Annotated in this window: 43 protein-coding genes and 1 pseudogene (1 of these 44 running past the window's edge); 28 read left to right on the top strand and 16 right to left on the bottom strand. The window is 61.5% G+C overall.

From position 1 onward, the window contains the following. From J2J98_RS24155 to J2J98_RS24145, 3 genes are all read left to right on the top strand, one after another. Positions 1–1,058: the 3' portion of a glycosyltransferase family protein gene (locus tag J2J98_RS24155; RefSeq protein ID WP_207603675.1), read on the top strand. It extends 109 nt beyond the left edge of the window; the window shows 1,058 of its 1,167 coding nt (coding positions 110–1,167); the start codon falls outside the window, past its left edge; the stop codon is at positions 1,056–1,058. A gap of 161 nt (positions 1,059–1,219) precedes the next feature. Beyond that, positions 1,220–3,934 carry an ABC transporter ATP-binding protein gene (locus J2J98_RS24150; protein WP_064707340.1) on the top strand — a complete coding sequence of 905 codons (2,715 nt, stop codon included), beginning with the start codon at positions 1,220–1,222 and terminating at the stop codon, positions 3,932–3,934. Between the two features lie 98 nt (positions 3,935–4,032). Then, positions 4,033–4,500 (top strand): cyclic nucleotide-binding domain-containing protein, encoded by a 468-nt coding sequence (locus J2J98_RS24145; protein WP_004679746.1) that lies wholly within the window; start codon positions 4,033–4,035, stop codon positions 4,498–4,500. Positions 4,501–4,607: 107 nt separating this feature from the next. Here the strand turns inward: J2J98_RS24145 and J2J98_RS24140 are convergent. From J2J98_RS24140 to J2J98_RS24130, 3 genes and pseudogenes are all read right to left on the bottom strand, one after another. Next, positions 4,608–4,862: pseudogene (locus J2J98_RS24140) on the bottom strand (hypothetical protein); the annotation flags it as partial. A gap of 117 nt (positions 4,863–4,979) precedes the next feature. Further along, positions 4,980–6,311 (bottom strand): MFS transporter, encoded by a 1,332-nt coding sequence (locus tag J2J98_RS24135; protein WP_064707341.1) that lies wholly within the window; start codon positions 6,309–6,311, stop codon positions 4,980–4,982. Positions 6,312–6,365: 54 nt separating this feature from the next. Next, entirely contained in the window at positions 6,366–6,626 is a 261-nt protein-coding gene (locus J2J98_RS24130) for a hypothetical protein (RefSeq protein WP_156665827.1), read from the bottom strand. Positions 6,627–6,686: 60 nt separating this feature from the next. Between J2J98_RS24130 and cyoA the strand changes: the two genes are divergently transcribed. The 6 genes from cyoA (at position 6,687) to J2J98_RS24100 (ending at position 13,006) form a co-directional block, all read left to right on the top strand. Next, positions 6,687–7,838 (top strand): ubiquinol oxidase subunit II, encoded by a 1,152-nt coding sequence (cyoA, locus tag J2J98_RS24125; RefSeq protein ID WP_064713267.1) that lies wholly within the window; start codon positions 6,687–6,689, stop codon positions 7,836–7,838. A gap of 42 nt (positions 7,839–7,880) precedes the next feature. Further along, complete coding sequence (gene cyoB, locus J2J98_RS24120; protein ID WP_064713268.1) at positions 7,881–9,884, top strand: cytochrome o ubiquinol oxidase subunit I; 2,004 nt, start codon at positions 7,881–7,883, stop codon at positions 9,882–9,884. A gap of 5 nt (positions 9,885–9,889) precedes the next feature. Continuing rightward, entirely contained in the window at positions 9,890–10,510 is a 621-nt protein-coding gene (cyoC, locus tag J2J98_RS24115) for a cytochrome o ubiquinol oxidase subunit III (protein WP_207603674.1), read from the top strand. Continuing rightward, on the top strand, positions 10,507–10,908 hold the full coding sequence (gene cyoD / locus J2J98_RS24110; protein WP_064713269.1) for a cytochrome o ubiquinol oxidase subunit IV: 402 nt from the start codon (positions 10,507–10,509) through the stop codon (positions 10,906–10,908). The genes cyoC and cyoD overlap by 4 nt, the downstream gene beginning before the upstream one ends. A gap of 30 nt (positions 10,909–10,938) precedes the next feature. Continuing rightward, entirely contained in the window at positions 10,939–11,697 is a 759-nt protein-coding gene (locus J2J98_RS24105; RefSeq protein WP_138396167.1) for an SURF1 family protein, read from the top strand. 127 nt (positions 11,698–11,824) lie between these two features. Next, on the top strand, positions 11,825–13,006 hold the full coding sequence (locus J2J98_RS24100) for an acyltransferase family protein (RefSeq protein WP_207603673.1): 1,182 nt from the start codon (positions 11,825–11,827) through the stop codon (positions 13,004–13,006). A gap of 18 nt (positions 13,007–13,024) precedes the next feature. Here the strand turns inward: J2J98_RS24100 and J2J98_RS24095 are convergent, their stop codons facing one another. The 3 genes from J2J98_RS24095 to J2J98_RS24085 form a co-directional block, all read right to left on the bottom strand. Then, positions 13,025–14,953 carry a hybrid sensor histidine kinase/response regulator gene (locus J2J98_RS24095; RefSeq protein WP_207603672.1) on the bottom strand — a complete coding sequence of 643 codons (1,929 nt, stop codon included), beginning with the start codon at positions 14,951–14,953 and terminating at the stop codon, positions 13,025–13,027. 69 nt (positions 14,954–15,022) lie between these two features. Further along, entirely contained in the window at positions 15,023–16,429 is a 1,407-nt protein-coding gene (locus J2J98_RS24090; protein WP_207603671.1) for an FAD/NAD(P)-binding protein, read from the bottom strand. A 404-nt stretch (positions 16,430–16,833) separates the two neighbouring features. Beyond that, a complete protein-coding gene (locus J2J98_RS24085) occupies positions 16,834–17,730 on the bottom strand; it encodes a LysR family transcriptional regulator (RefSeq protein WP_064707350.1) in 897 nt (298 codons plus the stop codon). 113 nt (positions 17,731–17,843) lie between these two features. Here J2J98_RS24085 and J2J98_RS24080 point away from each other — a divergent pair, with 113 nt between their 5' ends. The 7 genes from J2J98_RS24080 (at position 17,844) to J2J98_RS24050 (ending at position 26,193) form a co-directional block, all read left to right on the top strand. Further along, entirely contained in the window at positions 17,844–18,926 is a 1,083-nt protein-coding gene (locus J2J98_RS24080; RefSeq protein WP_207603670.1) for a 4-oxalomesaconate tautomerase, read from the top strand. A 48-nt stretch (positions 18,927–18,974) separates the two neighbouring features. After that, complete coding sequence (locus J2J98_RS24075) at positions 18,975–19,976, top strand: ABC transporter substrate-binding protein (protein WP_138396174.1); 1,002 nt, start codon at positions 18,975–18,977, stop codon at positions 19,974–19,976. A gap of 12 nt (positions 19,977–19,988) precedes the next feature. Beyond that, positions 19,989–20,819: an ABC transporter ATP-binding protein gene (locus J2J98_RS24070; RefSeq protein ID WP_138396175.1), complete on the top strand. Its 831-nt coding sequence runs from the start codon at positions 19,989–19,991 to the stop codon at positions 20,817–20,819. Beyond that, on the top strand, positions 20,803–21,576 hold the full coding sequence (locus J2J98_RS24065; protein WP_064707354.1) for an ABC transporter permease: 774 nt from the start codon (positions 20,803–20,805) through the stop codon (positions 21,574–21,576). Before J2J98_RS24070 ends, J2J98_RS24065 begins: the two co-directional genes overlap by 17 nt. 429 nt (positions 21,577–22,005) lie before the next feature. Continuing rightward, positions 22,006–23,814, top strand: coding sequence for an ABC transporter ATP-binding protein (locus tag J2J98_RS24060; RefSeq protein WP_207603773.1), 1,809 nt, complete (start codon positions 22,006–22,008; stop codon positions 23,812–23,814). 82 nt (positions 23,815–23,896) lie between these two features. Then, positions 23,897–25,795, top strand: coding sequence for an ABC transporter ATP-binding protein (locus J2J98_RS24055; RefSeq protein WP_207603669.1), 1,899 nt, complete (start codon positions 23,897–23,899; stop codon positions 25,793–25,795). A 104-nt stretch (positions 25,796–25,899) separates the two neighbouring features. Beyond that, the gene (locus J2J98_RS24050) at positions 25,900–26,193 is read left to right on the top strand and encodes a hypothetical protein (protein ID WP_207603668.1); all 294 of its coding nucleotides are present in this window, start codon (positions 25,900–25,902) and stop codon (positions 26,191–26,193) included. A 221-nt stretch (positions 26,194–26,414) separates the two neighbouring features. Here the strand turns inward: J2J98_RS24050 and J2J98_RS24045 are convergent, their stop codons facing one another. Further along, the gene (locus tag J2J98_RS24045) at positions 26,415–26,777 is read right to left on the bottom strand and encodes a response regulator (protein WP_064707357.1); all 363 of its coding nucleotides are present in this window, start codon (positions 26,775–26,777) and stop codon (positions 26,415–26,417) included. Beyond that, a complete protein-coding gene (locus J2J98_RS24040) occupies positions 26,774–28,960 on the bottom strand; it encodes a PAS domain-containing sensor histidine kinase (RefSeq protein WP_207603667.1) in 2,187 nt (728 codons plus the stop codon). Before J2J98_RS24040 ends, J2J98_RS24045 begins: the two co-directional genes overlap by 4 nt. 475 nt (positions 28,961–29,435) lie before the next feature. Between J2J98_RS24040 and J2J98_RS24035 the strand changes: the two genes are divergently transcribed. Beyond that, a complete protein-coding gene (locus tag J2J98_RS24035) occupies positions 29,436–30,476 on the top strand; it encodes a LacI family DNA-binding transcriptional regulator (RefSeq protein ID WP_138396178.1) in 1,041 nt (346 codons plus the stop codon). A gap of 81 nt (positions 30,477–30,557) precedes the next feature. Further along, the gene (locus J2J98_RS24030) at positions 30,558–31,595 is read left to right on the top strand and encodes a LacI family DNA-binding transcriptional regulator (RefSeq protein ID WP_138396179.1); all 1,038 of its coding nucleotides are present in this window, start codon (positions 30,558–30,560) and stop codon (positions 31,593–31,595) included. A 36-nt stretch (positions 31,596–31,631) separates the two neighbouring features. Here J2J98_RS24030 and J2J98_RS24025 read toward each other — a convergent pair whose 3' ends face one another. Together J2J98_RS24025 and J2J98_RS24020 are read right to left on the bottom strand one after the other, a co-directional pair. Continuing rightward, complete coding sequence (locus tag J2J98_RS24025) at positions 31,632–32,924, bottom strand: MFS transporter (protein ID WP_207603666.1); 1,293 nt, start codon at positions 32,922–32,924, stop codon at positions 31,632–31,634. A 137-nt stretch (positions 32,925–33,061) separates the two neighbouring features. Continuing rightward, positions 33,062–34,261 (bottom strand): multidrug effflux MFS transporter, encoded by a 1,200-nt coding sequence (locus J2J98_RS24020; protein ID WP_207603665.1) that lies wholly within the window; start codon positions 34,259–34,261, stop codon positions 33,062–33,064. Positions 34,262–34,514: 253 nt separating this feature from the next. Between J2J98_RS24020 and J2J98_RS24015 the strand changes: the two genes are divergently transcribed. Then, positions 34,515–35,219: a TetR/AcrR family transcriptional regulator gene (locus tag J2J98_RS24015; RefSeq protein ID WP_138396182.1), complete on the top strand. Its 705-nt coding sequence runs from the start codon at positions 34,515–34,517 to the stop codon at positions 35,217–35,219. A 12-nt stretch (positions 35,220–35,231) separates the two neighbouring features. Here J2J98_RS24015 and J2J98_RS24010 read toward each other — a convergent pair whose 3' ends face one another. Further along, positions 35,232–35,672: a response regulator gene (locus tag J2J98_RS24010; protein WP_064707364.1), complete on the bottom strand. Its 441-nt coding sequence runs from the start codon at positions 35,670–35,672 to the stop codon at positions 35,232–35,234. Between the two features lie 283 nt (positions 35,673–35,955). Here J2J98_RS24010 and J2J98_RS24005 point away from each other — a divergent pair, with 283 nt between their 5' ends. From J2J98_RS24005 to cueR, 6 genes are all read left to right on the top strand, one after another. Continuing rightward, the gene (locus J2J98_RS24005) at positions 35,956–36,495 is read left to right on the top strand and encodes a L,D-transpeptidase family protein (RefSeq protein WP_207603664.1); all 540 of its coding nucleotides are present in this window, start codon (positions 35,956–35,958) and stop codon (positions 36,493–36,495) included. 378 nt (positions 36,496–36,873) lie between these two features. After that, positions 36,874–42,342 (top strand): alpha-2-macroglobulin family protein, encoded by a 5,469-nt coding sequence (locus J2J98_RS24000; RefSeq protein WP_207603663.1) that lies wholly within the window; start codon positions 36,874–36,876, stop codon positions 42,340–42,342. Then, entirely contained in the window at positions 42,342–44,423 is a 2,082-nt protein-coding gene (gene pbpC / locus J2J98_RS23995; RefSeq protein WP_207603662.1) for a penicillin-binding protein 1C, read from the top strand. Before J2J98_RS24000 ends, pbpC begins: the two co-directional genes overlap by 1 nt. A gap of 60 nt (positions 44,424–44,483) precedes the next feature. Further along, positions 44,484–47,093, top strand: a complete 2,610-nt coding sequence (treY, locus tag J2J98_RS23990) for a malto-oligosyltrehalose synthase (protein ID WP_207603661.1) — start codon at positions 44,484–44,486, stop codon at positions 47,091–47,093. Positions 47,094–47,218: 125 nt separating this feature from the next. Beyond that, entirely contained in the window at positions 47,219–49,750 is a 2,532-nt protein-coding gene (locus J2J98_RS23985; protein WP_207603660.1) for a heavy metal translocating P-type ATPase, read from the top strand. A 9-nt stretch (positions 49,751–49,759) separates the two neighbouring features. Continuing rightward, a complete protein-coding gene (gene cueR / locus J2J98_RS23980) occupies positions 49,760–50,149 on the top strand; it encodes a Cu(I)-responsive transcriptional regulator (protein ID WP_064707370.1) in 390 nt (129 codons plus the stop codon). Between the two features lie 23 nt (positions 50,150–50,172). On the opposite strand, the gene J2J98_RS23975 is transcribed toward cueR, so the two are convergent. After that, positions 50,173–50,457 carry a hypothetical protein gene (locus tag J2J98_RS23975; RefSeq protein WP_207603659.1) on the bottom strand — a complete coding sequence of 95 codons (285 nt, stop codon included), beginning with the start codon at positions 50,455–50,457 and terminating at the stop codon, positions 50,173–50,175. Positions 50,458–50,644: 187 nt separating this feature from the next. Here J2J98_RS23975 and J2J98_RS23970 point away from each other — a divergent pair, with 187 nt between their 5' ends. The 3 genes from J2J98_RS23970 to J2J98_RS23960 are packed head-to-tail and all read left to right on the top strand — an operon-like array spanning position 50,645 to position 52,669. Further along, complete coding sequence (locus J2J98_RS23970; protein WP_064707372.1) at positions 50,645–51,184, top strand: sigma-70 family RNA polymerase sigma factor; 540 nt, start codon at positions 50,645–50,647, stop codon at positions 51,182–51,184. After that, entirely contained in the window at positions 51,171–51,938 is a 768-nt protein-coding gene (locus tag J2J98_RS23965) for an anti-sigma factor family protein (RefSeq protein WP_207603658.1), read from the top strand. Before J2J98_RS23970 ends, J2J98_RS23965 begins: the two co-directional genes overlap by 14 nt. Positions 51,939–51,958: 20 nt before the next feature. Continuing rightward, positions 51,959–52,669: a Bax inhibitor-1/YccA family protein gene (locus J2J98_RS23960; RefSeq protein WP_207603657.1), complete on the top strand. Its 711-nt coding sequence runs from the start codon at positions 51,959–51,961 to the stop codon at positions 52,667–52,669. A gap of 127 nt (positions 52,670–52,796) precedes the next feature. Here the strand turns inward: J2J98_RS23960 and J2J98_RS23955 are convergent, their stop codons facing one another. The 4 genes from J2J98_RS23955 to repA all read right to left on the bottom strand — a co-directional run bounded on the left by J2J98_RS23955 (position 52,797) and on the right by repA (position 57,663). Continuing rightward, entirely contained in the window at positions 52,797–53,930 is a 1,134-nt protein-coding gene (locus J2J98_RS23955) for an RHE_PE00001 family protein (RefSeq protein ID WP_207603656.1), read from the bottom strand. Positions 53,931–54,105: 175 nt separating this feature from the next. After that, a complete protein-coding gene (gene repC / locus J2J98_RS23950) occupies positions 54,106–55,320 on the bottom strand; it encodes a plasmid replication protein RepC (RefSeq protein ID WP_207603655.1) in 1,215 nt (404 codons plus the stop codon). 154 nt (positions 55,321–55,474) lie between these two features. Continuing rightward, positions 55,475–56,470, bottom strand: coding sequence for a plasmid partitioning protein RepB (gene repB / locus J2J98_RS23945; RefSeq protein WP_064713283.1), 996 nt, complete (start codon positions 56,468–56,470; stop codon positions 55,475–55,477). Further along, positions 56,467–57,663 carry a plasmid partitioning protein RepA gene (repA, locus tag J2J98_RS23940; RefSeq protein WP_207603654.1) on the bottom strand — a complete coding sequence of 399 codons (1,197 nt, stop codon included), beginning with the start codon at positions 57,661–57,663 and terminating at the stop codon, positions 56,467–56,469. Before repA ends, repB begins: the two co-directional genes overlap by 4 nt. Between the last annotated feature and the right edge of the window lie 8 nt (positions 57,664–57,671).

Genomic DNA, 57,671 nt, shown 5'->3' with positions numbered 1-57,671 from the left:
CCGTCGTGACCGGCGGCCTGCCCGTGCCGGGCTTTCCCGGCGAGGGTGTCAAAACAGTGGCCTTGCCGGCGGTCGTCGCCAGCAATGCAGGTTTCTCCGGCCTCGCCGATGCCGATGGCCGGCCGGCCGGCGAGGAATTTCTCGCTGCCCGCCGGCAATTGCTGCTCGACGCCTTCCGTGCCGCAAGACCCGATATCGTCATCATCGAGGCCTTCCCCTTTGGCCGACGGCAGATGCGCTTCGAACTCCTGCCCTTGCTTGAAGCAATCGAGAAGGCCGAACCACGGCCGAAGCTCGCAAGTTCGGTGCGCGACATCCTGCAGGAAAACCGCAAGGCCGGCCGCGACGCCGAAACAGTCGCCCTGGTCAAGGATCATTTCGACGTCGTTCTCGTCCACGGCGACCCCGCCTTCGTCAGACTCGAGGATACCTTTCCGCTGACGGCTGAGATTGCCGACAGGCTACGCTATACCGGCCTCGTCGCTCCGCCGCCGGCGCCAGACCCGGCGGAGACCTTCGACATCATCGCTTCGGCCGGCGGCGGCGCGGTCGGCGCCGAGCTGATCGGCGCGGCGAAAGAGGCGGCAGCTCTCCTGCCGGGCGATCTTCGCTGGCTGCTGATCTCTGGCCCCAATCTGCCGGAAGACGATTTCGCCGCACTATCGCGAAACATGCCTCCAAACGTGACGCTTGCGCGCTTCCGCAAGGACTTTCCTTCGCTCTTGCGGGGAGCCAGGGTGTCGATCTCGCAGGCCGGCTACAACACCGTCGGCGACCTTCTGCGCACCAAGTGCCGGGCGATCCTCATCCCCTTCGTCGCCGGCGGCGAGACCGAACAGACGGTGCGCGCCGAACGGCTGCAGGCCCTTGGTCTTGCCGATATCCTGCCGGAAGAAGGGCTGACCTCCGTCCATGTGAAAGAGGCGGTTGAACGGGCGCTCGCGGCCCCTCGACAAGGGCCGGTCCCGCTCGATCTCGACGGGGCGGAGAAAACGGCCGCCATCATTCGCTCCATGATTGCCGAATCGCTCGCCCAATTCAAAAATCCTGTGATATAAGCAGAGTTCCGGCGAGAATCGGCCTTTCTGCAGCCGGTCCCTTCGCCTTGTTTTCATTGCGATAACGGCGGTCCGGCTGCATGGTCCTGTTCTCAACAATTCCTCCCGTCCCCGCGTCCGGATCGCGCCTTCGGAATTTCCCAGCAAGCTGACGGTTAGCCATGGAAAAGAGCCTCGCCCGCTACATCTGGAAGAACACGCGGCTGCAGCAGCTGTGGATCCTGGCCGTCGTCGCGGCCTCGATGATCCCCTATTTCCTGTCCTTCGACCTGCCGAAGCAGATCGTCAACGGACCGATCCAGGGTGATGGTTTCGAGGGACCGGGCGCAACCCAGAAATTCATGCACATCGCCTATGACATTCCGCTGATCGGCCATGTCGAATTTTTTCAAGGGGTGGAGCTCAACCGTTTCCAGATGCTGATGGCCCTCAGCCTGGTGTTCCTGGCACTGGTGGTGCTGAACGGTCTCTTCAAATTCTACATCAACACCTATAAGGGGCGGCTCGGCGAACGCATGCTGCGCCGCATCCGCTTCGAGCTGATCGACCGGGTGCTGCGCTTCCCGCCTGCCCATTTCAAGCGGGTGAAATCGGCCGAGATCGCCACGATGATCAAGGACGAGGTGGAGCCGATGGGCGGCTTCACCGGCGACGCCTTCGTCTCGCCCGCCCTGCTCGGCGGCCAGGCGATCACCGCGCTCGCCTTCATCATCGTGCAGAATTTCTGGCTCGGCATGATCGCCGCCGGCATCGTCGGCGTCCAGGCGGTCGTTATTCCCCGCATGCGCAAGCGCCTGCTGGAGCTCGGCCGCCAGCGGCAGCTGACGGCGCGTGAGCTTTCCGGCCGCGTCGGCGAAATCGTCGAGGGCATAGGCACGATCCACGGCAACGACACATCGAACCTCGAACGCGCCGATATCGCCTGGCGGCTCGGCCGCATCTTCTCAATCCGTTATGACCTTTATCAATGGAAGTTCCTGGTGAAGTTCATCAACAACTTCCTTGCCCAGGTCACACCCTTCCTGTTCTACGCGATCGGCGGTTATCTCGCGCTGCAGGGCCGGCTCGACATCGGCCAGCTCGTCGCCGTCATATCGGCCTACAAGGACCTGCCCGGGCCGCTCAAGGAACTGATCGACTGGGACCAGATGCGCCAGGACGTGCAGGTGAAATACCAGCAGGTCTACGAGCAGTTCAATGTGGAGCCCTTGATCGACAGCCGCATCCAGGAATTGGCGACCGCACCCGTAGGCACACTGACCAGCGCGCTCGTCGTCACCAACCTGACACTCTCCGACGACAGCGGCGCTCGTCTCGTCGACCACGTCTCCGTCGAAATCAAGCCAAACGAAACGGTTGCGATCGTCGGTCCCAACGGCAGCGGCGCCGAAGCCTTCGCCGAGGCGCTCGGCCGGATGATCTGGCCTGACTCCGGCCGCATCACCATCGACGGACGCGACCTGCTCGAGCTGCCGGAATCGATTACCGGCCGCCGCATCTCTTACGCCTCGGCCGACACCTTCTTCTTCCATGGCACGCTTGCCAGCAATCTGCTCTACGGCCTCAAGCACGCGCCGATGATCGACGCCGTCTACGACGAGAAGGAAGCGCAGGAATACAAATGGCACTCCGCCGAGGCGGTGAAGGCCGGCAACCCGACGCTCGACCTCAACAGCGATTGGGTGGATTATAAGGCGGCCGGCGCCAACGGGCCGGATGATCTCCTGAAAGCGATCCGGCCGGTGCTCGACGCCGTCCAGATTTCACAGGATATCCTCGACCTGGCGCTGCGCTCGAACGTCAATACCGACGTGCACGTAGCGGTCAGCGACCACGTCGTGGCGCTGCGCGCCTCGCTGCGCGACCGGCTGCGCGACGAGGGTCTCGACGGCATCGTCGTGCCTTTCGACTTCGACGCCTACAACGCCCAGGCGACGGTCGGTGAGAACCTGCTCTTCGGAACGATGAAGCGGCCGCTGATGACCAACCGCCGGCTTGCCGCCCATCCCTATTTCCAGCAGCTCTTCCGCGAGACGGGCCTCAGCACCGATCTCTACGCCATGGGCCTTGAGATCGCCGAGAACGCCGTCGAACTCTTCCACGACCTGCCACCGGACCACCCTTTCTTCCAGCAGCTGACCTTCATGACGGCGGACGACATTCCGACCTATCAGGCTCTCTTGCAGAAGCTCCAGAGCCGCCGCTTCGAGGACGCCACACCGGAGGAGCGCTCCGCCATCATCCGGCTGAGCTTCGCCTATATCGAGCCGCGCCACCGCTTCGGCCTGCTGACCAATGAGCTGATGGACAAGATCGTTAGCGCGCGCAAGCAGTTCCACGCGCATATCCCTGCCGATCTCGCCGAGCTGATCGAGCGCTACGACGCCGAGCGCTTCACGCCGTCGGCCAGCCTGATGGACAATGTGCTCTTCGGCCGCATAGCCTATCAGCAGGCCGATGCCTCCGACCGCATCCGCGCCATCATGGGCGAGCTCTTCGACGCGCTCGACCTATATGACGATGTCCTGTCCATCGGTCTCGAATTCGACGTCGGCTCCGGCGGCAAGCGGCTGACCATGGTGCAGCGACAGAAGCTGAACCTTGCCCGCGCGCTTCTGAAGCGCTCGGATTATTTCGTCTTCAACCGGCCGCTGTCGGCACTCGATCAGCGCGTTCAGGATCAAATCACCCGCAACATCATCGAAGACCTGCACAAGGAAGGCCAGCGCCCGGCGATCATCTGGGTGCTTTCGAATGCGCGGCTCGCCGAGATGTTCGACCGAATCCTGCTCTTCGACCGCGGTGGGCTGGCGGAAGCCGGAAACTATCCGGAACTTTCCGAGAAAAACGGTATGTTCAAGGAACTGTTATCGTAATATTCTATGGGGGCGGCGATGGTAGGCGTTCCCGGGGGAACGCCCGGAATTGAAGGCGCCTGGTTCCAAGAACCCTGCGTCAGGGGATTGAAACGCTCATGCTGTTGAGAGACGAAGTCGAAATGCTGCGCCGGGTGCCGATCTTTTCGAGGATTGCGCCAGCGAAACTCAAGCTTTTGGCCTTCACCTCCGACCGCATGACCTACAAGGCGGGTCAGGATCTCTTCCACCAGGGCGATGTCGGCGACGCCGCCTATGTCATTCTTTCCGGCAGCGCCGATATCATCGTCTCCTCGCCGGCAGGCGAGATCAAGGTCGCCGACGTCGAGCTGAATTCCATTGTCGGCGAAATCGCCATTCTCTGCGATGTCTCGCGCACGGCAACGGTGCGCGCCACCTCGCCGCTCGAGGTGCTGCGCATCAGCAAGGAGCACTTCCTGAAGCTGCTCAGCGACTTCCCGGAAATGGCCGTGGAAATCATGCGCGTGCTCGCCGACCGCCTGAACCACACGACGGCGGAGCTGACCGCGGCGCGGGCGGCCAAGCAGCCGCAGATGGCGCAGTAAGATTTCGGCGGCCATTGCTGGGCGACGTGCAGGAGACGGAGTATCTCCACTCATCTTTTCTTTTACGCAAGATGAGCCTCGGTTACCTTCAGCCTTAAGCCGCTGCGTCATCTCTCCTCGACGAGTTCATGCGGAATCCAGACGGCGTCGGGATCGTCGGCTTCCCGAGTCGCTTCCCTGACCTATTCGCGGAACTACTTGTCATATTCCGCCGCCCCGTGGATGCGGCGCAGAGCTGCGGCCCGATCCGGACGCGATGCCCTCTCAGGAACGTTCAGCCGCATCGACATCGAGCTGTGAGATGCCGACATCCTGAGGTTAGAAACCAGGGTATCCATGCGCTTGGACACCCGTGCCTGCCGGCCCTCGCGAAAGATTGAGGGACGGAGACGGTGCGGCATGTCCCTTCTCCCCGCGCGCGGGGAGAAGGTGGCGGCAGCCAAAGGGGCTGCGTCCTTGGCGCAGGCCCGAGTGTTCAACTATTCCCGCTGTTCCAGTGCCTTGCTGAAGGCGAGCGCTGCCAGGGTGCAGACGGCGCCGGACAGCAGGTAGTAGCCGACGAAGGTCAGGCCGAAGCGGCTGGAGAGGCTGAGCGCCACCAGCGGCGCGAAGCCGGCGCCGACCAGCCAGGCAAGGTCTGAGGTGAAGGCGGCACCGGTATAGCGGTAGCCGCGGCCGAAGCGCGACGAGATCGAGCCTGTCGCCTGGCCGAAAGACAGGCCGAGCACGCCGAAGCCGATGATGACGAATGCATCGTGGCCGTTATTGCCCGATGCGATCAGGATCGGCCCGATGAAGCTGAAGACGGCGATGATGACGGCGCAGATGGCAAGCTGGGCACGGCGCCCAATGCGGTCGGCGATCAGGCCGGAGGCGATGATGGCGAGGACGCCGACCATGGCGCCGATCACCTGCACCACCATGAAGGTGCCGATCGGCTGGTTGCCGTAAAGGCTCATCCAGCCGAGCGGGAAGATCGTGACCAGGTGGAACATGGCGAAACTGGCGAGCGGCACGAAGGCGCCGATCAGGATGTCGCGGCCGTGAACGCGCAGCACCTCGAGGATCGGTGCTGCCTCGAGCTCATGCTGCTCCAGGAGTGTGCCGAACTCCTTGGTCATGACCAGGCGCAGACGCGCAAACAGCGCCACGACGTTGATCGCGAAGGCGACGAAGAAGGGGTAGCGCCAGCCCCAGGAGAGGAAATCCTCGCTGGAAAGATTGGCGACGAAATAACCGAAGAGCGTGCTTGCCAGCGCAAAGCCGATCGGCGCGCCGAGCTGCGGGATCATCGCATACCAGCCGCGGTGATTGGGCGGCGCGTTGAGCGCCAGCAGCGATGCCAGGCCGTCCCAGGCGCCGCCGAGCGCGAAACCCTGGCCGAGACGGAAGAGCGCCAGCAGGGCGATCGACCAGGCGCCGATCTCCGCGTAACCCGGCAGGAAAGCAATCGAAGCCGTGGAGCCGCCGAGCAGGAAGAGCGCGATCGTCAGCTTCGTGCCGCGCCCGTACATCCGGTCGATCGTCATGAAGACGACGGAACCGACGGGGCGGGCGAGAAAGGCGAGCGAGAAGATGGCGAAGGAATAGAGGGTCGCCGTCAGCCTGTCCGGCGCAAAGGGAAAGACGAGCTGCGGAAAGACCAGCACCGAGGCGAGGCCATAGACGAAGAAATCGAAGAATTCCGACATGCGACCGATCACCACGCCGATGGCGATGCTGCCCGGGGAAACCGGCTTGTCGTCGTGAATGCGCCGCGCGTCGCGTTCCAGCGACGATGACGACGGTCCGTAATGCGATGCTGTGGCCATGAAACGCCTCCCTCGTTAAGGCGCTTCCGGCACGGCGCCTCAACCTGATCTTGATCAAACCTGCAAGCTTATCAAGTCTATAAGATGCAAATAGTTCATCATCGCGGCGTAAATAGAGCCCGAATGGGCAAATTGCGTGATCCCTGCCGTGATTTTCCCGTGCAAAAGCTGGCCGGGACGGCTCTCGCGGATATATTGAGGGGACAGGCGCGTGCAAAAAATCCTTCTTGATTTCATCCGGATTTCAAAGCGGTAGCGCAACATGATTTCTGCCGCACTGCGGCATCTTTGCTGCACTGCGACTTTCCGCCTCATGTCGCTATCGGGTTCAGTGCTTTAGTCGCGGATAAAACGAAACAACAAGAGCTTAGAGACGTGCAAAAACTCGTGAAGTTTTCCCGCCTTCTATCCGTCTTGCCGCTGCTTTTCCTGGCAGGATGCAACATGGTGGTCATGGCGCCATCCGGCGACATCGCCGTGCAACAGCGCGATCTCATCGTCATCTCGACGGTGCTGATGCTTTTGATCATCGTACCGGTGATCTTCCTGACGCTGCTCTTCGCCTGGCGCTACCGCCGCTCCAACACGGCCGCCACCTACGCGCCGGAATGGCATCATTCGACCCGCCTCGAAATCGTCATCTGGGCGGCGCCGCTGGCGATCATCATTGCGCTCGGCGCCGTCACCTGGATTTCCACGCATAAGCTCGATCCCTACCGCCCGCTCGACCGGCTCGATGCGGAGCGCGCCATCCCGGCCGATGCCAAGCCGCTGACCGTCGAAGTTGTAGCGCTCGACTGGAAATGGCTGTTCTTCTATCCCGAGCTCGGCATTGCCACGGTCAATGAGATGGCAGCCCCCGTCGACACGCCGATCAATTTCAAGATCACCGCATCCTCGGTGATGAACTCCTTCTACATCCCCGCCCTTGCCGGCCAGATCTACGCCATGCCCGGCATGGAGACGAAGCTGCACGCCGTCATCAACCGGGAAGGCGAATATGAGGGCTTCTCCGCCAATTACAGCGGCGCCGGCTTCTCGCATATGCGCTTCAAGTTCCATGGCCTTACCAAAGAGGGCTTCGACGGCTGGGTGGGACAGGTGAAGCAGCAGGGCACGATGCTCAACCGCGACGCCTATCTGAAGCTCGAAAAGCCGAGCGAGAAGGAGCCGGTGCGCTACTATGCCAGCGCCGACGCCGACCTCTACAAGGCCATCCTCAATTTGTGCGCCACGCCGGGCAAAATGTGCATGAACGAGATGATGCACATCGACATGATGGGCGGCGCCGGCAAGGAAAGCGCGGAGAATCGCGAGAAGCTGCAATATGACAACCGCCACGCCGGCGAAGGCGTCGTCCAGCCGGGCGCAACCGTGCCGGCAACGGGCGTTCCGGCAAAGGCCGAGCCGCCGCGTAACTCAGGTGACGGCAGCATGCAGCACGACATGCAGCATGAGGGCCATTCCATGCCCGGCTCGGCCAACGGCACCGATCCGGCGCCGGCGCAGCTCAACAACAACAATTAACCTGGCGCTTTGCGTCGCAAGACATAATGAACGGGTTGTTCCATGTTTTCCAATCCTGACCTCCTGAAGTTCATCTTCGGCCGGTTGACACTCGATGCCATTCCCTATCACGATCCGATCCTGGTCGTGACCTTCATAGGCGTCGTCATTGGCGGTCTCGCCGTTCTCGGCGCCATCACCTATTTCAAGTTCTGGGGTCCGCTCTGGCGCGACTGGATCTGCAGTGTCGATCACAAGAAGATCGGCATCATGTATGTGATTCTGGCCGTCATCATGCTGTTGCGCGGCTTTTCCGACGCGATCCTGATGCGCGTCCAGCAGGCAATCGCCTTCAACGGTTCGGAGGGCTACCTGCCGCCGCACCATTACGACCAGATCTTCACCGCCCACGGCGTGATCATGATCTTCTTCGTGGCGATGCCCTTCGTCACCGGTCTGATGAACTTCGTGGTGCCGCTGCAGATCGGGGCGCGCGACGTCTCCTTCCCCTTCCTCAACAACTTTTCCTTCTGGATGACGACCGCCGGCGCGGTCATCATCATGCTGTCGCTGTTCATCGGCGAATTCGCCCAGACCGGCTGGCTCGCCTATCCGCCGCTATCGGGCGCCGCCTACAGTCCGGGCGTGGGCGTCGACTATTATATCTGGGGCCTGCAGGTGGCAGGTGTGGGAACGACGCTATCCGGCATCAACCTGATCGCCACCATCGTCAAGATGCGCGCCCCCGGCATGACCTTCATGAAGATGCCGGTCTTCACCTGGACGGCGCTCTGCACCAACGTGCTGATCGTCGCCTCCTTCCCGATCCTGACGGCAACGCTCGCCCTTCTGTCGCTCGACCGCTATGCCGGGACGAATTTCTTTACCAACGACCTCGGCGGCAATCCGATGATGTACATCAACCTCATCTGGATCTGGGGCCATCCGGAGGTCTATATCCTTGTGCTGCCGGCCTTCGGCATCTTCTCGGAAGTCGTCGCCACCTTCTCGGGAAAACGCCTTTTCGGCTACGCCTCGATGGTCTATGCGACCTGCGTCATCATGATCCTGTCCTACATTGTCTGGTTGCACCACTTCTTCACGATGGGATCGGGCGCCAGCGTAAACTCCTTCTTCGGCATCACCACGATGATCATCTCCATCCCCACGGGAGCGAAGATCTTCAACTGGCTCTTCACCATGTATCGCGGCCGTATCCGTTACGAGGTGCCGATGCTGTGGACGGTCGGCTTCATGGTGACATTCGTCATCGGCGGCATGACCGGCGTCATGCTCGCAGTGCCGCCGGCCGACTTTGTGCTGCACAATTCGCTGTTCCTCATCGCCCATTTCCACAATGTCATCATCGGCGGCGTTCTCTTCGGCATGTTCGCTGGCGTGAACTACTGGTTCCCGAAGGCCTTCGGCTTCAAGCTCGATCCCTTCTGGGGCAAGACCAGCTTCTGGTTTTGGCAGATCGGCTTCTGGTTCGCCTTCATGCCGCTCTACGTGCTCGGCCTGATGGGCGTCACCCGCCGCATGAGCCAGTTCGAGGACCCGTCGCTGCAGATCTGGTTCGTCATCGCCGCCTTCGGCGTCGGCCTCATCGCGCTCGGCATCGCCACCTTCCTGATCCAGATCGTCGTCAGCTTCATGAAGCGCGAGGAATTGCGCGATGACAGTGGCGATCCCTGGGACGGGCGGACGCTGGAATGGTCGACCTCCTCGCCGCCGCCGGACTACAACTTCGCCTTCACACCCGTCGTCCACGATCATGACAGCTGGTACGACATGAAAAGGCGCGGCTACGAACGCCCGCTCGGCGGCTTCAAGCCGATCCACATGCCGAAAAATACCGGCACCGGCGCCATTCTGTCGGCGATCAGCGTCGCCCTCGCCTTCGGTCTGATCTGGTACATGTGGTGGCTGGTCGTCGTCTCCGCCGTCGCGCTGCTCGTGGTGGCGATCGGCCATACGTTCAACTACAAGCGGGACTTCTACATTCCCGCCGATAAGGTGACCGAAACGGAAGGCAAGCGCACGGTGCTGCTTGCCGAGCAGGTGTAATGACCATGAGCGATAAAACCATCGACACGGCCGAAAAGCCTGAATTCTATCTGACGGAAGACCATCATCCGGAGAACAGCACCAATCTCGGCTTCTGGCTCTACCTGATGAGCGACTGCCTGATCTTCGCCGTGCTGTTTGCCACGCACGGCGTCGTCGGCCGCAACTATGCCGCCGGCCCGTCGCCGGCCGATCTCTTCGATCTGCCGATCGTCGCCCTCAACACTTCGATGCTGCTCTTCTCGTCGATCACCTATGGCTTCGCCATGCTGCAGATGGAGCGGAACGCCAAGGCGGAAACGCTGTTCTGGCTCGCCGTCACCGGCGTTTTCGGCGCGGCCTTCATCGGGTTGGAACTTTACGAGTTCATCCACCTGATCCACGACGGTGCCGGGCCGACGCGCAGCGCCTTCCTCTCCTCCTTCTTCACGCTCGTTGGCACCCACGGCCTGCACGTCACCTTCGGCATCATCTGGCTGATTACGCTGATGGTGCAGGTGTCGATGCACGGGCTGATCGAGGCCAACCGCCGCCGCCTGATGTGCCTTTCGATGTTCTGGCACTTCCTCGACGTCGTCTGGATCGGCGTCTTTTCCTTCGTCTATCTGCTCGGAGTTCTCGGATGAGTTCGCAAGCACCCGCCCATGAAGATGCCCACGAGGCCCATCACGGTCACAGCCACGGCCACCAGGCCGGCCACGGCACGTTCCGCAGCTATATGGCGGGCTTCGTGCTCTCCGTCATCCTGACCGCCATTCCTTTCTGGCTCGTTATGGCAGGCGTGTTCGAAAGCCCGACGCTGACAGCGGTGCTGGTGATGGGCCTCGGCGCGATCCAGATCGTCGTCCATATGGTCTTCTTCCTGCACATGAATCCCCGAAGCGAAGGCGGCTGGACGATGATGGCGCTGATCTTCACCATCGTCATCGTCGCCATCGCACTCTCCGGCTCCCTCTGGGTCATGCATCATCTCAACACCAACATGATGCCGATGAGCCCAGAGATGATGAAGAACATGCCGTAACGAAGGGGCGGCCGAGCGCGCCCTAAGCCCATGAGCGAAGCCTCGACGGAAAAATCGGAAAGACGGCATTTTCGGGCAAAACGCGCCCTCTTCGCCATCTGCCTGACGCTGCTTGCCGCCATCCTCTTTGGTCTCGGCACCTGGCAGGTTCAGCGGCTGGGCTGGAAGCGCGATCTCATCGCCCGCGTCGACCAGCGAGTGCACGCAGCCGCCGTGCCGGCCCCGGCGCGCGCCGACTGGGACAAGGTCAACACCCGCGACGACGAATATCGCCGGGTGACCGTCGAGGGAATGCTGGCAAACGACAAGGAAACGCTGGTCTATGCCTCGACCGTGCTCGGTCCGGGTTATTGGGTGATGACGCCGCTGACGCTCGCCGACGGCACTGATATCCTCGTCAATCGTGGCTTCGTGCCGACGGACAGGCGCGATCCCGCTTCCCGCCGTGATGGTCAGGTGTCAGGCCCGATCGAGATCACCGGGCTGCTGCGGATGACGGAACCGAAGGGATCGCTGCTCCAATCAAACGACCTAGCCTCGGACCGCTGGTATTCGCGCGATGTCGCAGCGATCGCGCAAAAGCGCGGCCTCGGCGCGGTCGCGCCCTATTTCATCGATGCCGACGCCGCTGCCAATCCCGGCGGTCTGCCTGTCGGCGGCCTGACGGTCATCCATTTCCCCAACAATCATCTCGTCTATGCGATCACCTGGTACGGGCTGGCGGTGATGGTGCTGGCATTGCTGGTATTTGTCGTTCGCGGCGAGATCGGCAGAGGCCGCCAAGAGTAACCAAGGCATCCGGCCTCGCCTTGCAGTGACCGGGAGCGCTCCGCCAAGCAGTTGCGCGGCCCGGATTAAGTTCTTGTAAAGTGATCTCCGATACTGCTTGCCCGGACAGAACATATAAAAGCTGCACATGAGCCGGCCGGATTACATCCCCAGTCTCGATGGTCTGCGCGGTATCGCCGCGCTTCTGGTCGTGCAAGCCCATATCGGGCTTGTCTTTCCATATACAGCCTTGCATTTCATCACTATGGGCAGCGAAGCCGTCGGCTTGTTCTTTGCCCTCAGCGGCTTTCTGATGGCCCACCTCTACGGCTCACGGCCGGTGACCAGAGAAGCCGTCCTGGATTTTCTTGTTAGCCGCTTTGCCCGCATCTATCCGGTCTATCTGGCCGCTGTCCTGCTCGTGGCGACGCTTTCCGGCGTCCAGGATCTAGGCTTCATTCAGCCGATCACCGGCAGCATCGACTTTGTGCGCCATGTCTTTCTTCTGGGCTCGAGTGGCGTTTTCTGGTCAATTCCACCAGAAATTCAGTTCTATCTTCTCTTCCCCATCCTATGGCTCTGCTTGGCGCGCCCGCACCGTTATGACGGCGTGATCGTGGGCTTGGCGGTGCTGGTCGTGGTGGATGGCCTGCTTGAACTGCCGGGGCCAGGAATACTGCTTCTTTCCAAGCTCCCTTACTTTCTTTTCGGCGCACTTGCCGGGGCGATGCATTCCTACTGGGATAAATGGACGCCATCCGCCCTCACGGGAGCTTTCACGCTATTCCTTCTGGCGGTGTTCTTCACTTACAGACACGTCTTGCCGCATTTTTCTCCTGAGTTCTGGGGGCTGCAAAGCGCGGTCGCCGCAGCCGTAATCGTGGCGCTCGTCGCTCGGCAACCGCCCATCGCAGCACATGTTCTGGCGGCTGCGCCCATGCGGTTTTTAGGGGCGGTCAGCTTTTCGCTCTATCTATTCCACGTTCCGATCATGTTCCTTGCGCGCCGCGCTTTCGATGGATTGATACCGGAACCGGCGATCATTGTGGCGGCGCTTGGCGTTGCGGCAGCAGGAGCATGGTTCATACATGAAACGGTAGAAGTCCCGAGCCGACGCCTGCTCGTCGGGTGGTGGCGGCATCATCGGTGGCGCTCGGGCGAAATTCCGGCTGAGAAGATCGAACAGGCGATCCTCGATCTGCAAGAGGCCGAAAAGCGCCTTCTGAGCAGCGCAATTCTGGCACAAGAAATCACGACGGCCTCAGAAGTCGGAGAGGGAGCCGGCCGCACGGTCATAGAGGATAAAGGCGACGAGAAGCTTCGCGCCTGAGCGCCGGTCCGGCTTACACTAAACCGCAATCCGGCTGATCGCTTCGGCAAGCTGCGCCTGCGAGAAGGGTTTACCCAGGCGGGGCAGATTGGCGGCGCCGGCACCGTCCGGCAGATCGGCGTAGCCGGTGGCGAGAATGATCGGCATTTCAGGCCACTCGCTGCGGATCGCCTCGGCGAGTTGCGCCCCCGTCATCCGCGGCATGGCGTGATCGCAGATGACCAGATCGACCGGCTCCTTGCGCAGAATGTCGAGCGCCTCGGGACCGGCCATCGCCTCGAAAACGGTGTGGCCGAGATCCTCCAGCATCAGCGTCGTATTCATCAGGACCAGGCCGTCGTCATCGACGGCTACGATCCGCAGCCCCTGCGGCGCGTTCACCGGGCGTTGCGGCACGTCGACCGACGCCGCGGCGGCCTGTTCGGCAATGACGACAGGAAACCATAGTTCGGCCGTCGTGCCTTCACCGAGAGTGCTCTTCAGGATGAGCCGGCCGCCGGACTGGCTTGCGAGACCTTGTACCATGGAAAGGCCGAGACCGGTGCCCTTGCCGACACCCTTGGTGGTGAAGAACGGCGTCACCGCCTGCTCCAGCGTCTTCGCATCCATGCCTTCGCCTTCATCGATCACCGCGATACGAATATAGCGGCCAGCCGACAGCGGGCCCTGGCCCGCGCTGATCGTTTCCTCGGATGCACGGAGCACGATGCGGCCGCCGGTGGGCATGGCATCGCGAGCGTTGACGACAAGATTGAGGATCGCCATCTCCAGCTGGTTGGGATCGGTGAGGATGGTGGGCAGCCTCACCGGGAAGGAGGTCTCGATCGTGGTGAGGGGACCGAGCGACCGACTGAGAATGTCCAGCATGCCACGCACCAGACCCGAGACGTCGATCGGCTCCATGTGCAACTCCTGCCGGCGGGAGAAGGCAAGCATGCGCTGCGTCAAGGCAGCACCCCGCTGGGCGCCTTGCATCGCATTGTCGACCAGCGACGTCAGCGAGAGGTCTTGTGGCATGCGCTTCTTCAGGATTTCGAGACTGCCGATCACCGCCATCAGCAGATTGTTGAAATCATGCGCGATACCGCCGGTCAACTGACCGATCGCCTCCATCTTCTGCGACTGGAAAAGCTCTTCGCGCGCCTGCTCCAACGCCCGCTGGGTTTCCATCTTTTCGGTGATGTCGCGGGTAATCTTGGCGAAACCCAGCACTTCGCCTTCTTCGTCGCGGATGACGTCGACGACGACGCTGGCCCAGAAACGGCTGCCATCCTTACGGACACGCCAGCCTTCCCTTTCGAACCGGCCTTCGGCCCGCGCGACGCGGAGCGCCTTTTCCGGCAGGCCGGCCGCGCGATCCTCGGGCGTGTAGAATGTCGAGAAATGCCGGCCTATGATCTCCTCCGGCCGATAACCCTTGATGCGCTCGGCACCGAAATTCCAACTGCTGACATTGCCGTCGGGATCGAGCATGTAGATCGCATAGTCCGAAACGCCCTGGACGAGACGGCGAAATTGCTCCTCGCTCTGGCGGATCGCCTGTTCGGCTGCCCTGCGTTCGGTCAGATCGCGGGTGATCTTGGCAAAGCCGACCAGTTCGCCGGAGGGGTGGCGGATCGGATCAATGACAACATGCGCCCAGAAGCGGCTGCCGTCCTTGCGCTGGCGCCAGCCCTCACCTTCGAACCGACCCTGCTCCACCGCCGTGGCGAGCGTGCGCTCGGGCACGCCCGCGGCGCGATCCTCTTCCACGTAGAAACGAGAAAAATGCTCGCCGAGAATTTCCGAAGGTTTGTAGCCCTTGAAACGTTGAGCGCCGGTATTCCAGCTGGTGACGATGCCTTCCGGGCTCAGCATGTAGATGGCATAGTCGGTGATGGCATCGACCAGAAGACGAAAGCGCCCCTCTTCATTGAGAGACGTATCATGTCGATCCAGCACTTCCATCTGCCCCTCTCGGTCACCAGCGCCCTTAACGCGGCACCGGGCAGATGGTTCCGAAAATATCACACTTTTTCACACTGCCCTGACCTGCGGATGGAACAGCTCGCAAATATGCTCGGCAGCAGCATAGGCCTGCGAGACGATCTCCGGCACCAGATCGATGTCTGGCAAGCTGCCGAGACCAAGCGGGCCCACGGCAAAGAGGCCTGCGACCGTCGAACCGTCCTCCAGGAAGGGCTCTCCGCGGGCATTGACCGCCACTCCGAGCGAAAGTTCGTCCGGCATGGCGAGGCCCGCGGAAAACAGGCTCTGCATCAGTGGCGCCGAAAGATCCGGCGCCTGACAGCGGCAATCGATGATCCGCTCGGCATGGATGATCTCTTCGATTGAGGAACCGGCCGGCGTGAAGAAGAGACCACTCAGGCCCCGCCGGCCGACCCGGCCGCGGCGGAGCACAGTGCGGCCTTCGGCAAGCTCGCGTTTCAGGCGCAGGTGCATCGCCTCCGGCAGACGATTTCGGTGGCTGTCGTAGATCGCCCTCAGATGGCGGTTGAACTGGTGTTTGTCGCGGGCCGGCAACGATCTCCAGAGGGAGCGCGCATGTTTCCTCAGACCATTCATTACCGATTGCCAGCTTCGCCCCTGCTCTTCCGCCGCGCGACAAGCCTGGCGGATGAAGCGCACGATGTCAGGCAGGCTCTCAGGCAGGGCTTCGGCCGGAAACACCGGATCTGCGGAATTCGGCGTATGGCTCTGGGGCAGGAAGCCGCGCCGGGAAATGATCGTGACTTGCCCGGCATAACCGGAATCGCGCAGCTGCAGCAACTGATCGACGACGCGAATGCCGCTGCCGAGCAGCACGGCATGGGGCCGCGCTACGAGACGCTGGGCCCGGACCGGCGAAGCGGCAGGGTCTTCGGCCTTCGGATCGCTCAGGCCGTAGCCGGTCGCAAGAATCACCGTGTCGAACAGCGGATTGGCCGGATTGGCGCTTTCGAGCAGGAACCGGTCGCCATGGCTGCGGCGGATCGCCACCACAGGATCGTTGCAGACCTGAACGGTAATGTCCCGGCGCGCAGCGAGGGCTTCCGAAAAGCGCTGGTAGACGTAGTCGCTGAAGATTTCCTTCGGCACGAAGATCTGCCGGAAACCGGGAATGGCGGCCGGCACGGCGGCGCGGAAAGCGGCATTGCTACAGAGCCAGTCGTTGAAATCGTCGCTGTCCCCGACCGAAACCGAGAGATCACGCACGCGGGTGTTAAGGATCGTCGAGGCGCGGGCCGAGGCAAGCGCCTGCCCGCCACTGACGGAGGAATACGGATCGAATAACTGCAGATGGAAGGGGGCGCGCACGGTCTTCATCAGTGCAATGGCCGCCATCATTCCGGAGAAGCCGCGCCCGACGATCGCTATACGCGGTACGGCCGAGATCTGCGCCGCCGCCTTGGCCCTTCCGGAAAAAAGTCCCTGAACCGTCATCGCAACTCCTTTGCGCTTCTTTCGCAGCCTGGGGTCGATCGAGGTTTCAACGCATAAACAGCGGCTCACGCGTTGATGAGGGTCACGCGGCCATTCCCGCCGCAGCTCGGGGCTCAACCGGGGGAGCCCGCAAGAGAACGAGGGCCCAATCCCTCGCGATAGTCTATCAATCTGGTCGTGTATGAAAGCGCCAAAAACCGCAAGTGGCAAGAGGTTTGTTTGAAACGAGTCTTAAGTCTCTGAGGGTGCAGAATATTTTTCCACCTGCGCTCAAAGTGGCAACGCTGGTCAGTCGCCGTCACCCGATCGTTGCCTTCATCAACTGCTCCGCACTTCCTCTTAGCGCGTGTCCAACTTGACAAGTCTGCTCGGAATGCTCGGACCATCCGGATGGCGCCGTTCAATCAAGCTCCCCATACGCCTATCAACATCTTGAGAAACCGCTCCGCCGCCGGCGACAAGGTGCCGCCGCGGCGGCGAACCACACCGATCGTACGAGATATCTCGGGATTGCGAATGGGGCGAGTGATCAGGAACGGATGATCTTCTCGCGGGGTTGCCATTCGTGGCAGCACCGAAATCCCAAGGCCCGCCTCCACCAGCCCAAGGGAGGTGGACAGATGAGTTACCTCATAGAACCAGCGTAGCTTTATGTTCGATTTTGCCAGTGCCGCGTCGAGCAGCGTTCTGTTGCCGCTCGACCGATGGACGGTGATCACGTGATAAGGCTCCAACTCCGCCCATTCGACCCATTGTTTTGCTGCAAGAGGATGATCCTTGCGCGCTGCAAGTACGAATGGGTCTTCCGCAAGCCGCTCGAACGTAAGGTCCGGGTCGGAGGTGCCCATGATATTTATTCCGAATTCTACTTCTCCACTTGCCACGGCTTGAAGACCGTCGGTGGCCGGCAGATCGAGGATACGAAAACGGATGTTCGGATATTCTTCATTGAACTGGCGAATGACCGTCGGCAGGAAGTAGAATGCTGCGGTTGGAAGACATGCGATGGTCACCAACCCCCCTCGATTTGGTCCAACGTCACGTACAGCGAAGAGGGAGCCATCGAATTCTTCCAGCATGCGTCGGACGAGGGGCACCAGTTCCGTGCCGAGAGCCGTCGCGGACACATGCCTGGTTGTGCGTTCCAGGAGCGGTGCCCCAATGGCCTGCTCCAATTTTTGAATGCGGCGGCTCAAAGCGGGCTGCGACATATGCAGGGCATCGGCCGCGCGATTGAAGCTCTCCAGTTCTACGACGCTCAGGAAGGCTCGTAGGTCGAGGATCTCACAATTAATGCTCATATTGCATCAATCCTCCAATTTTTAGCATTTTACAAATAAAAAATTCTTTCAATAATTGGATCAAATGACGCCGATTAATACGGCGAAGGCATAATTCCGGCGAAAGCACACCGATGAACGATCTGATGGCTATTCCCTGCGTTCTGATGAGAGGCGGCACCTCGAAAGGCCCGTTCTTCCTCGCCAGGGATCTTCCCGCGGACGCTGACCAGCGCGACAAGATTCTGCTTTCAATCATGGGCTCAGGTCATCCCTTGCAAATCGATGGAATCGGTGGCGGCAACCCGGTCACGAGCAAGGTGGCCATCATCGGACCTGCCAGCGTTGCCGACGCCGACGTCGATTATCTCTTTGCCCAGGTGCGGGTTGACCAACAGATCGTCGACACGTCCCCGAATTGCGGCAACATGCTCGCTGCAGTCGGCCCTTTCGCGATCGAAGCTGGACTTGTACCGGTTCGCGGAGAAACGACGCTCGTTCGCATCCATAACGTCAACACCGGAAAGCTGATCGAGGCCGAAGTTCCGACCCCGAACGGCAGCGTCTCCTACCTCGGTGAAGCTGCGATCGATGGCGTGCCCGGTCGCGCTGCGCCGATCGCACTGACTTTCATGGACGCCGCCGGGGCTCGTACTGGACAGCTCTTTCCCACCGGCAAGCCCGTCGATCTGATCGATGGTGTGGCTGTCACCTGCATTGACTGCGCCATGCCAATGATCTTGATCGAGGCAGCGTCGATCGGCGCAACCGGCTTCGAAACAGCGGCTGAACTCAATGCTGACAGGGAGTTGCTGGAACGGCTGGAAAAGCTGCGCATTGCAGCTGGCGTTCGGATGGGCCTTGGAGACGTGCGCAATCAGGTAACGCCAAAGCCGGTGCTCATCTCCCGACCAAAGACCGGAGGCGACATCAGCGTGCGGTATTTCATGCCGCATCAATGTCATCCATCCCTCGCGACCACGGGCGCCGTTGGAATCGCCACAGCCTGTATCAGCCAGGACACGGTCGCTTCGCTTTCGATCGGCAGGCGAGCCCCCCCGGTTGTTCTTTCCATCGAGCACCCCAGCGGCCACCTGGATGTCAAACTGTATGAGCGCGACGGCAGGGTCGTCGCCGGAATTCTTCGCACCGCCCGCCGGCTGTTCGAAGGACATGTGTTAGCAAAACCTGTCACGCAACTGGGTTGCGCGGCATAATAGCTCTGGCCGCCGGGAGGGCGCCACCAACAGGAGGAGAATGTCACCATGCGCAAGCTCATGCTCGCCCTCGCGGCAACCGTCGCGTTTACCGGATCCGCATTGGCGGATCCCGTCCGCATCAGCGTCGGATCCTACAACCTCAACAATCTCCCCTTCCCTGTCGCTCAAGGGCTCGGACTTTATGAAAAGGAGGGGCTGGAGGTGACCGTTGAAAATTTCGCGTCGGGCGGTTCTAAGACGCTTCAGGCGCTTGTTGCCGGCTCAACCGACATCGCCGTCGGCTTTTACGATCATACGATCCAAATGCAATCGCAGAACAAGGCCGTCGTCGCCTTCGTGCAGCTCGCCCGCAATTCAGGGCTCGTGCTGGCCGGGGGTAAAGAAAGTAAGTTCGATCCGGCAAAGCCTGAAACGATCAAAGGCGCAAAAGTCGGGATCACCTCGCCGGGTTCGTCTTCCGACTTCTTCGTCCGCTACTACCTGCAACGCAACGGCTTGTCCGCAAACGACGTGTCGCTGATCGGCGTCGGCTCCGGGTCGGCCGCTGTCGCAGCGCTCGAACAGGGCAAAGTCGACCTACTCGTCAATTACGACCCGGCTGCGACCTTCATCGAGGCCAAGGGCGTCGGCAATATCCTGATTGACGGGCGCAGCGACGACGGCGCCAGAGCGATCTATGGCGGGATTTACCCAACGTCTGTCCTCTACGCCACACAGGACTACATCGATGAAAACCCCGAGACCATTCAGAAGGTCACCAATGCGACCGTCAAAGCGCTCGAATGGATGAATAGTCACTCCGCCGAAGAGATCGTAGACAAACTCCCGAAGGAGTTTATTTCCGGCGACCGCGACACCTACGTCAAGGCAGTCAACAACGCAAAGGCGATCTTCTCGAACGACGGACGCATAAACGAAGAAGATATCAAAATTCCGCTCGCCGTCCTGAGGAGCTTCAACGAAAAAGTCGCAGCGGCTGAAATCGATCTCACCAAAACCTACACGAACGAATTCGTTGGTAAGGTCCCGAACGCCGCTGCCAACTGATAGGAGGAGGTCATGGAATTGGCCCTAGTGAAAACCGCACCGCCGACGAACAGCCAGAATCTTGCAAAGCCCATGGTTTCCATCGACGCGGTCACCATGTCCTTCGGTGCTTATGTGGCTGTACAGGACGTCAATCTAAGTGTTTCCGATGGCGAGTTCTTGGCCATCGTTGGACCGACTGGATGCGGCAAAAGCACCATACTTAATGCGATTGCCGGCCTCCTTAAGCCTGCGAGTGGCACTGTTTCCATCGATGGTCAGCCGGTGCGAGGGGTCCGGAATGACATCGGTTATCTATTTCAACAGGATGCATTGCTTCCTTGGAAAACCGCAATCGAGAACGTAGAACTCGGCCCCATGTTCAAGGGTGTCGGCGCTGCCGACCGGCGCGAGCAGTCGATGAGATGGCTGGCGAAGGTCGGATTAAAAGGGTTCGAGCATCGATATCCGCATCAACTTTCCGGCGGTCAGCGCAAGCGTGTGCAGATGGCACAGGCACTGATCACCGGCCCCAAGGTCATCCTGATGGACGAGCCTTTCTCCGCGCTCGATATCCATACCCGCCACCTGATGCAGAACGAGCTGCTGCGGCTCTGGCAGGAGGAACGACGCGCAGTGGTGATGATAACGCACGACCTAGAGGAGGCGATCGCCCTCGGCGATCGAGTCGTCGTGCTTGCCGCCGGACCGCGCTCGCGCGTGATCGACAGCTTCCCCGTCGGCCTCGAACGCCCGCGAGATGTCGCCGAAATCAAGCTCGATCCGCGCTTCTTGGATCTTTATCGTAACATCTGGTCATCGCTGCGCGGTGAAGTGGAGAAAAGCTATGAACGTCATGACTGAACGCCTCATTCAAATCGTGCTGCTCGTGGCAATTATCGGCGGCTGGCAGCTCGGTGTCGCGGCTGGCGTCATTGACGTCTTCTTTTTCCCGGCTCCGGTCGACATTTTCGAGCAGGTCGTATCTTGGGTAGCGGACGTCAGCTTCTATAGCCATGTCGCCATCACCCTGACGGAAACCGTGCTGGGCTATCTCTTCGGAACGGCACTTGGGGTGGCAGCGGGCGTGTGGCTCGGCCTCAGCCGTTCGGCCGCTCGTATTCTGGACCCCTTCATCAAGGGACTGAACGCTATTCCTCGCGTCGTGCTCGCGCCGATCTTCGTGCTATGGCTGGGTCTTGGACTGTGGTCCAAGGTGGCGCTCGCCGTGACGCTGGTGTTCTTCGTCACCTTCTTCAACGCGATGCAAGGGGTGCGTGAAGTCAACCCGGTGGTGCTGTCGAACGCCCGCATTTTGGGAGGCAATCGGAGGGACCTGCTTCGCCATGTCTACTTCCCGGCAGCGGCGAGCTGGATTCTGTCGTCGTTGCGCACTTCGGTCGGCTTCGCCGTGGTGGGGGCGATTATCGGCGAATATCTCGGCTCCTCTGCCGGGCTCGGCTACCTGATCGCGCAGGCCGAAGGCAATTTCGATGCGGTCGGCGTCTTCGCCGGCATCCTGATCCTCGCGATCTTTGTCTTGATTATCGACAGCATTCTGGACATCGCGGAGAAGCGTCTCATCAAGTGGCGCACAAGCGCTGCCGAGCGGCCGGCCTGACTATCGTCAGCGGAAACTATAAGAACTGCTAGCAAGCGCTCTCCCTTTCCTCGAAGGGAGAGCGCAAACATTGTGAGCGACGGCGTACTCCGGTCAATACGTCTTCGTGGCGCCGCGGGCCTTCACCGTACGCTGAGCGATGCTTTCAGCGACCCGGCTCTCTCCTAGCGGTTGCCTGACATGGGAGTGCTGCGGCAACCCAGCCGAGCGCCGATTGTTCCCGCTGGAGATGCGAAGGAGTCTCACGTAAAAATAACCAACTGGTGAATTCTTTACTTGAACCCCCAGTTGGAATCGGCAAAAATAAGGGTGCTATCAATCCCTTCATGGATTTGCCGTCTTTTCGGGCCAGCGTCCGAGCACCACATCTATTGGAAAAATACCGTGAGCAGCGATGCGTCAACACGCGCGACGAAGCCTTCGGCTTCGATGGCGCTTGCAACTGCGGCAGGCTGGGGCCGAGGCCTCTATACTCTGGTGCGCATCACCGTAATGGCCTTCCGCCACCCCTGGCAAGCCGGCTTTGCGATCGGCGCCACTCTCATCGCCTCTACCTTCCAGCTGATGATCCCTCGCCTTCTCGGCCAGGCAGTCGACCACACGCAGATGGCGATGGGCGGCGGCGCGGCGGGGCAGGCGGCGCAGGACGCACTTTTGGCCACGGCGCTGCTCTTGCTAGGCGCCAGCGTGCTGCGCGGTCTCTTCACCATGGTGCAGAACTACTACAGCGAATCCGTCGGCCACCACATGGGCTACGAATTGCGTCTGGCCTGCTACGAGAAGATCCAGCGCCTGTCCTTCAGCTTTCACGACACGGTGCATTCCGGCGATCTGATCACCGTCGGCCTGCTCGATCTCGAAGGCGTGCGCATGTATTTTTCGACGGCGCTGGTCCGCATGATCCTGCTGTCGATCCTGATCGGCATCGGCGCCTATATGCTGGTAACGACCGATGTCGTGCTCGGCTTGCTGGCGCTCTCCTTCGTGCCTTTCGTCGGCTGGCGTTCCTCGGCAACGCAGCTCAGACTGCGCGCCACCTGGCTCGACCTGCAGGAACGGCTGTCGGTGCTGACCCGCATCATGGAGGAGAATCTCGGCGGCATCCGTGTCGTGCGCGCCTTTGCCGCGCAGGAGCACGAACTGTCGAAATTCGAGGCGGCCTCGAAGAACGCACTGGCGCTCGCGCATCAACGCGTCGGCATCCGTGTCGTCAACACCAGCGCCATGACCTTCTCCTTTTTCGCGGCGATGGGGCTCGTGCTCTGGGTCGGCGGCGGCAAGGTGATGTCGGGCGAGATCACCGTCGGCACGCTCGCCTCGTTCCTGACCTTCATGACCATCCTGCAGATGCCGGTGCGCCAGCTCGGCCTGATGGTCAATGCCTTTGCCCGCGCTTCCACCTGCGGCACGCGGCTCTTCAATCTGCTCGACCTCGACATCGCGATCAAGGACGCGCCGGACGCCAGGGCACTGGCCGTGACGCAGGGCGTGCTGCGCTTCGAAAATGTCAGTTTCGCCTATCCCGGCTCGGAAAAGCGCACCGTGCTGCACGACGTCTCCTTCGAAGCCAGGCGCGGCCAGACCATCGGCATCGTCGGCCCTCCCGGCAGCGGCAAGTCGACCATCGCCCATCTGATCCCGCGCTTTTACGATGTGACGGGCGGCAGGATCACCATCGACGGCCAGGACATCCGCAAGGCGACGCTGCAGTCGCTGCGCCGGGCGGTTGCGGTCGTCCAGCAGGATTCATTCCTTTTCACGACGACGATCGAGAACAACATCGCCTATGGCGATCCCTGGGCGAAGGAAAGCCGCATCGAACGCGCCAGCGAAAGCGCTCAGCTGCACAATTACGTGCTCGGCCTTCCCACCGGCTACGGCACCGTCGTCGGCGAACGCGGCGTTTCGCTGTCCGGCGGTCAGCGGCAGCGCCTTTCGATCGCCAGGGCGCTGATGCTGAAGCCGGCGGTGATGGTGTTCGACGATTCGACGGCGGCAATCGATGCGGCCACCGAGCAGCGCATTCGCAGCGCCATGCGCCGCTATGCCGCCGACCGCGTGACGATCATCGTGGCCCATCGCCTGAGCTCGCTGATGCATGCCGATTTGATCCTGTTCGTCGAAGACGGAAGGATCGTCGAGCGCGGCACGCATCAGGCGCTGCTTTCGCTCGGCGGACGCTACAAGGCGCTCTACGACCTGCAGGTGCGGCCGGGCGACGAGGTGCTGAGCGCATAGCGATATCCCCACGTCTGCCCACTGGGGAGAAGAGCGACGAGCGATAGATGCGACCACCTGATATGGCCGCGGGAGGAAAGGCATGGCCGAGGAATTGGAAACCGAGCGTCCCGACGTTCGCGAGGATGGACGCCGCCCGCCGCGGGCGGTGGTCGGTTCTCACCGCGTCGAGGAGGAAATGTTCGGCAAGGCTTTCGACGGCAGCATCATTAAGCGCATCTGGGCTTTCGTTCGCCCCTACCGCACCCAGGTTGTCTGGGCCGTTGTCGCGGTGCTGACCTTCACGATGATGCAATTGCTGATCCCGCTGATCATCCGTTACGCGATCGACCACGGCATGTCGCCAGGGGGCAATCATTCGGCGCTGATCTGGGCGATCGTCGCCTTTACCATCGCCATCCTTATCAACTATGCGGCCAGCTACGCTCAGGAAACGCTGGTCGGCAATGTCGCGGAAGAGGTGCTCTTCGACATCCGCAAGGCGATGTTCTCGCATCTCCAGCGCGTCTCGCTCTCCTTCATGGACAAGACCGAGGTAGGGCGGCTGATGTCGCGTCTGCAGGGCGACGTCAACTCGATGCAGGAATTCCTCGAAACTTCGGTGCTGTCAGTCGGCGACATCGTGCTGCTCTTCGGCATCATCTTCGTGATGCTGTATCTCGATTTCAAGCTGGGGTTGCTCACCCTCTCGGTGCTGCCGGTGCTCTTCATCGTCCGGCTGTTCTGGCTGCCGCTCGCCCGCAAGTCGTTCATGGCCGCGCACGAGACCAATTCGGTTGCGAACGGCGCGCTCGCCGAAGCGATCCACGGGGTCCGCGCCGTACAAAGCATGGACCGGCAGGGCGTCAACTTCATGCTCTACGACGACAAGGCGCATGCCAATCTCAAGACGCATCTGACGGCGGCGCGTTATGCCCAGGTGATGGTGCCGATCGTCGACAGCCTGACCGGCGTTGCGATGGCGCTCGTCATCGTCGTCGGCGGCGCCCGCGTTCTCAACCAGGCGCTCGACGTCGGCGTGCTCGTCGCCTTCCTCTTCTACATACAGCGTTTCTTCGACCCGATCCGGTCGCTGACTTTGCAATATTCGGTGATGCAGCGTGCCATGGCGTCGGGCCAGCGGCTGACCGAAGTGCTCGACGTGCCTGTTGACATCAAAGACGCGCCTGACGCCAAGACCCTGTCCCGCGACATGGACGGCTCGGTGGAATTCAAGGATGTCGTCTTCGGCTACAATCCGAAGCATCCGGTGCTGAAACATGTGAGCTTCAGGGTCAATCCGGGCGAAACGGTGGCGCTTGTCGGGCCGACGGGGTCGGGCAAATCGAGCTGCATGTCGCTCATCCATCGCTTCTACGACGTGCAGCAGGGCCAGGTACTGGTCGGCGGCCATGACGTCAGGAAACTGACGCAGGATTCGCTCGGAGCGCAGATAGCCATGGTGCTGCAGGAGCCCTTCCTCTTTACCGGCACCGTCTTTGAAAACATCCGCTACCACAAGGTCAATGCGACCCGCGAGCAGGTGATCGAGGCGGCCAAAGCCGTCGGCGCGCATGAGTTTGTCATGCGCCTCCCCGATGGTTACGACAGCGTTCTCGGTGAGCGCGGCGGCAATCTCTCGCTCGGGCAGCGCCAGCTTCTGAGTTTTGCCCGCGCTTTGGTGGCGGATGCGAAGATCCTCGTTCTCGACGAGGCGACGGCCAATATCGACAGCTATACCGAAATGCTGATCCAGAAGGCTCTGGTGAAGCTGCTCGAAAACCGCACCGGTCTCGTCATCGCCCATCGCCTGGCGACGATCCGCGAAGCCGACCGCATCATCGTGCTGCAGAACGGCGAGATCATCGAAAGCGGCGATCACCGCCAGCTGATGAAGAACGGCAAGCTCTATTCCAAGCTCTATAATCTCAACTACGCCTCATTCGACGATATTCCCGAAGATGTGCTGGATGAGACGACGGCTGCGGAATCGGCGACCTGATGCCGGATGACCTGCGTTAATGCCTGTCGCAAAGTTTGAACGAACCAACGCCTTGCTGCCGCATTTCCCTTTTATCCGGGGCAAGTGCCACTGAGGAGAATGTCATGAAGAGAATTATTAGCAGCCTGTTGATCGCGACGGCCCTTGTTGGATCGGCCATTCAGCCTGCTGCCGCGCGTGACCGTCATCATGATGACACCGGTCGAATTATTGCCGGCGGCGTTGCCGCAGGTGTGGTCGGCGGCCTGATCGGAGGTGCGATAGCCAATAGCGGCCCTCGCTATATCGACGGTCCCCGCTATGTCGAACCGGCTCCGAGATGCTGGTACGAGGACCGCGATGTCCGCAACCGCTATGATGGCGGTTATCACGTCGAGACGGTACGCGTCTGCGATTAGCCTGAAATATTGCGGCGGCAACGTTTTCAACGCCGCCGCTTTCGCTATCAGCCGAGTCTGCGACCGCAGCCTCGGTTTTGCCAAAGCACCATCGCCTTCCGGTTCAACCCGCAGGATCACGGTCAAAAAGCTAGGCGACACCCCCGAGTTTCATCGATAAAGACGAGCCGCCTCGGATCGAAGCGAGCTTCCCAAGTCTTCAGTTGCCTGTCCCGCTTTCATCAGAAATTCAATGCGACTGCGATCGTCTGCTGTAGCTCGTTCTTCGAAAAGGGCTTGCCGACCAACGGCTGGTGAGCAAATTCAGCTGGCAATCCACTCAGGCCATATCCGGTGCTGAATATGAATGGAATTTGACGTTTGCGGAGGATTTCCGCGATCGAAAAGCTGGGCTCGCCAGCGAGGTTGACGTCCAGCACCGCCAGATCGACTTCCGCTTTGGTCGCGACGATTCGCGCGTCCGCAAGCCGCGATACGGAAGCGACGACCTCGAAACCGAGATCCTCGAGCATGTCCTCGATCATCAGGGCCACCAGGCCCTCGTCCTCGACAACGAGGACCTTCAGGCCGGAAATGTTTCTCATGCGTCCACCAGTCCGACTGGAATCGAGATGCGACAGGCTACGCCGGCCTGCTCAAAGGCGAGGTCAAACTCACCTCCCAGGTCGCGCTCGATGCAGCGTTCCATCAGCCGGGTGCCGAAACCGCGCCGGGTCGGTGGCCGGACCGGAGGCCCGTCATGCTCATGCCATTCGAGGATAATCCGTGGCTGAGCTCCGGCCTCACCTCGCAGACGCCAAGTCAGGGAAAGCCAGCCCGCCTCCGAGGATAGTGCTCCGTATTTAATTGCATTCGTGGCGAGCTCATTGAGAGCCATTGTCAGGCTGAGTGCTGTCCGCGAATTTAGAGCAGCAGGAGGCCCATGGACCTTGATGCGCCCGGCTGCTTCGCCGGCGGGCGGCATCAGCACCTCCCGGGCGAGCGAATCCAGGGGAGCGTCCTCCCAGTGCCGCTTGGTCAGAAGATCGTGGGCGCGGGAAAGAGCCAACAGTCGGTCTTCGAAGCGCCGCAGGAAATCATCGAGATCGTCGGCGTATCTTGCGGTCTGTCCGGACAATGATTGCACGGTCGCCAGCATATTTTTGACGCGATGATTGAGCTCGTCAATGAGAGTCTTCTGCCTGATTTCGGCCCTTTTGCGCTCGGTGATGTCGACGAGCATGTTTATCGCTCCGACGAGATGTCCATCGCCGTCATGAAGCGGCGTGGGATAGGGTATGAAGGGAACACGGCTGCCGTCCGGCCGCTCCGCAATGGCCTCCACTCCGCGAACCGGACGATCTTCCCTCAACGCTATGGCCATCGGACACTGGTCGTGCGGCAGTGGCGTGCCATCGGGATTGAAGAGACGCCAGGTGACACACCACATGTCGCCGGCCTGTGGCGTTCGCCCTGACATCTGTATCGCCGCCTTGTTATAGAAAGTAATCCGTCCCGCCTGATCCGTCGTATAGATTGCGGCCGGTAGTGCTTCGAGCAAATCGCGCATGTGTTGCTCGCTTGCGCGTATCTGATCTTCCATCTGCTTTGCGGCAGTGACGTCCTGGATTATGCGCACGCCGTAACGGAAGCCGCCGACCTTATCCCGCACGGACGAGCTATGGATATCGAGGTAGACGATGCTTCCATCCGGCTTTGTTGCGCGTTTGCGCAGCACATAATTATCGAGTTCTCCGACGATCTGACGCGCATAGAGTGTGGCGTCCTCCTCTCGGTCGTCACCATAGGTGTAGTCGAAGAAGCTCATGCTGAGAAGCTCGTCCCGAGAACGCCCCAGCATCTGGCACAGAGCGTCGTTGACGCGAAGCAGGCGCCCTGCGGAGTCCGCTTCCGCAATTCCGATAGTCGCAGCCTCGTAGGTCGCGGCAAGACGTTCCTCACTGTCCTTGCGGGCGCTCTCGGATTCGTGGAGATCGGTCACATCGGTCGTGAAACAACGCGTATTGAGGAACTCTCCATCCTCGAACCGGCTGTTGGACGTGATCAGCACATGTTTGATCGAACCGTCTTTGGCGCACAAACGAGCAGGATAACGGTCGAGCTTCTCGCCGCATGACAATTTGTGGAGGATATCCCCGATCACCGGCGCATCCGCGTGAAATTCGGCGATATGCCGTCCGACATACTCTTCGGCGGTGTAACCGAGAAGAGCAAGCTCTGCCTTGTTGGCGCGCTGGATGATGCCATCCCCACCAACGATGTGAAGACCTATTGCGCTGTTCTCGAAGAAATCCTCAAGATCTGTGTTTTTGCGGTGCACCTCCTGCTCCATGGCTTTGTGCGCTGAGATGTCCTGGAAGCAGTTTATCGCACCTTGAATACGGCCCTCGTCGTCTTTCAGCGCACGCACGTTCACCAGCGCAACAAGACGCGAGCCATCCGGCCTTTCGATGACGACCTCAGCGTTGCGGACTTCCCTGCCGGTGAAAACAGCCGTCGCCATCGGGCAGACTTCGTGATCCAGGGGAGTTCCGTCCTGCAGGAAAAGAGCATGTGAACCGCAGAAGCGTTCGCGCCTGTCTTCGAGCGGAGGCGTTCTTCCCCAGAGATTGGCGGCTTCTTTGTTATAGCGGACAAGCCAACCGTCGTGATCGCAGAGATAGACGGCACCAGGGATTGCGTCCAGCACGCTCGGCGCCGCAGCAACAAGCGCGTCGTATTCGCTCATCTTGCGGGCGGGGACGGGGAATTCCTCGATATTCGACATCGGCGACCTTTGCGCTTATGATCTTGTCGTCGCAATCGAGGCAATTGTGGTGTCACGCGAGGTAGCGCGATCTCGTCCACCTCATCCGCTAATCCATCGAACCAACAGCAACACGTCTAAACGTGCAACTTTGGGATTGGTTTCATCTGATAGCGAAGTTTCCAGAGGTCCTCAAAGTTGATGCAGTCGACCCCTGGCTCACCAGCGCAACTCGTTGCAGCTGCACAAAGTCTTTCAGCGTCGGTCCAAGCGCCTTAAGCCTCCCCGCAGCTTCGCCGGAAGCTCTTCCAACTGAGCCTTGGTGATGTCCAGCGCCTCGGCGCGGTTCGATTGAGATGCCGGTCGCGGATTTGCCCGATGAAGATCAGATGTTAGATCTCATAAGGATGCTATTGACGTTGGCCACGCCGCAAAATTCGGGCTGCCGCGGCCGTCTGTCATCTGGCTGTCAGAGACAATCAATACCTGACAGTTGATGAATGATGGTCCGGCGAACGGCGGCAAGACGCCAAAAAAAGAACGCATGCGTTTCGTCAGCGCCGAGCAGGTGGCACAGCTGGCGGGCGTTTCGCGTTCGGCCGTCTCGCGCAGCTTTACGCCAGGCGCGAGCGTTGCGCCTGCAACCCGCGAAAAAGTGCTGCGGGCCGCAGACGAACTCGGCTACCACGTCAACGACCTGGCGCGGGGCGTGCTTGCCAATCAGAGTCGCCTGGTCGGCATCGTCGCCACGCGGCCGGAGGTGGGTTTCCGCGCACATCTGGCCGCCGCCCTTGCCAAAGCCCTGATCCGGCGCGGCAGCATTCCGATCCTCATCAACACCGGCCAGACGGAAGACGAACTGCTCGCCGCCCAGAAGATGCTGATCGGCCATCGCGCCGAGGCGATCATCATCCTGTCCGGCTCGCCGCCGGCGAGTTTCCTCGAGCTCGCGCAGCGGAACGGCCAGCCGCTCGTCGTCATCGGCCGTTCGGAGCCAGACGTCGACCATGTGCGCGCCGGCAACTCCGAAGCCTCGCGCAGGGCGGCGACAGCCTTTTACGAAAGCGGCCGGCGTCGGCTGGCGGTCATCGGCTCCAACTCGGGGACGCCTGCGATCGTCGAGCGCGAAACCGCCTTCCTTTCCGCGGCCGAGTCGCTCGGCGCATCCGTTGTCGTCGTACGCGGCGACGATTCCGATTATGAGAGCGGCGTCGTTGCCGGCCGCGCGCTCTTATCAGAAAAAATAAAGACCGACGCTGTCTTCTGCGCCAACGACCTGATCGCCTTCGGACTGATGGATGTCGCGCGCCAGGAAGCACGGCTGCGCATTGCGGAAGATGTCGCCGTCATCGGTTTCGATGATGTGCCGGAATCCTCCTGGCTGAGCTATCAGCTGACCACCTTCCGCCAGGATCCTTTGACCATGGCGCAACGCGCCGTCGCGCTAATGGAGCGGCGGCTTGAAAATCCGAACGCGCCGCCGGCTTACGAACGCGTCATTCCGGAACTCGTCATCCGCCAGAGCTTCAGGCCATAACCCGTCCCCCGACTTTTCGCGGGCGCCATCCTGTGGCAAGAAAGGGCAAATACGATCCGGTCGGGAGGAAAATCGTCGGAGATGAAGGGAATTCGTCAGCTCGCCGAGCATCTCGACATTTCGATCGGGACCGTGTCCCGAGCGCTGAACGGGAAGCCGGATGTCAATGAAGACACGCGCCGGCGCGTGCTCGCCGCCGCCGAAGAGCTCGGTTATGTCGCCAACCAGTCGGGTCGCAGTCTCCGCCAGGGGATGACCAACGTCATCGGCCTGATGCTGGAGGTCAGCCGCGAGACGGTCGAAAACAGCGACGACTTCTTCCTCGGCGTCACCGACGGGCTGCAGAGCGTCTTTTCCCGCCACAAGCTCGATCTGGTCATGCTGCCCTGCCCCGATGACGAGGACCCGCATGAATATCTGAAGCGCATGGTGGCGCGGCGGCTGGTCGATGCGATGATCATCTCGGCGACGCGGCGCACCGATCGGCGCATCGAGCTTCTGGAAAAGGCCCGCATCCCCTTCGTGGCGCTCGGCCGCAGTGCGTCAGGCGGCAGCTATACCTGGATGGACCTCGATTTCGAGGGCGTGGCGGCGCGCGGCGTCGACCGGCTTGTGGCTAAGGGTCACCGGCGGATTGCGGTGGCGGCCCCCTCCTCCGACATCAATCTCGGCTACATCTTCATCGACAGCTACCGCCAGGCGCTGAAACGCCACGATATTCCCTTCGACCCGGCCCTCGTCATCCGCGTCAAGTCGAGCGAACAGGGGGGTTATCAGGCCGGTCACGAGCTGCTGATGATCGAAGAACGCCCGACCGCGATCATCCTCATCCACGAGCTGATGGCGATCGGGCTGTACCGGCGGCTTGCCGAAGCTGGCATCGTGCCGGGGCGCGATCTCGCCGTCGTCGGCTTCCGTGAGGAGCCGCGCACGCATTTCCTGCAGCCGTCGCTGACTTCCTTTCGCATGTCACTGCGCGATCTCGGCGCCCAGCTGGGGGAAACCTTGCTCGCCACCATGCCGGCCTATGCCGATCATTATCCGCAGGGCGCCCGCAACAGGATCTGGCCGATGGAGCTCGTTCCAGGCGAAAGCGACGCCTTCACGCTGACCGGCTGAACCCCGTCACATAGGCAAGGTTCAGCCGGGCCGGCATCAGGCGCGGCCTGAGGCCGCCTGATGCTCCCGGCTCGACAGCTGATGCGCGACGACGAAGACCAGCACGGCGCCGGCAGCAAGGCAGGCGGCCAGGAAGAACATCGGTGCGATGGTGCTTCCGCTCTCATCCTTGATCCAAGGCACGACGTTTTGGGCGATGAAGCCGCCGAGGTTGCCGACCGAGTTGATTGCGGCAAGGCCGGCCGCCGCACCCGCGCCTTTCAGGAAACGCGAAGGCAGGCTCCAGAACACCGGCTGGGGGGCGAAGATGCCGGCGGCAGCGACGCAGAGGAAGACGAATTGCACCGTATGGTTCGGGATCAGAGCTGACAGCAGCAGGCAAGCCGCGCCAATGAAGGCCGGAATGACGATATAGGGCGTCTTCGATTGCGCCTTGTCGGCCATGGCGGGCACTGCATAGAGCGAGACGGCGACAAGCAGCCAGGGAATGACGTTGAGGAGACCGTTCACGGTGTTGCTTACGCCGAAGGCCTGGACGATGGTCGGCAGCCAATAGCTGAGCCCATAGGCCGACAGCGGAAAGGCGATATAGCAGAGCGCCATCAGCAGGACGCGCGGATCGACGAGCGCCTTGAAACCATTCTCGGCATTCTCGCCCATGCCGGCGTTTTCCGCAGTGAGCCGGCGTTGGAGCCAGTCCTTCTCCTCACGGCTGAGGAAACCTGTGCTCTCCGGCCGGCCGGGAAGATAGTAAAAGGTGACGATCCCGGCGATGACGGCCGGCACACCGGTCGCCAGGAATACCCATTCCCAGCCGGCAAAGCCGTAGAGGCCGTCGAGATCAAGCAGCACGCCGCCAAGCGGTGCACCGACGGCATTGGCGATCGCGCTGAAAATCATGAACAGCCCGACCATCCGACCGCGATAGGCCGAAGGGAACCAGAGCGTCAGCAGGTAGAGCACGCCAGGGAAGAAGCCGGCTTCGCAGACGCCGAGCAGGAAACGCAGGATATAGAACATCGTCGCGTTCTGCGTGAAGGCGAGCGCCACGGTGACAAGCCCCCAGGAGACCAGGATGCGTGCGAACCAGACACGCGCGCCGAGCCTGTCGAGGAAGAGATTGCTCGGCACTTCGAAGAGAAAATAACCGATGAAGAAGAGCGAAGCGCCAAGACCATAGGCATATTCGCTCAACCCGAGAGCATCAACCATCTGCAGCTTGGCGAAGCTGACGTTCTGCCGGTCGATATAGGCGATCAGATAGAGAATGCCGAGAAACGGCATCAGCTTCCAGGTGATTTTCGTGATCAACCGCTTCTCATCGACCATGCATATTCTCCAGATTGCGACCGTTTATGCAGCCTAAATAGAGCGGCTCTCCGATAATCAATTAGGCGTTGCATATTGTCGCAGCTCGCGCTGGGATGAGACGTCGCACCCGGCGACCGGGTGCGGCCTGTCTCCGGTCATTCGGCCGCGGCGACGGCGGCGCGGCGGCCGATCGTTGCCTGGGTCAGCACGAAAGCCGAGAAGGCGCAAAGTGCGATGCCGGCGGCCATCGGAACGGCCGTGCCGTCAAAGAACAGGCTCGATATGACCATGGCGACGGCGGCGATCACGAAATGCAGCGTACCCATCAGCGACGAGGCGGTGCCGGCGATTGCGCCGTGATCCTCAAGGGCAAGCACCGCGCTCGTCGGAATGACGAGCCCGAGGAAACCGTAACCGATGAAGAGGAAAGTCGCCATGACCGGCAGCTGATTGAAGCCTGCAGCCATCACCACCGCCATGACGATCATGGCCAGCGCGAATGCGCTGACGGCAATCCGCATGACGCGCACCAGGCCGAAACGCTCCCCGAGCCAGCCCGTCGCCTGCGATACCGCGAAGAAGGACACGGCATTGATCGAGAAGGCGAAGCTATATTCGGTCGGCGTCAGCCCGTAATGCTGGATGAGCACGAAGGGCGAGTTGGCGAGATAGACAAGGAAGCTCGAAATGCCGAGACCGCCGATGAAGGTCAGCGTCAGGAAATTACGGTCTGCGAGCAACAGACGATAGGCCTTCATGGCGCTGCGGAGGCCACTGCCGCCGCGCTCACTAGCAGGCCGTGTTTCATCGAGCTGTGTGGCGAGCAACCCCAGGCCAATTGCGGCAGCAATTGTCACAGCCCAGAACACACCGCGCCAGCCGTAAAACTCGATGACGGCGCTGCCCGTCAGGGGTGCCAGGATCGGCGAGATCGAGAAGACCAGCATCAGCAGCGACATCAGCCGTGCGGCTTGGACGCCGGTGTGCATGTCCCGGACGATGGCGCGCGGAATGACCATGCCGGCAGCGCCGCCGATACCCTGGACGAAACGGAAGGCGATCAGCGTTTCGATATCGGTCGCGAGCGCGCAGCCGATCGAGGCGAGCGCGAAAAGGCCGATGCCGAAATAGAGCGGCAGCTTGCGGCCCCACATGTCCGACAGCGGCCCGTAGACGAGTTGGGCGAGCGCAAAGGAGATGAAGAAGGCGAGCAGGGTCAGCTGGGTAACGTTGTTATCCGCATGCAGGTCCTGGCCGATAGAGGGCAGCGCAGGCAGATACATGTCGATGGCAAAGGGGCCGATGGCCGACAACAGGCCGAGGATGAGGGCAATGCGAAAGAAGGAAGCCGTCATAATGGTGATCTTTCGTAATAGCGCAGCGGAGGCGCCTGATCGTCGCTCCGCACTCTTTAGAATCACGCATCGTGCTTTCCGAAAACCGGTTCGATTTCCGCGCCGATGCGCCGGTTGAATGATGATCGTTCGCGCGAAGACGAAGTTGGGAGCTCATATCTCCAGCGTGGAACCAAGAGTGTCAATAAATTTGGACACACCTGTAAAGCTAGACGCCATTGTCTAAACCGTCAAGACGTCTTATCTTCGCTCCATGAAAGACAGCATGACACCGGCAGTCCGGACGACTGGGCATTCGCAGCGTGGACAATGCGCCAAGCGTATGTCGATCCTCGACGCCGCCGCCGACGTCTTCTGCCGCCAGGGTTTTGCAGCCGCCAGCATCGACGAGATTGCCGCCGTCGCCTGTGTCTCCCGTCAGACGATCTACAACCATTATCGTGAAAAGGAGACGCTGTTTGTCGCGGTCGTCGAGGACGTGATGAATCGCGCCAACGCCATGCTCTTTTCCGTGCTGTCGACCTTTCCTGACAGCGCCGATGATCTGGAGGACGATTTGACGGCCTTTGCCGTGCGCCTCAACAAAAACTGCATCTGCAATCATGATGGAAAATTCCTGCGCAAGCTGGTGCAAACGGAGGGCGAGCGATATCCGCACCTCTTCGAAAACTGGCGTCAGCAGGGGCCGAGCAAGCTGACCACTGCGCTTTCCGCGCTTCTCGCGCGCCTTGCCCACAAACAAGCTCTTGCCATCGATGATTTCGACATCGCCGCCCGGCAGTTCGTGGCGCTCGCCAATGCCGACCTGCAGATGATGACGCTGTTTGGCGGCACACCCTCCAATGAAGAGCTGGAAAAGGCGGCGCGCAACGCCGTGCGTACTTTTCTCAAAGCCTATGGCGGCCCGAAGGCCGAAAAGGCCGGCGCACAGCCGCAGCTCGCGGCCATATCCGACTGATCACCCCTGGTATCAAGTAAAGACCGTCATCTGCGCAGGCACGACGGCGAACATGCCGACGCGGCGGGCGGCAAGATACTTGACCAACTGTTCGACAACCGAAGGCATGACCGGCTTCTGGACCACGCCGACCGCGCCCTTGACGCCGTCGGCGACGGTCTCGGGATTGCCCGTCATGAAGACGACGGCAATGCCATGCTCTTCTGCCAGCCGCCTGCCGAGCTCAGGCCCGGTCGGGCCGTCGGCGAGATTGACGTCGACGAAGGCGATATCGGCGGACGGCGCCAGCCGCAGCGCCTGTTCGCGATCATTCGCAAGGCCGGCGACCTGCATGCCGATGCCCTCCACCGTCGCGCCGAGATCAAGCGCGATGAGGAACTCATCTTCGACGATCAGCACTCTCTGCTTCATGAGATCATCTCGTTGGCAGCGCCGCACGACATTGGTGGCCATGATACGTCCCCTTGCTACGCAAATACTTCGAAAGAAGGAGCCGCTTCGGCAGCCCTGTCCCTGCCGAAACTCATTGTCGTAACGGGGAACTTGACGATATGTTCCGCGGTGGAACGCGATTTTCGCCATTTAACGTATTGTTAACGTTGATAAAATTCTTAACGGAGAACCGACAAGGCGAAATCGGCCCGATCATCTTTCAAACTCGAGCGAGCACTTCTGGACACGGACGCCCGATGATACGATATGATTATCCCATCGGTTTTGGTGGTTGAGGATAACATTGAGAACCAAGCTTATCGTCCTGGCCATCGTAGCCGTCAGCCTGTTCGCTTATACCAAAGTGATGGCCAGGATCGGCTCAGGCTCGCCGTCCCCGGATGCACCGCCGGAGCAAAGGGCCGATCTCATTCGCGTTTATAAATCCGAACGCCGCATGGTCCTCTTCAAAGGGGACGCTCCGATCTCGACCTATCAAATTTCGCTCGGAAGTGCCGCCGATGCGGGTCCCAAGCAACGCGAAGGCGACGAGAAAACACCGGAAGGGCGTTATGAAATAGACTGGCGCAATCCGAAATCCGTGGCCCATCTGAGCCTGCATATCTCCTATCCTAATGCGAAAGAGCGGCGCGAGGCGGAGGCGAATGGCTCTTCGCCAGGCGGCAGCATCATGATCCACGGACTGCCCAATGGCTGGGGCCTGCTAGGAGGGATCCATAGACTGTGGGATTGGACGGATGGCTGTATCGCCGTCACCAATGCAGAAATGAGTGATATCTGGGCACGCGTTCCCGATCACACGCCCATCGACATCATGCCTTAGGATCAGCCGCGCAATTCGACAGGCTTAAATCAGCCTTGCCCTGCCTGACGAAAACCGCCCGGCTGCGGCAATCAGCGGGAAGCCACCGGCGAAAATAGTGGTTTCGTCAATCGCCGCCGCCGAATGACGAGGGCCTCCCCGGCGGCGCCTGCCATCCCCGTCCCGAGCGGGACATCAGCGGCAGCAAGGAGAAAGGCAAGGTTCCGAGGGCGGGAAGACAAGGCCGCCGAGGCAGATCACAAGGCGGCCGCTCAGGCCGATGTGACAACCAAATGAAAGCGTGTGTTTGAAGATGAAACAGCGCGCAAGTTGAGTTGACAATCTCGTGAGGAGTGAGGAGAGTGCCGCCGATCAGAGCCAGCATTCCGGGGGGAACCTATGTCCGTGCGCTCGTTCTTTGCTTTCGCCACCATCACATTGTTTTCCGCGATCGCCATCGGCTTTCCAGCCGCCGCTGCGGAGACTAAGCGCGACATCCAGACGATCAAGGACGCCGATTTCTTCGGCTTCGATCTCCGCACCGAGCAGAACGTCTCGCTCGATCAGTGCAAGACCTCCTGCATCGGCGACAAGAGCTGCAAGGCCTTCACCTACAATCCCAAGGTGAAATGGTGCTTCCTGAAATCAGATTTCAAGACGATGAACGCCTTCCCCGGCGCCATCGCCGGCAAGATCGTCGAGACATCAGCCCAGGTGGAGCCTGACATCGGTGTCGCGCCGCGCCTGACATTCCTGAGTAACGACCTCGTTCAGCAGGCTCGCGATTTCAAGGACAATCTTGCCTTGACCGACGGTCAGCAGGGCCAGGGAGCCGACAGCCTGACGGCCAACGCCCGTCTCGACATGACCGCCAATAATCTGACCGACGCGCTGATCTCCTTTCACGGCGCGCTCTCGATCACGCCTGAAGATGCCGATCTCTGGCTCGAAACCGCCCGTGCCGCGATTTCCTTCGGCAGCACGGAAAGCAGCGTCACCGGCCAGGCCGTGCTCGACGCGCTGAACGGCTACGAACTGACGCGCACCAAGGCCAAACGCGCCGAGGCGCTTGCCGTCCTCGCCACCGCTCTCGAACGAAACGCCAATTACCGCCCGGCGCTCGACGCCTACAAGGCGAGCCTGGCGCTGGCTGCCTCCGACGATGTGCAGACCGCCTACGTGCAGCTCAGAGCGACGCAGGGCTTTCGCATCACCGAACACACGGTCGATGCCGACAGCGCCACGCCGAGAGCCTGTGCCACCTTCTCCGAGGCGCTCGTCAAGACCACCGACTACACGCCTTTCGTAACGCTGAACGGCGAAGCGCCGAAGGCGGTCGAAACCAAGAATAAGCAGATCTGCGTCGAGGGCCTGACGCACGGCCAGACCTACAAGATCACCTTCCGCCCCGGCTTGCCGTCATCAGTCGACGAAGCGCTCGAGGAGCCCGTCAGCATCGACGTCTATATCAAGGATCGCACGCAGATGGTGCGTTTCACCGGCGACAGCTTCGTACTGCCCTCAACGGCGCGCCGCGGCATCCCGGTCGTCTCGGTGAACCTGGCGTCCGCCAGCCTTAAACTCTACCGCATCGGCGATCGCGGTATCGCGTCCCTGCTGACGAACTCCCAGTTCCTGAGCCAGCTCGATGGCTACAGCGCTCAAAACATTCAGGATCAGAGCGGCGAGCTGGTTTGGCAGGGCTCGATCGAGATCGCCAACGAGCTCAACAAGGACATCATCACGAGCTTCCCGGTCGATGAGGCGCTGCCCGAACGCAAGCCTGGCATCTACGTGATGACCGCGACGGCACCTAATGCACCGGCGCAGGAGTGGGATTCGCAGGCGACGCAATGGTTCCTGGTCTCGGATATCGGCATCAGCACCTATGCAGGCACCGACGGGCTCAACGTCTTCACTCGTTCGCTCGCCTCGGCAAAGCCGATATCAGGCGTCGAATTGCAGCTGCTCGCCAAGAACAATGAGGTGCTCGGAACGGCGACGACAGATGAAAACGGCCGCGCCACCTTCAGCGCCGGCCTGATCCGCGGAACGGCGGCGCTGACGCCCGCCGTCATCGCCGCCAGGAACGGTACGTCCGACTACGTCTTCCTCGACATGACGCGCGCCGGCTTTGATCTTTCCGACCGCGGCGTCACCGGTCGTGCGGCGCCCGGCGCAATCGACGTGCTGACCTTCACCGAACGCGGCATCTATCGCGCAGGGGAAACTGTCCACGCCCAGGCGCTTGCCCGCGACACCGACGGCAACGCCATCGAGAACCTGCCGCTGACCCTCGTCTTCAGCCGTCCGGACGGCGTCGAAGACCGCCGGATCGTCAGCCAGACCAGCAATCTCGGCGGTTACTCCGTCGATTTCGCCACCCAGGAAAACGCCATGCGCGGCACCTGGACGATGAACATCTATACCGACCCGAAGGGCAGCGCGATCGCCAGCAAGAGTTTCCTCGTCGACGACTTCGTGCCCGATCGCACCGACATGGAGATCAAGACCGAGGCCAAGGAAATCGGTCCGGACACGCCGGCAACGATTACCATCTCCGGCAGATATCTCTACGGCGCCCCGGCCGCCGGCTTGACGCTCGAGGGCGACGTAGTCGTCAAGCCGACGCGTGAGAGCGCCGCCTATAAGGGCTTCCTCTTCGGCCTCGCCGACGAGGAGGCGAACGAGGATTCGCGCCTGCCGATCGACGGGCTGCCGGCGCTTGACGAGAACGGGCAAGCTTCGACTGACCTGACTGTCAGCGATCTGCCGGCAACGACGCAGCTGCTCAACGCCACCGTTTATATCCGCATGCAGGAAGCGGGCGGGCGCGCCATCGAACGCTCGCTTGTCCTTCCGGTGAAGAATGAGCGCGCTTCGATCGGCATCAAGCCGGAATTTTCCGACGAGCTGCCCGAGAACGCCATCGCCAACTTCACGGTGATCGGCGTCGATGCCGACGGACAGAAGCAGGAGGCCAAGGGCCTGCGCTGGAAATTCTACAGCCTCAACCGCGAATACCAATGGTATCGCGAGGGGACCGCCTGGAAGTACGAGCCGGTCTATACCGCCGAGCAGATTTCCAACGGCAGCGTCGACGCGACGATGGATGGCGGCAAGATTTCCGTGCCGGTGACCTGGGGCCGCTACCGCCTGGAAGTGGAAAGCCCGGACGCCGATGGTCCGACCTCGAGCGTCGAATTCGACGCCGGCTGGTTCGTGGCCTCGACTTCGACCGAAACGCCGGACGGCCTGGAAATCGCGCTCGACAAGGACAGCTACAAGATCGGCGAAACCGCCAAGCTGAAAGTCACCTCGCGCTACGGCGGCGAACTGATGGTGACGGCCGGAACCGAAAAGCTCGTCGCCGTGCAGAACGCCACGATGGGCGAGACCGGCGGCGAGGTCGACATCCCGGTCACGGCGGACTGGGGTGCCGGCGCCTATGTCACGGCAACGCTCTTCCGCGCCGGCGACGCGCAGGACAGCCATATGCCGATGCGCTCGATCGGCATCAAATGGCTGAAAGTCGATCCCGAACAGCGCGCGCTTGAGGTAAAGCTTGATACGCCGGAAAAGATGCTGCCGCGCGGACCGCTTGATATCGGCCTGCAGGTGACGGGCGCAGGTGCCAACGAGGATGCCTATGTGACCGTTGCCGCCGTCGATGTCGGCATACTCAATCTGACGCGCTATGAACCGCCGAATCCGGAAGACTGGTATTTCGGCCAGCGCCAGCTCGGTCTCGAGATCCGCGACCTCTATGGCCGGCTGATCGACGGCTCTCTGGGTGCGACCGGAAAACTCCGAACCGGCGGCGACGGCGGCGCGATTGCGCTGCAGGCAAGCCCGCCGACGCAGAAGCTCGTCGCCTTCTTCTCCGGCCCGATAAACCTCGACGCCGAGGGCAAGGCGAAAGTCTCCTTCGATATTCCGCAGTTCAACGGCACCGCACGCATCATGGCGGTCGCCTGGTCGAAGACCGGTGTCGGGCATGGCGTCAAGGACGTCATCATCCGCGATCCCGTGGTGGTGACCGCGAGCCTGCCGAAATTCCTCGCACCCGGCGACAAGGCCAATCTGCGCCTCGACATCGCCAATACCGATGCGCCGGCCGGCGATTACAAGCTGCAGCTGACTGGCAATGACGCGGTCGGCATCGATGAAGCGTCCGCCACGCAGACGATCCGTCTCGAGGCCGGCGCGAAGTCCGAACTGACGCTTTCGCTGATCGGCAAACAGCCGGGCGCCGGCAGCGTCTCGATCAACCTTTCCGACGCCTCCGGCCTTTCGCTCGACCAGACCGTCGATGTGCCCGTGCGCCCCTCCTCCTTGCCGATCACCCAGCGCAGGGTGCTGGCGCTGAAGCCGGGAGCCAAGCTGACGGTGGACAAGAATCTGTTGGCCGATAGCGTACTGCCCGGCGCCGCAATCAGCGTCAATGTCACGCGTTCGGCGGTCTTCGACATCCCGGCGCTGCTGATGACGCTCGACCGCTATCCCTTAGGCTGCGCCGAGCAGACCACCAGCCGGGCGCTGCCGCTGCTTTATCTCGCCGAAGTGGCGAAGCAGGCCGGCATCGAAAACGACGACGACGTGCAAAAGCGCGTGCAGGATGCAATCTATCGCGTGCTCTCCTACCAGGCCTCGGCCGGCAGTTTCGGCCTGTGGGGACCGGATTCGGGCGATGTTTGGCTCGATAGCTACGTCACCGATTTCCTCACGCGGGCCCGCGAAATGAAGTATGACGTGCCGGAAAAGGCCTTCGCGCAGGCGCTCGAAAACCTGCAGAACACCCTGTCTTACACCACCGACATCAAGGGCCAGGGCGACCAGATCGCCTATGCCATCTATGTTCTGGCGCGCAATAAGAAGGCCGCGATCAGCGACCTGCGGTACTATGCCGATACGATGATCAACGACTTCCCGACGCCGCTTGCCAAGGCGCATATTGCCGCCGCACTGGCGCTCTATGGCGACGCCCAGCGTTCGAAGAACATTTTCATCGACGCACTGCAGATGTCGCAGCAATCGATGGTGTCGCGCGTGAACCTCTCGCGCACCGATTACGGCACGATCCTGCGCGACGGTGCGGCGATCCTGGCGCTCGCCGCCGAAAGCCGCCCGGTGCCGCCTGTCATCCCCGATCTCGCCAAGGCCGTCGCCAAGGAATGGGGCCGCAGCAAATACAAGAGCACCCAGGAAGAGACCTGGATGCTGCTTGCCGCGCGCGCCATCCAGGGCGGCGATGACGGCCTGAAGGTCGATGTCAATGGCGCCGCCCATAGCGGCGCCTATATGGCACGCATGACCGGCGACGCGCTCGCCGGTCATCCTCTGACCCTGACCAACCAGACGAAGGAGGCGGTCTCGGCTGTCGTCACCACCGTTGCCGCCCCCACCGTGCCGCTGCCGGCCGGCGGTGACGGCTTCACTATTGAGCGCAGCTATTACACGCTCGGCGGCGAGGAGGCCAATGTCAGCGAGGCGAAGCAGAACGAGCGCTACGTGGTCGTCATCCACGTGCGCGAGACCAATGACTGGCCGTCGCGCATCGTCATCACCGATCTTCTGCCGGCCGGCTTCGAAATCGACAATCCAAACCTCGTCGACAGCGCCCAAATGACGAATTTCGACTGGATCGGCGAAATCTCCACCGCCCATACGGAATTCCGCTATGACCGTTTTGTTGCCGCCTTCAACCGCGCGTCGGGCGACAGTCGTGAATTCAACGTCGCCTATGTCGTGCGCGCCGTCACCCCCGGCACCTACGACCATCCGGCAGCAAGTGTCGAGGACATGTACAGGCCGGAGCTCTCGGCCCGCACGGCGACCGGTAAGATGGAGGTTGTAGCAGCGCAATAATGAGGCTGTGGCACAAGTTCGCGGTTGGGTCCGCCGCCGGCATCCTTCTCGCCGGCGCGGCTCTCTTCGCGCTCGATGCAGCCGACCGGGCTTTTCCGCCGCCGCTCGACAAGGCGGATGTGGTTTCCCCGGAGGTGCTGGATGCCGATGGCCAGCTGTTGCGCGCCTTCGCGACGCCGGAAGGCCGTTGGCGGCTCAAAACTGTGGTCACCGATGTTGATCCGCAATTCCTGCGCATGCTCGTCGCCTATGAGGACCAGCGTTTCTACGAGCACCGCGGCATCGATGTCTGGGCGCTGGGGCGTGCCAGCCTGCAGTTCGTCCGCAACGGCCGCATCGTCTCCGGCGCCTCGACGCTTTCGATGCAGGTGGCGCGTCTGATCGAGCCGCGCGCGGAACGCTCGTTTTCAGCAAAACTTCTGCAGCTTGCACGCGCCGTGCAGATCGAACGGCGGCTGTCGAAGGAAGAGATCCTCGACCTCTATCTCACACATGCGCCCTATGGCGGCAACCTCGAGGGCGTGCGCGCCGCAAGCCTTGCCTATTTCGGCAAGGAGCCGCGCCGCCTGACGGTGGCCGAGGCGGCGCTGCTGGTCGCGCTGCCGCAATTGCCGGAACGGCGTCGACCGGACCGCAATCTCAAGGCGGCGCAGGAGGCGCGCAAGCGCGTGCTCGACCGTGTCGCAGTGGCCGAAGCCGTCGGCGACGGTGAGGCGGAACGGGCCGAAGCAGTCGCCGTTCCGCCGCGGCGCATGCAGCTGCCTGCCCTTGCCGCCCATCTCGCCGAAGCCGCACGCCGCCGGGAGCCGGCCGCTCTCAAGCATCAGACGACGTTGAAGAAGCAGGTGCAGCAGGGGCTGGAGTCCGTTGCGCGCGCATCGACGGCGAAACTCGGGCCGAAGCTTTCCCTTGCCATGGTGATGGCGGATGCGCAGACCGGTGCCATCGTCGGCGAAGTCGGATCGGCCGATTATTTCGACGCCAGCCGCTCAGGCTGGATCGACATGACGCGCGTCAACCGCTCGCCGGGGTCGACGCTGAAGCCCTTCATCTACGGGCTCGCCTTCGAGCAGGGCCTCATTTCCCAGGAGACGATCATCGAAGACCGGCCCGCCGATTTCTTCGGCTACCGCCCGCGCAATTTCGACATGAGCTATCAGGGCGATGTCACCGTGCGCGAGGCCCTGCAGCTCTCCTTGAACGTGCCGGCCGTCAAGCTGCTCGACGCGGTCGGGCCGTCGCGGCTGCTGGTGCGCTTCCGCCGCGCCGAAGTACGCCCAGCCCTGCCGCCGAACGAGACACCGGGACTGGCAATCGGTCTCGGCGGCGTCGGCATCACGCTGAAGGATCTGGTGCAGCTTTATACGGCGCTCGCCAATCGCGGCCAGCCGGCACGGCTCGGCGACGGCGTCACCGGCACACCGGGCAAGCTCGACGGCGAACCGCTGCTGGAGCCGGTCGCGGTATGGAACGTCGCCGATATTCTCTCCGGCGTCATTCCCCCCGCAGGCGCACCGCAGCGCGGCATCGCCTATAAGACCGGCACGAGCTACGGCTATCGCGACGCCTGGTCGGTTGGCTATGACGGACGTTATGTGCTCGGCGTCTGGGTCGGTCGGCCTGACAACAGCGCGGTTCCGGGCTTGACCGGCTATGGCACCGCAGCACCGATGCTGTTCGAGGCTTTCGGCAAATCCGGCATCGCCACGACGCCCCTGCCCCGCCCACCGGCGGGAGCCGTGCGCATCGCCCAGTCGGAGCTGCCGATCAGCCAGCGGCGTTTTGCGCTCAATGCCAGCGGCCTGCTCGTCGCCTCCGGCCGCGAGCCCGCGCCCCAAATCGTCTATCCGCCCGAGGGAGCCCATATCGATCTCGGCGCAAAAGGGGGCGACCTGTCGCCGCTGATGCTGAAGCTGCAAGGCGGCCGCGCGCCCTTCCGCTGGCTCGCCAACGGTAAGCCTTTGCCCGATCTCTCCCGCCGGCGCACCCAGCAATGGCTGCCGGATGGCGGCGGCTATTCGAAACTGACCGTCATCGATTCAGCCGGACGCGCCGCAAGTGTGGGTGTTTTCATCGACTGAAGGAACCAAAGACCGGACACAACCGTTGGAAAAGGTCTCCCTCCAACGTCAGACGGCCTCATGACTCTTCCGACAGCGACCTACCGGATACAGTTCCGCAACGGCATGACTTTCGATCGTGCCTGCGACCTCGTTCCCTATCTCAAGACGCTCGGCATCAGCCACCTCTATGCCTCACCGATTTTCACCGCCGTCAGCGGCTCGACTCACGGTTATGACGTCACTGACGCCAATGAGATCGATCCGGCGCTTGGTGGCCGCGCGGGGTTCGACCGGCTGACGGAAAGCCTCGCCTCGGCGGGCATGGGCTTGGTTCTCGACATCGTTCCGAACCATATGGCCGCTTCACCTGACAACGCCTGGTGGCGGGACGTACTGGCTTTCGGCCGGCAGAGCGCCTATGCGCGCCATTTCGACATCGACTGGAACGAGCCGCTGACCCTGCCGCAGCTCGGCCGGGATTTCGAAGAGGCGCTGGCAGCCGGCGAACTGCGCCTCGTGCTCGACGAGACGCTCGGCACCTTCGCCATGGCTTATTTTCAAACGTCGTTGCCTGTCAAACCCAGCAGCTACGGCGCGATCGCAAACCGGCTCGACGATCCGGTCGCAACGCGAATGGCGGAGGCTGCGGCCGTGAGATCAGGCGAAGACTTCGCCCGCGCGTTGCGCGACATTCTCTTCGAAGGGGGCGATCGCGCGGCCCTCCGGCAAAAGCTCGAGGACATCTCGTCCGATCGCGAATTCCTCAGGAGCCTGCATGACGACCAGCATTGGCGACTGATCCATTGGAAGGAAGCGGCGCGGCACCTGAGTTACCGCCGCTTTTTCGAGGTGACCGGACTGGTGGGGACCCGGGTCGAGGATCCCGCGGTGTTCGCGGACCTGCACAGGCTGGTGCTTGAACTCGTGCGTGATGGCAAGGTGCAGGGCCTGCGCATCGACCATGTCGACGGGCTCGCCGAACCCAAGGCCTATCTCGACAGACTGAAGGCAGAAGTGGGGGCCGACACCTATATCGTCGTCGAAAAGATCCTCGGGGCGGGCGAGGTCCTGCCTGAGAGCTGGCCGGTTGCAGGCACCACCGGTTATGAATTCATCGCCGCCCTCGGCGAAGTTTTCATCGACCCCGGCGGCCTGCGGATATTGGACGATGCCTATCGCGGCCTCGCCGGCGAGGCGGGCGATCTCGAGGAGGGCCGGCGGCTTGCCAAGCAACAGATGGTCGAGTGCAATTTCGCCGGTGAGACCGGCAAGCTGGTCGCGATGGCAGCGGGCATCTTTCCCGAGATAAGCCGAGAAGAGATCGCCACCGCCGTGCGCGAGCTGCTGATCGCTTTCCCCGTCTACCGCACCTATGGCGACGGCGGCCCGCTTAGCTGGCAGGATTCGGCCGTCCTTGCCTCGACCGCGTCGCAGGTCATGGCGCAGCTCGACGACCGGCGCGCGCTCGATCACGTGCTGAAACTTCTCGAAGGCAAGATCGAAGGTCCGGCGGGCCATGAATTCCGCATTCGATTCCAGCAGCTGAGCGGGCCTGTCATGGCGAAGGCGACAGAGGATACGCTGTTCTACCGCTATAACAGGCTGCTTGCCGCAAACGAGGTCGGCGGCGAACCCGGAAAGGCGCCCGAGGGACCCGACGGATTCCATCGTCGCATGGCCGAGCGGGCGCGGCTGCAGCCGCATGGGCTTTCCGCAAGCTCCACTCACGACACCAAGCGCGGCGAGGATGCGCGCGCGAGGCTCTACGTCTTGAGCGAGGGTGCGGATGTATTTGCCCAGGCGGTGGAGCGTTGGCGCGAGATGAACCGGCCGTGGCTGAAGCATCTGCCGGGTGGTGCGGCGCCCGAGCCAAATACCGAATGGATGCTGTATCAGGCGCTCGCCGGCGTCTGGCCGGAGGAGTTCGACAGAGCACAGACGGAGGACCTTCGCGCACGATTTACCGATTACGCGCTGAAGTCGGTGCGCGAGGCGAAACTGCGCAGCGCCTGGACCCAACAGGACGGCGCCTACGAGGAGGCGGTCACGGCCTATGCGGCGGCGCTTGTGTCGCCGGACAATGACGCTTTTCTGGAAGATTTCGAACGGGTGCTGCAGCCCTTCATCGCGGCAGGCTACGTGAACAGCCTGTCGCAGACACTGCTCAAGCTGACGGCGCCGGGCATACCCGACATTTACCAGGGCGCGGAGGTTTTCGATTTCAGTCTTGTCGATCCCGACAATCGCCGGCCGGTCGATCATGCACAGCTGACGGCTTGGCTTGATGAAGCCGGACCGATCGCCAAGCTCCAGGCGGCGGCATTGAAGCAGCGCATTATCGCAATCGGCCTGCAGCTGCGCCAGCGGCACCCGGTTCTCTTTGCCAGGGGCGACTATTTGCCGTTGAAGACGACGGGCAGCCGCCGTGATCATGTGCTGGCCTTTGCCCGGGTGCATAACAGCGAATTCGCAATCACCGTCGCCCCGCGGCTGATGTTCGGCTGGCTTGATCCCGGCGTCCTTTTTGCCGGTCCGGAGTTCTGGGAGGACACGGCGATCGCGGTGCCCTCCCCTCTTCACGGGTTGAAGGCGGATCTCGTGACTGGAAAAACGATCGAGCCCGGAGGCAGCATTTCGGTGGCCGCGCTGCTCGGGAGCCAGCCGCTCGGCCTGATCAGCCCGATCTGAGGATCGGACGCGATCTGATGCGCCAGTTTTCGATAAAATCGATGTCGTCAAAATTAGCGCTTGACCTTCCAGTTACTGGAAGGTGGATAAGCTCTCCAACTGCCCTTCGGGCATAGGAGACAGTCATGGATACCAGGCACGAACACGACCACCATCATCATCACAGCCACAGCCACGGCGACGGTCATTGCCATTGCGGCCATGATCATGAGAAGGCCGCCGAAGCGATGATCCGTGATCCCGTCTGCGGCATGACGGTCGATCCGCAAGCCGGCAAACCTTCGGTCGAACACATGGGCCGTATCTATCATTTCTGCTCCGAGAGCTGCCGCACGAAGTTCGCGGCCCAGCCGCAGGATTATCTGACGGCGAAGGATCCGGTCTGCGGCATGGTCGTTGATCGTTCGACGGCAAAATACTTCCTGAAATTCGAGGGCGAGAAATTTTACTTCTGCTCGACCGCCTGCCGAACCAAATTCGAGGCCGACCCGTCGGCCTATCGCGACGGCGCCCGTCCGGCGCCAAAGCCTGCCCCGCAGGGTACGCTCTATACCTGCCCGATGCACCCGGAAGTCGTCAGCGACCGGCCTGGCGACTGCCCGAAATGCGGCATGGCGCTGGAGCCGATGGGCATTCCTCCGGCCGATGAAGGACCAAATCCGGAACTTGTCGATTTCGTCAGACGGCTTTGGGTTAGCGCCGTCCTCGTCTTGCCGCTGCTGGCGCTCGGCATGGGGCCGATGCTCGGCCTTCCTCTCCGTGAAGCGATCGGCGAACCATGGGCGGCCTATATCGAACTGCTGCTGGCAACGCCGGTTGTGCTGTGGGCTGCCCTGCCGTTCTTCCGCCGCGCATGGGCCTCTCTCGTCAATCGCAGCCCAAACATGTGGACGCTGATCGGCCTCGGCGTCGGCACGGCCTATGTCTACAGCGTCGTCGCCACGCTTGCGCCCGGAATTTTCCCGATGAGCTTTCGCGGCCACGGCGCCTCCGTGCCCGTCTATTTCGAAGCGGCGGCCGTCATCGTTGCCTTGGTCTTCGTCGGACAGGTGCTGGAATTGAAGGCGCGCGAGCGTACCGGCTCGGCGATCCGCGCTCTGCTCGACCTCGCGCCGAAAACGGCGCGGCGCATCGATGCCGATGGCAGTGAGAGCGACGTGCCGGTGGAGGAGATCCAGACCGGCGATCGGCTGCGCGTGCGCCCAGGCGAGCGCGTGCCGGTGGATGGTTCTGTCCTCGAAGGCCAGTCAACCGTCGACGAATCGATGATAACGGGCGAACCCCTGCCGGTCGAGAAAACGACGGGTGACGGGCTGACCGGCGGCACGATCAACAAGAACGGCTCTCTCGTCATGTCGGCCGAGAAGGTCGGCGCAGACACGGTGCTGTCGCGCATCGTCGACATGGTCGCCAAGGCGCAGCGCTCACGAGCGCCGATTCAGGGCGCGGTAGACCGGGTTTCGGCCTTCTTCGTGCCTGCTGTCGTCGCCGTAGCCATCCTGGCCTTCGTCGTCTGGGCAGCCATCGGACCGGAGCCGAGCCTGGCAAATGCGCTGCTTGCCGCCGTCGCCGTTTTGATCATCGCCTGCCCCTGTGCGCTCGGCCTTGCGACGCCGATGTCGATCATGATCGCGACCGGCCGCGGCGCTGGCGAAGGCGTGCTGATCAAGGACGCCGAAGCGCTGGAGCGCTTTTCCAAGGTCGACACGCTGATCGTCGACAAGACCGGCACGCTGACCGAAGGCAAGCCTGTGCTCACCGACATCGTCGCCGTCGGCAACGTCGAGGAGAACCGGCTGCTGTCGCTGGCGGCGAGCCTCGAGCGCGGCTCCGAGCATCCGCTTGCCGAAGCGATCGTATCGGGCGCCGAAGAGCGCGGTGCCGCCTCCGTGGAGGTGACCGGCTTCGAGGCCAAGACGGGCAAAGGTGTCCAGGGTATTGCCGGCGGTACGAGGGTGGCACTCGGCAATGCAGCAATGCTCGCCGATCTCGGCGTCGATCCGTCGGCGCTGTCGGAGAAGACCGGTGCCCTGCGCGGCGATGGCAAGACGGTGATGTTCGTGACGCTCGACGGCAAGCTTGCCGGTCTGGTCGCCGTCGCCGACCGGATCAAGCCGACGACATCAGCTGCAATCAAAGCGCTGCACGAAAGCGGACTGAAGATCATCATGGCGACCGGCGACAACGAGCGGACGGCGCGGGCCGTGGCGAAAAGCCTCGGGATCGATGAGGTTCGCGCGGATGTGCTGCCGGAAGGCAAGAAGGCGCTGATCGAGGAACTACGCGCCAAAGGCGCGGTCATCGCCATGGCGGGGGACGGCATCAACGACGCCCCGGCACTTGCTACCGCCGATGTCGGCATCGCCATGGGCACCGGCGCCGATGTTGCGATGGAAAGCGCAGGCATTACATTGGTCAAAGGCGATCTCAACGGGATCGTCAGGGCGCGGCGGCTGGCTGAGGCTACGATGCGTAATATCCGCCAGAATCTCGGCTTCGCCTTTGGTTATAACGCGCTCGGCGTTCCGGTCGCCGCCGGGGTCCTCTATCCCGTTTTCGGCTTGCTGCTCTCACCGATGATCGCCGCGGCGGCGATGAGCCTCTCATCGGTATCGGTGATCGCCAATGCGCTGAGACTGCGCTTTGCAAAATTATAGGAGACGGCAATGAATATCGGCGAAGCATCTGAGCGCTCCGGCCTGCCTTCGAAGACCATCCGCTACTACGAGGATATCGGCCTGATCCGCCCCGAAAGGGGCGGAAACGGCTATCGCGACTATGCTGCGGCCGATGTTCACAAGCTGCGCTTCCTGCAGCGTTCGCGCGGCCTCGGCTTTTCCGTCGAGGAATGCCGGCAATTGCTGGCGCTTTACGAGGACAAAGCCCGGGCGAGCGCTGACGTCAGGGACATTGCTGAGACGAAACTCGGGGAGATCGACCGCAAGATTCGCGAGCTGACGGAACTTCGGCGCACCCTCGAGCATCTCGTGCATGCCTGCCACGGCAACGATCGCCCGGACTGTCCAATTCTCGAAGAGCTTTCGGACTATCGCTGACCATTTTAGAAAAGCCGGAAAGGCTAGCTGACCGTCTGGAATGGAGCCAGCTCGGCGGGCTCGTCCTCGTCGCCGTCATCAAGCACGCCTTCATCGAGGCGATGCTTGATCGCAAGCGCATAAATCACGTCGAGAATATTGCGATCCTTGAGATGAGGATCAGTCAGAGCGACAAGCGAAGCCCTGACAATCTTCTTACTGGTGGCCTTCGGGCATCGGGCCTTGACGAACTCAAAAAGTGACTCACCCGTCAGCCCTTCCATGGCGCCGTCTACGAGTGCTTCGTAGACCCGCTTCTTTTCCTTCATCTTTTATATTCCCCTCCAAATCAGCGGCGCGATGATCTGTCATGCAATTGTCATAAACAATCGCCGATTTAAGGCGCACCTGCGGTTGGCGATGGTATTTCCCCGGTTCTTCGGCGGCGATGTCCGGCCGGCATGTTTTTTTTCTGCCACGGGGAATAAAATCCGGCGCGCTTGCGTATACTCAATCATGGAACGCAAAGAACGGCCCTTCGATGTCATCGGACAGCTTGCAGCGCTGAGGCGCTACGCTCGCGCGCTGGTGCGCAACGCGGATGAGGCGGAGGATCTGGTGCATGATGCTTTGGTGCGCGCCTTCGAGAAAAGAAAGAGCTTCCGAAGCGGTGGCAATCTGCGCACCTGGCTGCTTTCCATCCTGCACAATGCCTATATTGATCGTCTTCGTCAGAACCGGTCGCTGACGCGTCGCCACGACGAAGCGGCTGTCGAAGCCGAGCAGTCGCTGCCGGCCGGGCAAGAACATGCCGTGCGCCTGCAGCAGGTGCGCGATGCCTTCTTCGACCTGCCCGAGGAACAGCGCGAAGCCCTGCATCTCGTTGCCATCGAAGACCTTTCCTATCAGGAAGCCGCCAGTGCGCTCGGCATTCCGATCGGCACGCTGATGTCGCGCATCTCCCGCGCCCGCGCGCAGCTGCGCGAGTTCGAGCAAAAGACGCCGCGCGTTTCGCATCTGAGATTAATCGAAGGGAGCGGCAATGAAAGCAATTGACCCAATCATCGATGCCGATCTCGACGCCTATGTGGATGGCGAGCTCGATGTCGCCCGTCGTATCCAGGTAGAATCCTATCTCTCGGAGAATCCGGCGATCGCCGCCAAGGTCATGGCCGATCTCAGCATGAAGGGTGAGCTGCGTCTGGCACTTGCCGGCGAAAACGTCTTCGGCCGTCCCGAGACCCGCGATGCCGCCCGCCGGCTGGAGCGTGGCCTTTCCTATGGCCACATCCTCCATTCCATGCAGCGTATCGCCGCCGTCGGCATTCTGGTCACCGCCGGCTGGGTGGCGCATAATTCATTCGGCGCCTTTTCAGCGACCGAGGTGGCGGCTTCCGTTCCGGCGCCCGCTTATGTCGAGGATGCCGTCCGCGCCTATCAGACCGCGGCCCTTCGCGCCTCGATGCCCTCGCAGACGCCGACAAGCTATAGCGCCGAAGAAATACGCGCCGCCACCGCGATCGTCATGCCGGAATTGCCGAAAGACTGGAAGATCACCGATGTGCAGATATTCCCGTCCGAATTCGGCCCGAGTGTAGAGATGGCAATCAAGGTGGCTGATGGAAAGCGGCTCTCGCTTTTCGCCGTCCGTCCGGGGGCCTTCGAGGTCCAGCCGGTCAGCCATCTCGCACTCGAAAAAGCTGAAGCCGCCTATTGGCAGATCGGCGACGTCGCCTATGCGCTGATTGCCGATGATAGCGGCCTCAATCTCGATCAGGCGGCCGAACGGCTCGCCCGCTCGCTCTATTAGTTCAAACCGAGGAGATCAGCATGAACCCGATCAATCCCCGCTACGGAGCCGTCGCCGGCTCTCAGGCCCTCTTCGACGAAGGCCTGCGCCAGCATATGCTGCGCGTCTACAACTATATGGCTCTCGGCCTCGTGATAACAGGCCTTGTCGCCTTCGTCGTCGGCTCGACGCCAGCCCTCTATGTCCCGATCTTCGGCTCGCCGCTGAAGTGGGTCGTGATGCTCGCACCGCTCGCCTTCGTCTTCTTCTTCTCGTTCAAAATCCAGACGATGTCGGCCAGCACCGCCCAGATCACCTTCTGGGCCTTCTGCGCCGTGATGGGTCTGTCGCTCGCCTCCGTCTTCCTGGTCTTTACCGGGACGAGTATCGCGCGGACATTTTTCATCACCGCCACGATGTTCGGCGCCACCAGCCTTTACGGCTATGTGACGAAGCGTGACCTCTCGCGCATTGGCTCGTTCCTGATCATGGGCCTGTTCGGCGTCATCATCGCCAGCATTGTCAACATCTTCCTGGGTTCGAGCGCGCTGCAGTTTGCGATCTCGGTGATCGGTATCGTCGTCTTCGTCGGTCTGACTGCCTACGACACGCAGAACATCAAGGAACAATATTCGGAAAACCACGATCAGGAATCGAACCAGAAGCTCGCCGTCTTCGGTGCGCTCTCGCTCTACCTGAACTTCGTCAACATCTTCCAGCTTCTGCTCAACTTCACCGGCGAGCGGGAATAGGACCGCGCTTCTGGGGGCAATGGAAGCGCAAGAGCGTCCGGTCTGCAGTCTGTGACAGGATGGCAGACCGGGCGCTCACTCTAAAAGGAAACGGCCGGGGCAACGCCCGGCCGTTTCTTTTTCGAACTCAGATGATGCCCCAGGCCCGATAGCGGCCACGGCCGGTGATTTCACGAATACCGATCTCGTTGACAAGGTTCAGCGCTCCGCGCGGCGTGATGCGCAGATGCCGCGCGATCATCGCTGCCGACACCATCGGCCGCGACAGAATGAAATCGGCAAGCTCCGGCAGGCTGCTGTTCGAGCGACGGCCGCGAAAGCGCAGTTCCATCTGCGTGCGGGCAAGCGACAACCGGTCGATTTCCTTGAGGCCGGCAGCAGCAGCCAGCTGCATCGCATCGAGAAAAGCTTGCAGCCGAATCGCCCGGTCGCGGGCCCTACGCCGCTCGTGGCGCACCAATTTCAGCCCGCCATAAAAGGAGAAGAGATGCGAAGTGACCTTTCCGCGGGCGCGCAGGTAGCTTTCTACCAGAAGACCACCGAGCCAATGCTGACGCCGTAACGGCTCGATCCTGTCCCAGGCTTCGAAAAGGATGACGGCGCCTAGAACCGGCGGAAGGCTGTCAGCCAGTGGCAGCACGCCCCGCCATTCTGCAAGCCGCTGTTCCTCATCCCATTCCTCATCGCCAAGCAGGCCGAAGGGATCATCGTTGCGCTTGGCCGGAGATATTGCGGCCGTCTCGCCGAGCGCCGCTTTGCCCGTATGGATGTCGATGAGCTTCTGTGAGCGGGCAAGAATCGCATCAATCTCGGCCATTTCGGCAGCAAGCGGCCCCTCTTCATTCTCGCCTTCGTCGCCCGCCTCAACCGTAACTGCCGGGCTCTTGGCCTCCTGAGTGATGCCCTCCCCTTCCCCCGTTGTCGCGGTCAGCGTTGCCAGCCCCGGGGCGCCGAGTGCCCAGGACGGTTCGCCGGTCCAGATGCGTCGACGCGTCCGCAGCACTGAATGAGCGATCGTCAGTTCGTGGCTGGGAGCGCGGCTATCCATATGCGCGTCGTGCAGAACGAGATCCTCGACATGAACGAGCTCACCGGCGACCCATAACGCGCCCGCCGCATCGAAGAAGTGGCTGCGTTCGGCAAATCCCCCGCCAACCGGCGAGCGCAGCACCCGCTCGTCCAACCGCGCCACCACATCCTCGGCCGCAGCAAGCAGTGGAAGCAGGGCTTGAAGCATCACAGCGTCGACGTCGTAGCGCATTGTTAACCTTTACGGTTTTTAACAAACGGAAGCAAATGAGGCGTTTCGTTCCGCCATTTATGACATGGTTAACGGTGTCTTTCAACCAAAGTGCGGGAGGGAAGCGGAGAAGATGGCTGATTGCCGGTCCACACTCCCTCCAGACGCTGCGACTGGCGCGAAGCTTTTGGGCGGTTCATCCCGTTTTTCTCGCCATGGGCCCGTTGGCCCGCATCAACGCCATCAGCATCGGACCCAGCGAGAACTCGCCGCGCTCCGCCCGCCGCGTCAGATCACGCAGATAGCCGCCTGCCGAATTGATATGGCCGCCGCGTTCCAGAATGCAGGCAATCACGGTGGCAGCATTTTCCGGTCCCATAACATCGCAGGCCTGCTGATAGGCACTGGGGCTGACGCCAAGGGTGGAACGGACGACGACGGCGGCGGTCATCAAATCCCGCCAGCTGCCGATCCCGCCGCCCGGCCCATAGGCAACAATCTCGGGGCAGGCCTGCAGTACCATGGCAAGGGGGAAGGATTTCGGCGGCTCCCGCCATGGCCGCGGCTCTTCCTCCGGCTTGGCGCCCTGCTTCGGTTCGAAGCCTGGTTCAAGTTCAAAAGTGGGGTGTGGGTTTGAATTATGTATGTGCCGACCGTTTTGGCTGTCATTGGCGCCTGTTTTTTTTGCTTTCGTCTTCGATTCCAGCGTCTTGACGATCAGCTCGCGGAAAGCTTCGAGGTCGGTCAGCAGGCTCCTGATCTCCGCGGCCGACGGACGGCGCGGCAGGCTCGCCGAGAGGCGATTGAAATGCTGCTGCATCTCGATCCATTCGCCGGCAATTTCCTCTTCCAGCGCGATTTCGATGAGTTTGGCGATATCACGCCGGCAAAGGCTGAGCCGCTCCCGCAGGCGCTTCCATTCCAGTTTGTCGGCAAGCACCTGTGCCGCCTGGGCTTCGATCTCGCGAGCACGCACGAGGAGTGGCGCCAGGCTGAAGCCAAATGCCTCCCCAAGCCCTCCCTCGCCGTTGCGGCGGGCAAAACGCTTTCCGTTCGGGCTGTCCCGCCGGATGATCAGACCGGCCTCTACCAGCATTGCCAGGTTTCGCCGCAGCGTGGTGCCGGCCATGCCATGTGTGCGCAGCGACAGCTGCTCGTTCGAAGGGAAGACGACGAAACCGTTAGCCTCGGCAATCTCGTTCTTCGGATAGAAGGTCAACAGCGCGTTGAGAACGGCAAGCGCACGATCGGACACGCCGATCATGTTCTTTGCTTCGCAGAGTGCGCGAAAAATCTTCCACTTGTCGACCGATGCGTCCGGATCGATCCTGCTTGCGCTCTCCTGGCTTGCCAGCATGCCACGCGTCATCGATCGCCGCCCAAAGGGCGTCGATACATATTGAGGCTCCATGTCCCTCACCTTTTTCAAGGCAAAAGAAATCTTACCACCCAAAAGGATGCCGAAGATGCTTGACACTGATTCGAGGAAGTGCGATTCTCAAATTGTCCAGATATGAGAAAGGCTTCCGCGACGGCAACGTTCGGAGGCTTTTTTCTTTTGCGGCCTACTCTCCTGCTTGCAACTTGCCGGCCCGATAGGCTTCGTAAAGCTCATCGAGACGGCGTGAAATGTAAGCGCCGAAATCTGGCGCATCGCCGGTCTTCAACGCGATCGTGAAAGAATTGCCGGCGCTTCTGATTCGGCCGGCAATCTTGCCGCCGCTCTTCGGCTTCCAGTCATATTCCGTGGGCTCCGGCTTCGCCTCTTTTCTGGCGAGTTCGGCTACTAAGAGCTCAAACCGGCGATCGCTCTCCTCCGCCCTGAACCCCTCCGAGGCGACAAGCTTCGCGAGCCGCGCCGCCGTCGTGCCATTCCAGTCCTGGGCAAGCGCCATCCATTTGCGCCGACCGATACCGGGCGCGGCCCCAACGGACCTGATGATTTCGGCCGGAATGACCTTGGCCACGGACAACAGCTTCGATAGCTCCGTCTTATCAGTGGACAGCGCCTTCATGATGACGGGACGCTCAAACCCTTTGAGCTCGAGATTAAGAGCGAAGACTGCGCGTTCGATATAGGAAAGGTTCCGACGCGCCGAATTTTCGATGCCCTGCGCAATGACGACGTCGGTGTCATCGAGCTGACGGACGATCGCCTGCACCTTGCGCCCGAGCAGCTTGACGGCCTGCAGCCGGCGATGGCCGTAGGCGATCTGGTAACGCTCCCCCTCTTCGGGATGGCGACGAACGAGGATCGGCACTTCCTGACCATTCTCGGCAATCGACTGAACCAGCTCGTCCTCGATATCGAGCGGCTGGTCTGCAAGGCGGTCGCGGACGAAGGAAGAATCGATCAGATCGGGATCGAGTTCGACGATGCGCTCGCCGGAGAGCAAAGCCTCCTGCATCGCCCTGCTCTCTTCCTCCATGCGGCCGAGGGTCAGCGCCATTGTCCGAACCGGCCCGGCCGATCCGCGCGAAGACGGCTCCTCGTAGTTGGCCGCGGCCAACTCCTGCGCCGTATCGTCGAAAAGACCTTTCAGGCGATCACGTCTGCTCATGTGCGGCCCCAGGCTCTGTGAATGCCAGCAAGAACCTCGCCATTCGCGGCGTTGACCGATTCCAGCGCCCGGTCATAAGTCGAGCGGCGCACCTGCCCTTTCTCGATTTCGTAAAGCGTCTGCTTTGTCAGGCCGGCGTCGGCGATTGCGGTCGATTTGAGAATGGTTGCCGTCAGCACGTCCTCGCCAAACAGGCTGCGCAGCAGCGCAACGATCTGTGACTGCGGCGCATCGAAGGGTTCGTGACGGGTGACGACATATTTGATGAAGTCGTGCTGCAGGTCGCCGCCGGCCTTGCGAACCACAGAAAGAAGATCCGAGGTCATCAACAGGAACTGCGACATCGACGCGACATCGACCATCTGCGGGTGGATGGTGATGAGCAACGACGTGGCGGCGCAAACGGCACCGAGGGTGAGGTAGCCGAGCTGCGGCGGGCAGTCGATCACCACCACATCGTAATCGGCTTCCACCTCGGCAATAGCGACGCCGACACGCCGGAAAAACAGTTCGGCTGGCTTCTGGCGGTCATTGAGCGCCCGGGGCGTCTCATGCTCGAACTCCATTAGTTCGAGGTTGCCGGGCACTAGATCGAGTCCGTCGAAATAGGTCTTGCGGACGATTTCCTTCAACGGCTTGCGGTTCGCATCATAACGAATGGCGCCATAAAGCGTGTCGCCCTCGGAAAGATCGAATTCTGGCTGAACGCCCAGCATGGAGGAGAGCGAAGCCTGCGGGTCGAGATCGATCGCCAGCACCCGGTAACCCTCCAGCGCCAGATATTGCGCCAGATAAAGCGTCGTCGTCGTCTTGGCCGAACCGCCCTTGAAATTGGTGACGGCGACGGTCTGTAGCTTTTCGCCGGGGCGGCGCCACGGGAGATAGCTGAGCGCATCCTTCGGCTTGAGATTCGCCATATAATGGCGCAATTCATTGATCTGGCCGAGCGTGTAGGAGCGCCGGCCATTCGAGGAAAGTTCCGGCTGCGGGCCCTTGCCATCTAACGAAAGCTGCCGAAGATAACCGTCGGAAACGCCGATCATCTGAGCAGCCTCGCCGGAAGAGAATGTGCGCAGCGTCTTCTGCGAAAGCGGCGGAAACAGCTTGTCGCGGAGGAGCTTCAGTTGCCGCGAAAGCTGGTTCGCATGCCGCTCGATCCGCACGTCTGTCGTCGATACGCTAATGTTGTCCAAAACACCCA

The sequence above is a fragment of the Rhizobium bangladeshense genome (genome assembly GCF_017357245.1).
GTDB classification, from domain to species: domain Bacteria; phylum Pseudomonadota; class Alphaproteobacteria; order Rhizobiales; family Rhizobiaceae; genus Rhizobium; species Rhizobium bangladeshense.
The sequence above is the reverse complement of the archived record's forward strand: the minus strand, read 5'-3'. Positions and strand labels throughout refer to the sequence as shown.

Coding starts and splice junctions, on each gene's coding strand:
- J2J98_RS24150 (WP_064707340.1), top strand. CDS start 1,220: ATGGAAAAGAGCCTCGCCCGCTACATCTGGAAGAACACGCGGCTGCAG.
- J2J98_RS24145 (WP_004679746.1), top strand. CDS start 4,033: ATGCTGTTGAGAGACGAAGTCGAAATGCTGCGCCGGGTGCCGATCTTT.
- J2J98_RS24135 (WP_064707341.1), bottom strand. CDS start 6,311: ATGGCCACAGCATCGCATTACGGACCGTCGTCATCGTCGCTGGAACGC.
- J2J98_RS24130 (WP_156665827.1), bottom strand. CDS start 6,626: ATGAGGCGGAAAGTCGCAGTGCAGCAAAGATGCCGCAGTGCGGCAGAA.
- cyoB (WP_064713268.1), top strand. CDS start 7,881: ATGTTTTCCAATCCTGACCTCCTGAAGTTCATCTTCGGCCGGTTGACA.
- cyoC (WP_207603674.1), top strand. CDS start 9,890: ATGAGCGATAAAACCATCGACACGGCCGAAAAGCCTGAATTCTATCTG.
- cyoD (WP_064713269.1), top strand. CDS start 10,507: ATGAGTTCGCAAGCACCCGCCCATGAAGATGCCCACGAGGCCCATCAC.
- J2J98_RS24105 (WP_138396167.1), top strand. CDS start 10,939: ATGAGCGAAGCCTCGACGGAAAAATCGGAAAGACGGCATTTTCGGGCA.
- J2J98_RS24100 (WP_207603673.1), top strand. CDS start 11,825: ATGAGCCGGCCGGATTACATCCCCAGTCTCGATGGTCTGCGCGGTATC.
- J2J98_RS24095 (WP_207603672.1), bottom strand. CDS start 14,953: ATGGAAGTGCTGGATCGACATGATACGTCTCTCAATGAAGAGGGGCGC.
- J2J98_RS24090 (WP_207603671.1), bottom strand. CDS start 16,429: ATGACGGTTCAGGGACTTTTTTCCGGAAGGGCCAAGGCGGCGGCGCAG.
- J2J98_RS24085 (WP_064707350.1), bottom strand. CDS start 17,730: ATGAGCATTAATTGTGAGATCCTCGACCTACGAGCCTTCCTGAGCGTC.
- J2J98_RS24080 (WP_207603670.1), top strand. CDS start 17,844: ATGAACGATCTGATGGCTATTCCCTGCGTTCTGATGAGAGGCGGCACC.
- J2J98_RS24075 (WP_138396174.1), top strand. CDS start 18,975: ATGCGCAAGCTCATGCTCGCCCTCGCGGCAACCGTCGCGTTTACCGGA.
- J2J98_RS24070 (WP_138396175.1), top strand. CDS start 19,989: ATGGAATTGGCCCTAGTGAAAACCGCACCGCCGACGAACAGCCAGAAT.
- J2J98_RS24065 (WP_064707354.1), top strand. CDS start 20,803: ATGAACGTCATGACTGAACGCCTCATTCAAATCGTGCTGCTCGTGGCA.
- J2J98_RS24060 (WP_207603773.1), top strand. CDS start 22,006: ATGGCGCTTGCAACTGCGGCAGGCTGGGGCCGAGGCCTCTATACTCTG.
- J2J98_RS24055 (WP_207603669.1), top strand. CDS start 23,897: ATGGCCGAGGAATTGGAAACCGAGCGTCCCGACGTTCGCGAGGATGGA.
- J2J98_RS24050 (WP_207603668.1), top strand. CDS start 25,900: ATGAAGAGAATTATTAGCAGCCTGTTGATCGCGACGGCCCTTGTTGGA.
- J2J98_RS24045 (WP_064707357.1), bottom strand. CDS start 26,777: ATGAGAAACATTTCCGGCCTGAAGGTCCTCGTTGTCGAGGACGAGGGC.
- J2J98_RS24040 (WP_207603667.1), bottom strand. CDS start 28,960: ATGTCGAATATCGAGGAATTCCCCGTCCCCGCCCGCAAGATGAGCGAA.
- J2J98_RS24035 (WP_138396178.1), top strand. CDS start 29,436: ATGAATGATGGTCCGGCGAACGGCGGCAAGACGCCAAAAAAAGAACGC.
- J2J98_RS24030 (WP_138396179.1), top strand. CDS start 30,558: ATGAAGGGAATTCGTCAGCTCGCCGAGCATCTCGACATTTCGATCGGG.
- J2J98_RS24025 (WP_207603666.1), bottom strand. CDS start 32,924: ATGGTCGATGAGAAGCGGTTGATCACGAAAATCACCTGGAAGCTGATG.
- J2J98_RS24020 (WP_207603665.1), bottom strand. CDS start 34,261: ATGACGGCTTCCTTCTTTCGCATTGCCCTCATCCTCGGCCTGTTGTCG.
- J2J98_RS24015 (WP_138396182.1), top strand. CDS start 34,515: ATGAAAGACAGCATGACACCGGCAGTCCGGACGACTGGGCATTCGCAG.
- J2J98_RS24010 (WP_064707364.1), bottom strand. CDS start 35,672: ATGGCCACCAATGTCGTGCGGCGCTGCCAACGAGATGATCTCATGAAG.
- J2J98_RS24000 (WP_207603663.1), top strand. CDS start 36,874: ATGTCCGTGCGCTCGTTCTTTGCTTTCGCCACCATCACATTGTTTTCC.
- pbpC (WP_207603662.1), top strand. CDS start 42,342: ATGAGGCTGTGGCACAAGTTCGCGGTTGGGTCCGCCGCCGGCATCCTT.
- treY (WP_207603661.1), top strand. CDS start 44,484: ATGACTCTTCCGACAGCGACCTACCGGATACAGTTCCGCAACGGCATG.
- J2J98_RS23985 (WP_207603660.1), top strand. CDS start 47,219: ATGGATACCAGGCACGAACACGACCACCATCATCATCACAGCCACAGC.
- cueR (WP_064707370.1), top strand. CDS start 49,760: ATGAATATCGGCGAAGCATCTGAGCGCTCCGGCCTGCCTTCGAAGACC.
- J2J98_RS23975 (WP_207603659.1), bottom strand. CDS start 50,457: ATGAAGGAAAAGAAGCGGGTCTACGAAGCACTCGTAGACGGCGCCATG.
- J2J98_RS23970 (WP_064707372.1), top strand. CDS start 50,645: ATGGAACGCAAAGAACGGCCCTTCGATGTCATCGGACAGCTTGCAGCG.
- J2J98_RS23965 (WP_207603658.1), top strand. CDS start 51,171: ATGAAAGCAATTGACCCAATCATCGATGCCGATCTCGACGCCTATGTG.
- J2J98_RS23960 (WP_207603657.1), top strand. CDS start 51,959: ATGAACCCGATCAATCCCCGCTACGGAGCCGTCGCCGGCTCTCAGGCC.
- J2J98_RS23955 (WP_207603656.1), bottom strand. CDS start 53,930: ATGCGCTACGACGTCGACGCTGTGATGCTTCAAGCCCTGCTTCCACTG.
- repC (WP_207603655.1), bottom strand. CDS start 55,320: ATGGAGCCTCAATATGTATCGACGCCCTTTGGGCGGCGATCGATGACG.
- repB (WP_064713283.1), bottom strand. CDS start 56,470: ATGAGCAGACGTGATCGCCTGAAAGGTCTTTTCGACGATACGGCGCAG.